The sequence below is a fragment of the Fodinicola feengrottensis genome, assembly GCF_039530045.1.
In the GTDB taxonomy this organism is placed as follows: Bacteria; Actinomycetota; Actinomycetes; order Mycobacteriales; family HKI-0501; genus Fodinicola; species Fodinicola feengrottensis.
Genome location: NZ_BAAANY010000010.1, coordinates 39,980 through 82,463, shown reverse-complemented (window position 1 = coordinate 82,463; position 42,484 = coordinate 39,980). Strand labels below are relative to the sequence as shown.

At 67.6% G+C, this 42,484-nt stretch carries 30 protein-coding genes; 26 read left to right on the top strand and 4 right to left on the bottom strand.

All coding sequences use genetic code 11. The features are described from left to right. Positions 1-108: 108 nt before the first annotated feature. The 12 genes from ABD301_RS16645 to ABD301_RS16590 all read left to right on the top strand — a co-directional run bounded on the left by ABD301_RS16645 (position 109) and on the right by ABD301_RS16590 (position 22,137). Positions 109-405, top strand: a complete 297-nt coding sequence (locus tag ABD301_RS16645) for a DUF503 domain-containing protein (protein ID WP_344311203.1) — start codon at positions 109-111, stop codon at positions 403-405. A gap of 24 nt (positions 406-429) precedes the next feature. Then, complete coding sequence (rbfA, locus tag ABD301_RS16640; protein WP_344311202.1) at positions 430-861, top strand: 30S ribosome-binding factor RbfA; 432 nt, start codon at positions 430-432, stop codon at positions 859-861. A gap of 3 nt (positions 862-864) precedes the next feature. Next, on the top strand, positions 865-1,896 hold the full coding sequence (locus ABD301_RS16635) for a TRM11 family SAM-dependent methyltransferase (protein WP_344311201.1): 1,032 nt from the start codon (positions 865-867) through the stop codon (positions 1,894-1,896). Positions 1,897-2,256: 360 nt separating this feature from the next. Beyond that, the gene (locus ABD301_RS16630; RefSeq protein WP_163572843.1) at positions 2,257-2,460 is read left to right on the top strand and encodes an MbtH family NRPS accessory protein; all 204 of its coding nucleotides are present in this window, start codon (positions 2,257-2,259) and stop codon (positions 2,458-2,460) included. Next, on the top strand, positions 2,453-3,721 hold the full coding sequence (locus tag ABD301_RS16625) for a cytochrome P450 (RefSeq protein ID WP_344311200.1): 1,269 nt from the start codon (positions 2,453-2,455) through the stop codon (positions 3,719-3,721). Before ABD301_RS16630 ends, ABD301_RS16625 begins: the two co-directional genes overlap by 8 nt. A 14-nt stretch (positions 3,722-3,735) precedes the next feature. After that, positions 3,736-4,545, top strand: coding sequence for a DUF5829 family protein (locus tag ABD301_RS16620; protein WP_344311199.1), 810 nt, complete (start codon positions 3,736-3,738; stop codon positions 4,543-4,545). 5 nt (positions 4,546-4,550) lie between these two features. Continuing rightward, entirely contained in the window at positions 4,551-10,424 is a 5,874-nt protein-coding gene (locus ABD301_RS16615; RefSeq protein ID WP_344311198.1) for an amino acid adenylation domain-containing protein, read from the top strand. Beyond that, positions 10,421-14,626, top strand: a complete 4,206-nt coding sequence (locus tag ABD301_RS16610) for a MupA/Atu3671 family FMN-dependent luciferase-like monooxygenase (RefSeq protein WP_344311197.1) — start codon at positions 10,421-10,423, stop codon at positions 14,624-14,626. The genes ABD301_RS16615 and ABD301_RS16610 overlap by 4 nt, the downstream gene beginning before the upstream one ends. Continuing rightward, complete coding sequence (locus ABD301_RS16605) at positions 14,623-18,753, top strand: type I polyketide synthase (RefSeq protein WP_163572856.1); 4,131 nt, start codon at positions 14,623-14,625, stop codon at positions 18,751-18,753. The genes ABD301_RS16610 and ABD301_RS16605 overlap by 4 nt, the downstream gene beginning before the upstream one ends. Next, positions 18,743-20,080, top strand: coding sequence for an MFS transporter (locus ABD301_RS16600; RefSeq protein WP_344311196.1), 1,338 nt, complete (start codon positions 18,743-18,745; stop codon positions 20,078-20,080). The genes ABD301_RS16605 and ABD301_RS16600 overlap by 11 nt, the downstream gene beginning before the upstream one ends. A 344-nt stretch (positions 20,081-20,424) precedes the next feature. Beyond that, entirely contained in the window at positions 20,425-21,324 is a 900-nt protein-coding gene (gene truB / locus ABD301_RS16595) for a tRNA pseudouridine(55) synthase TruB (RefSeq protein WP_344311195.1), read from the top strand. Between the two features lie 75 nt (positions 21,325-21,399). Beyond that, on the top strand, positions 21,400-22,137 hold the full coding sequence (locus tag ABD301_RS16590; protein ID WP_344311194.1) for a hypothetical protein: 738 nt from the start codon (positions 21,400-21,402) through the stop codon (positions 22,135-22,137). Between the two features lie 6 nt (positions 22,138-22,143). Here the strand turns inward: ABD301_RS16590 and ABD301_RS16585 are convergent, their stop codons facing one another. Both ABD301_RS16585 and ABD301_RS16580 read right to left on the bottom strand, forming a co-directional pair. Continuing rightward, a complete protein-coding gene (locus tag ABD301_RS16585) occupies positions 22,144-23,280 on the bottom strand; it encodes a thiamine pyrophosphate-dependent enzyme (RefSeq protein ID WP_344311193.1) in 1,137 nt (378 codons plus the stop codon). A gap of 223 nt (positions 23,281-23,503) precedes the next feature. After that, a complete protein-coding gene (locus ABD301_RS16580; RefSeq protein ID WP_344311192.1) occupies positions 23,504-24,259 on the bottom strand; it encodes a FadR/GntR family transcriptional regulator in 756 nt (251 codons plus the stop codon). A gap of 86 nt (positions 24,260-24,345) precedes the next feature. On the opposite strand from ABD301_RS16580, the gene ABD301_RS16575 reads away from it, so the two are divergent. The 3 genes from ABD301_RS16575 to ABD301_RS16565 are packed head-to-tail and all read left to right on the top strand — an operon-like array spanning position 24,346 to position 27,773. After that, positions 24,346-25,563 (top strand): M20 family metallopeptidase, encoded by a 1,218-nt coding sequence (locus ABD301_RS16575; protein ID WP_344311191.1) that lies wholly within the window; start codon positions 24,346-24,348, stop codon positions 25,561-25,563. Continuing rightward, positions 25,560-26,999, top strand: a complete 1,440-nt coding sequence (locus ABD301_RS16570; protein WP_344311190.1) for an aldehyde dehydrogenase family protein — start codon at positions 25,560-25,562, stop codon at positions 26,997-26,999. The genes ABD301_RS16575 and ABD301_RS16570 overlap by 4 nt, the downstream gene beginning before the upstream one ends. 9 nt (positions 27,000-27,008) lie before the next feature. After that, on the top strand, positions 27,009-27,773 hold the full coding sequence (locus tag ABD301_RS16565) for an SDR family NAD(P)-dependent oxidoreductase (protein WP_344311189.1): 765 nt from the start codon (positions 27,009-27,011) through the stop codon (positions 27,771-27,773). Here the strand turns inward: ABD301_RS16565 and ABD301_RS16560 are convergent. Further along, positions 27,757-28,623, bottom strand: a complete 867-nt coding sequence (locus ABD301_RS16560; RefSeq protein WP_344311188.1) for a helix-turn-helix transcriptional regulator — start codon at positions 28,621-28,623, stop codon at positions 27,757-27,759. The genes ABD301_RS16565 and ABD301_RS16560 overlap by 17 nt on opposite strands. A gap of 133 nt (positions 28,624-28,756) precedes the next feature. Here ABD301_RS16560 and ABD301_RS16555 point away from each other — a divergent pair, with 133 nt between their 5' ends. From ABD301_RS16555 to dapB, 10 genes are all read left to right on the top strand, one after another. Beyond that, the gene (locus tag ABD301_RS16555) at positions 28,757-29,521 is read left to right on the top strand and encodes an SDR family oxidoreductase (RefSeq protein WP_344311187.1); all 765 of its coding nucleotides are present in this window, start codon (positions 28,757-28,759) and stop codon (positions 29,519-29,521) included. 55 nt (positions 29,522-29,576) lie between these two features. Then, on the top strand, positions 29,577-30,515 hold the full coding sequence (locus ABD301_RS16550; protein WP_344311186.1) for a bifunctional riboflavin kinase/FAD synthetase: 939 nt from the start codon (positions 29,577-29,579) through the stop codon (positions 30,513-30,515). A gap of 47 nt (positions 30,516-30,562) precedes the next feature. Beyond that, the gene (locus tag ABD301_RS16545; protein WP_344311185.1) at positions 30,563-31,138 is read left to right on the top strand and encodes a TetR/AcrR family transcriptional regulator; all 576 of its coding nucleotides are present in this window, start codon (positions 30,563-30,565) and stop codon (positions 31,136-31,138) included. Between the two features lie 54 nt (positions 31,139-31,192). Continuing rightward, positions 31,193-32,392 carry an MFS transporter gene (locus ABD301_RS16540; RefSeq protein WP_344311184.1) on the top strand — a complete coding sequence of 400 codons (1,200 nt, stop codon included), beginning with the start codon at positions 31,193-31,195 and terminating at the stop codon, positions 32,390-32,392. Beyond that, positions 32,389-33,348: a TIGR03564 family F420-dependent LLM class oxidoreductase gene (locus ABD301_RS16535; protein WP_344311183.1), complete on the top strand. Its 960-nt coding sequence runs from the start codon at positions 32,389-32,391 to the stop codon at positions 33,346-33,348. The genes ABD301_RS16540 and ABD301_RS16535 overlap by 4 nt, the downstream gene beginning before the upstream one ends. A gap of 137 nt (positions 33,349-33,485) precedes the next feature. After that, a complete protein-coding gene (locus ABD301_RS16530; protein ID WP_344311182.1) occupies positions 33,486-34,610 on the top strand; it encodes an epoxide hydrolase family protein in 1,125 nt (374 codons plus the stop codon). Between the two features lie 147 nt (positions 34,611-34,757). Next, on the top strand, positions 34,758-35,027 hold the full coding sequence (gene rpsO / locus ABD301_RS16525; RefSeq protein WP_344311181.1) for a 30S ribosomal protein S15: 270 nt from the start codon (positions 34,758-34,760) through the stop codon (positions 35,025-35,027). 217 nt (positions 35,028-35,244) lie between these two features. Then, complete coding sequence (locus tag ABD301_RS16520; protein WP_344311180.1) at positions 35,245-37,476, top strand: polyribonucleotide nucleotidyltransferase; 2,232 nt, start codon at positions 35,245-35,247, stop codon at positions 37,474-37,476. Further along, positions 37,473-38,807: a M16 family metallopeptidase gene (locus ABD301_RS16515; RefSeq protein WP_344311179.1), complete on the top strand. Its 1,335-nt coding sequence runs from the start codon at positions 37,473-37,475 to the stop codon at positions 38,805-38,807. The genes ABD301_RS16520 and ABD301_RS16515 overlap by 4 nt, the downstream gene beginning before the upstream one ends. After that, positions 38,808-39,575 (top strand): 4-hydroxy-tetrahydrodipicolinate reductase, encoded by a 768-nt coding sequence (gene dapB, locus ABD301_RS16510; protein ID WP_344311178.1) that lies wholly within the window; start codon positions 38,808-38,810, stop codon positions 39,573-39,575. Here the strand turns inward: dapB and ABD301_RS16505 are convergent, their stop codons facing one another. Continuing rightward, positions 39,576-41,222, bottom strand: coding sequence for a serine/threonine-protein kinase (locus tag ABD301_RS16505; RefSeq protein ID WP_344311177.1), 1,647 nt, complete (start codon positions 41,220-41,222; stop codon positions 39,576-39,578). It lies immediately after the preceding gene. Positions 41,223-41,494: 272 nt separating this feature from the next. On the opposite strand from ABD301_RS16505, the gene ABD301_RS16500 reads away from it, so the two are divergent. Then, positions 41,495-42,484, top strand: a 990-nt coding sequence (locus ABD301_RS16500) for a tetratricopeptide repeat protein (RefSeq protein WP_344311176.1), incomplete at its 3' end; no start/stop codon positions are given.

The window sequence follows — 42,484 nt, the reverse complement described above, 5'->3', positions numbered from 1 at the left end:
TCGGCCTCCGGCCGACGCGGTGGTGGTCAGGTCAGGAGTGTCCGGCTTGGCGGGGTGGCGTCCGGCCCGGGGCGGGCGTGCCGTCTCGCTGACTGAGATAATGGCTCTATGTTCACTGGGGTGTGCGTTTTTGATGTGCTGTTGCCGCCCGATTCTCGTTCTTTGAAGGCGAAGCGTTCGTACGTGCGACCGGTGGTCGCGGCGTTGCGCAAGCTGGAGGTTTCGGTCGCCGAGGTGGGCGCTACCGACCTGCATGGCCGGACCGAGATCGGGGTTGCGGTGGTGTCCGGTGAGGCGACCCAAGTCCGGGACGTGATCGACGCCTGCGAGCGGATGGTGGCGGCCCGACCGGAGTTGCAGCTGCTGTCGGCGCGTCGGCGCTGGTACGGCGAAGACGACGAGTGATTCGACAGCAAAGGAAGCAAGGAAATGGTGGACACCGCGAGGGCGCGCAAGCTTTCGGTGCGGATCAAGGAAATCGTTGCCGACATGCTGCGTCGTGACGTTAAGGACCCGCGGCTGGGGATGGTGACGGTGACCGATGTGAAGATCACCGGCGACCTGCGCGAGGCCACCGTCTATTACACGGTCCTGGGTGACGCGACCCAGCTGCAGGAGTCCGGCATGGCGCTGGAGTCCGCGACCGGTGTGCTGCGCAGCGCGGTGGGCCGCCAGACCGGCGTCCGCTACACGCCGACGCTGACCTTCGTGGCCGATGTGATCCCCGAGGGCGCCAGGCAGATGGAGGAGTTGCTGGAGAAGGCGCGCGAGTCCGACGCGGCCGTACGGGCCAACGCGGCTGGCGCCACCTATGCCGGCGATGCCGACCCGTACAAGCATGACGACGAGGACGACGAGTAGGCAGTGCCCACGTACGCGCTTCTGATCGCCCCGTCGGCGAACCGGGTTTACGCCGACGCGTCGGTGGCATTGTTGACCAGTGAGCTGGCCGTTTTCAATCACACGATTTTGGGCGGCCGCCTCGCTGACATCGCTGAGCGGACCATCGCCGGCGTAAGATACGTGGGTTTCCACGCCGACGCACTGTCCGATGAGGACATCGCGGCGCTGGCCAATCTTTCCGCACTGTACGTGCTTTTCGAGGTGCGAGAGGACCTTCTGCGTCCTCTCGAGGCAACTGGGCTGGATCGGTTTTCCAGCGATTTGGTGAGCATTCCCAAGTACGCTGGCAAGACGAACGAGCAATTTACCAAACTGCTGCTCAATGTCACCGCCGTCTCCACCGACGTGCCGGCCGCATTCCTGACCACCCGGCTGCGAGTGCTGGACCCGATGTGCGGGCGCGGCACCACGCTGAACCAGGCGATGACCTACGGCTTCGACGCCACCGGAGTGGACATTGACGGCAAGGATTTCGACGCGTACTCGGCTTTTATCCGAACGTGGTTGAAAACCAAGCGACACAAGCACACCGCCGAGGTGGTGCCGCTGCGCCGCAACCGGGTCCGGCTGGGTCGCCGGCTCGATGTCACGGTCGCTGGGACGGCGCAGGCGTACAAAGCCGGTGATGTCCAGCGGATCAGTTTTCTGAACGCGGACACGTTGCACAGCGCCGAAATCTTCAAGCCAGCGGCTTTCGATGTGGTGGTGACCGACCTTCCGTACGGCGTCCAGCACGGCAGCCGCCAGCACACCTCGCTGTCCCGCAGCCCGCTCAAGCTGCTCGCCGAGGCGGTCGGCCGGTGGGCTCGGCTGGTACGCCCCGGCGGCGCGCTCGGGCTGTCCTGGAACACCTTCGGCGGGAGCCGGGACCAGGTCGCTGAGATCCTGGCCGGCGCCGGCTTCGAGCCGCTGACAGATCCCTGCTATGCCGGCTTCGCGCATCGCGTCGACCAGGCGATCACCCGCGACCTGATGGTGGCCCGCCGGTCCTGACCGATCCGGCCCTCGTAAGTAATTGACGACTTTACTTTTGCCAACGTTAGAAACCGTCCACACCGGGTAAATCGGTCGGTCGTATTCTTTAGCGGTACAGGACCGTAAATCCGACAAAGCGCGTCGGGCGGTGCCCGGATTTCCGTCGTTGTTTTTCGGAAAATTTCGAAAAGCTGTTCACTGGCGACGATATTGGGGTTAGGCTCCTGCGCCATAGCCAAGATAATCGCGTACTCGCATAGTGCGACCGTCGCGCCCAGAAATCGATTGTTAGCTAGCAAACGCCGGGAGCAAGTGGCGTCTCGCCGAGGTGAGGGTGTTTCAGTTGGCAACCAGGACGTGTGATTGTCGGGTCGTGAGATGGAATTAGCGCAGATGTTTGCCGTGGTGTGCAACGATGAAATGCAGTATTCGATCTGGTTGGAAGGTCGCCCGGTGCCAGCCGGGTGGCATCTGGAGGGCACCCGCGGCGACCGCGACGAATGCCTCGCGCATATCGAAAAAGTCTGGACCGATATGCGGCCGGCCAGTCTCCGGCGGGCCAGCGAGGCCGTCCATGACTGACTCGTTGAGCATCGAAAACGTGGAACTATCGGCGCCGCTGCCGGCTTTCGACCCGTCTCTCGTCGAAATCGTTACCGATCCGTATCCGGCGTACGCCCGATATCGCGAACAGGATCCGGTTCACTGGGGCGTTTCCGCGCTGGCCGGCTATCCGGGCGCCTGGTATGTGTTCCGGCACGCCGACACCTCGGCCGTGCTCAAGGACGAGCGGTTCGGCAAGGCTCGCCGGGCCGCCGCTGCCTCTGACGAGGCCACCACTGTCAAGCCGTCCATTCCGGACGCGGCCAAGCCGTATTTCGCGATGGCCCGGACCTGGATCGCCCATCGGGATCCGCCGGACCACACCCGGCTGCGGGATCTGCTCCGGCCGCATTTCGCGGCCGGGGCGGTGCAGCGGCTGCGGCCGGTCGTCCTCGGGATCGCCGACCAGCTGATCGACCGGTTCGAGGGAGGCCGGTCGGACGTGGTCGCCGATTACGCCGCGGTGCTGCCATTCCATGTGGTGGCGGGACTGCTCGGTGTGCCCGAGGACGACTGGCCGCGGTTGGTCGACTGGTCGATCCCGATGCGCAACGTCGGCGTGCTGACCACTGAGCAGACCTGGCGACTGGCCAGCGAGGCGGTCACCGACTTCGCCGGCTACCTGGGCGAGCTGGTCCAGCGGCGCCGGGCCGAGCCGGCCGACGACCTGCTGAGCAGCCTGATCACCGCCCGGGAGGGCGGCGAGTTCGTGGATGACGACGAGCTGGTGGCGAACGCGCTGTTCCTGGTCTTCGCCTCGGCCGGTCTCTACACCACCACCGCGCTGGTCTCTACCGGGGCGAATCTGCTGCTCACGCACCCCGACCAGCGGGCCGCACTGGCCGGCGACCCGGCGCTGATCGGCTCCGCGGTGCACGAGTTCCTCCGGCTCGAGCCGCCGCTGCAGATGACGAACCGGACGGCGGCTGCCCACGTACGGCTCGGTGACCGCGAGATCCACCCGGGGGACTCGGTGATCACCATCCTCGCCTCGGCGAACCGCGACCCGCAGGTGTACGCGGACCCGGACCGGCTCGACATCGCCCGTCGCCGCCAGCCGCACCTGACCTTCAGCGCCGGCATCCACACCTGTTTCGGTGGCCCGATGGCCGCGCTGGAAGGCGAGGTGGCGATTGGCCGGCTGCTGGAGCGGCTGCCCGGCCTCGCGCCGGCCGGACTCGCCGAGTGGAACCTGACCGGCTCCCTCCGGCTGCTGCGCACCCTTCCCGTCACGTACTGAAGGAAATCTCGCTGATGGACCTCCCGCTGCTCGACCACGTCTTCGTGACCGTGGACAGTGACACCTACCAGCAAGCGCGCGATTCGGCGTTCCTGCACGACGACTATGCGCGTTTCATGGTCAAGCAGGCGCGCAGCAACCTCAGCGGCGCGTACGGCAGCGTCTGCATGGCCGGCGACAACACCCTTTTCGAGTTCTTCGACGCGGCCGTCCCACCGTTGCCCGGCATCAGCGGCGGGGTGGTGCTGTCGTACGAGCGTCCGGGCGCGCTGGACGAGGTGCATCAGCGGCTGCTCGATCGCGGTGCGACTTCGATCGAGGAACGCAGCGTCGAGCGGACCGTCGAGGGTGACGTGACCCTGCCCTGGTATCGCTTGCTGCGCCCCGATTTGGGGGAGGGCACACCGGTCACGCTGATGGTGGTCCAGGTGGCGCCGGAATATTACGAGCATCTCGGCGCGGTCGCCGCGCCGGACGGCCGGCGCAGTCGCAGCGGCTACCTGGATGCGGTTCTTGGCGCTGGTACGTCGGAAAAGGCGTTGAAGGACATCGTTGGGGTGACCGTACGAGTGCGCGCCGACCGGGCCAAACGGCTGGCGGCCACCCTGGAGGCGATCGGGTTTTCCTGCACTGGCGAGGAAAACGTGCTGGCCGGGCCGGACGTGACGATCACGTTGGTGGTTGACGAGACCGCGCCGGAGGGCGTGGTGGCGATGCGGAACAGCTTGCGGGTGCCCTGGGAGCACGGCACCCAGCGGTTCGGCGCCGGCTGTGCGCTGGACGCCGACGGCTGGGCCTTCACCCCCTACCGATGGGCGGAATGACGCCGATGTCGCAGGGGGGCGTACGGCCGGATGCGCTGGGTCTGACGGTTCTTTCCCTGTTGGGAAAAGAAAACCCCGCGGCAATTGCGGTCGAGTCGGAGGCCGGCCGACTGACGTACGAGCAGTTGGACCTCCGGGTGAACCGGCTGGCTCGGTATTTGCGGGGCCTGGGGGCAGGGCCGGAAACGTATGTGGCGATCATGCTGCCACGCTCGATTGACCTGGTGGTGGCGATTCTCGCGGTGCTGCGGGCCGGCGCCGCGTACGTGCCGATCGACCCGGAGTATCCGGCGGAGCGGATCCGCTTTGTGTTGGCGGACAGCGGTTCGCGTCTGCTCCTCACCGACCGGTCCCAGCCAAACCACGGTGACCTGACGACGGTCTTCGTGGATGATCTGGCCGTCGGCGCTCAGCCCGTGGACCCGCCGACTGTGCTCGTACGGCCGGAAAACGCCGCCTACGTGATTTACACGTCAGGTTCGACCGGCCAGCCCAAGGGCGTGGTGGTCTCGCATGCCGCGATCGCCGGACATTTGCGCTGGATGCAGGAGACTTTCCGGCTCACCGCCGATGATCGGGTGCTACAGAAGACATCGGCGAGTTTTGACGTGTCAGTGTGGGAATTCCTCTGGCCGCTGACCGTTGGCGCTGGCCTGGTGCTGGCCCGCCCAGGTGGGCATCGAGAGCCGCGCTACCTCGCTGACCTGATCAGCTCGCACGGCATCACGACCGTGCATTTCGTGCCTTCGATGTTGCGGGCATTCCTGGAGGAGCCGGCCGCTCGCCGATGTACGGGGTTACGCCGGATCCTGTGCAGCGGTGAGGCACTGCCGGCGTCGCTCGCCGCGACCTGCGCCCGCATTCTGCCCGCATCACCGCACAATCTCTACGGCCCGACCGAAGCGGCCATTGACGTCACGTGGTGGCCATACGAGCCGGATGCCGCCGAAATCCCGATTGGCCGCCCGGTGTGGAACACCCAGGCGTATGTGCTCGACGAGGACCTTTCGCCGCTGCCGGTCGGGGAGACCGGCGAGCTTTTCCTTGCTGGTGACCAACTCGCTCGCGGCTACCACGGCCGTCCCGGACTCACCGCCGAGAAGTTCCGGCCCAACCCGTTTACGCCTGGCGCACGGATGTATGCCACCGGCGATCTCGCGCAGTGGCGCCCGGACGGCACCTTGCGGTATGTCGGTCGTACGGACCAGCAGGTGAAGCTGCACGGTTTTCGGATTGAGCTGGGCGAAGTCGAGGCCGCGTTGGCCGCGCATCCGGCCGTCGGGGAGGCGGCCGTGCTGATGCGGGAGGACGAGCCCGGCCATCCGCGGCTGGTCGGCTACCTGGTGCCGTCCACTGTGGACGCTGACGCGGTTCGCCGGATGCTGCCGCTGGACACCGAAGATCGTACGATTGAGCTGCCTGGTGACGTGACCGCCTGGGTGGCCAACAGGTCCGAGGCCGAGTTCATGGCCGAGGAGATCTTCGGCGACCAGGTCTACCTGCGTGGCGGGATCCAGCTGCCGGACCGGGCGTGCGTTTTCGATGTGGGTGCGAACGTTGGCCTGTTCTCGCTCTTTGTAGCGCAGAAATCCGCCGACGCACAGGTCTTCGCCTTCGAGCCGATGCCACCGCTGCAGAAACTGCTGCGGCGCAATCTGCGGATCCATGGCGTCGACGCGCAGGTCCTGCCGTACGCGCTGGGAGCCCAGCCGGGCACCGCGGCTTTCTCGTACTATCCGCACGCGACCGTGCTGTCCGGCCGGTACGCCGACGCGGCCGCCGAGACCGCGGTCGTCCGGTCGCTGTTTTCCCGCCAGCTGGGCGAAACCGGTGCGGTCGTCGACGAGCTGCTGGCCGAGCGGCTGCGCACCGAGTCGTACGACTGCGAGGTCCGGACGCTCAGTGACGTGATCGTTGAGCAGGGCATCGAGCACATCGACCTGCTGAAAATCGACGTGGAGAAGAGCGAGGCCGAGGTGCTCGCGGGCCTGCGTGATGAGCATTACGCGATGATTGACCAGCTTGTCGTGGAAGTGCATGACGACGATGGCCGGCTGGCGCAAATCACCAAGCTGCTGGAAAGTCACGGTTATCGGACCACCGCCGAGCGTGACCCGCAGCTGGCCGGCACCGATCTTTACAACGTCTACGCCACCAGGCTCCAGCCGCTTCCGGAACGTACGGCCAGCAAGGGAAAAGGCTGGCACAGCCCGACGAAGCTGCTCGCGGACGTGAAGGAGTCGTTGGAGCGGACGCTGCCCGCGTACGAGGTGCCGACGGCCTGGCTGCTGCTTGACCGGCTTCCGTTGGCTGCCAACGGAAAACTCGACCGGGCCGGGCTGCCGGCGCCGCTCCGGGAGACCGCGTACGAGCCGCCGCGGACCGATACCGAGCGCACCCTGTGCGACCTCTGGTCGCAGGTCCTGGGAGTGCAAAAGGTGGGGATCGCGGATGATTTCTTCGACCTCGGTGGGAACTCGCTGGCAGTCGCCCGGCTGATTTCCCGGGTACGGGCCGCTTTTGGGGTCGAGCTGGCGGCGCGCGCGGTTTTCCGCGCCAGTACGGTCGAAAACCTCGCGAGAGAGGTCGAGTCCGCGGGCGCGCCGGCGTTGCCGCCGCTGCTCGCGACGGACCGCAGCGGCCTGCTGCCGCTGTCGTTGCCGCAGCAGCGAGTGTGGTTCCTGGAGCAGTTGGTGCCCGGCAACCTGGCGTACAACGCCCAGATAACCCTGCGGTTGAAGGGCAATCTGGACGTGGACGCGTTGCGGGCGACGCTCACCGAGATCGTCCGGCGGCACGAGATTTTCCGGACCGTCTTTCGTGCGGTGGATGGGGTTGGTACGGCTGAGGTCCGCCCGCCGATGCCGGTCGACTTGCCGGTGGTGGACTGTGCCGACCCGGCTGACGAGCTGATTTCCGCGCAGGTGCGGCAGTCTTTCGACCTGGCCCAGCCGCCGCTGGCGCGCTGGACGCTGCTGCGGCACGGCCCGACAGACCACACGCTGGTCCAGGTCGAGCACCACTTCGTCCACGACGGGTGGTCGCTGGCTCAGCTGCTCACCGAGCTGACCTGCATTTATCCGGCGTTCGTGGGAGGCGAGCCGAGCCCGCTGCCGGCGCCGACGCGGCAGTACGGTGACTTCACCCGCTGGCAGCGCGACTGGATGCGCGGCGAGGTTTTGGACCGCCACCTGGATTTCTGGGCCGATCAGCTGGCCGGCGCGCCGGCCGCGCTGGACCTGCCGACCGACCGGCCGCGGCCGGCCCGGCAGAGTTTTCGCGGTGACGCCGTACAAACGCAGGTGCCGACGGACCTCGTCGAGCGCCTGCACCGGTTCGCCCGTGACCACCGAGTGACGCTCTTCAGCGCGATGTTGGCCGGGTTTTCCGCGTTGCTCCAGCGATACACGAACCAGCACGACCTGGTGGTGGGGACTGGGGTAGCCAATCGCCGGCTCGCCGAAACCGAGAACCTGCTCGGGATGGTGGTGAACACGCTGCCGCTGCGGTTGGATCTCGCTGGCCAGCCGGGGTTGACCGAGTTGGCCGGTCGGGTGCAGGAGACGACGATGGCCGCGGACGCCTGGCAGGACGTGCCGCTGGACCGGCTGGTGGACCGGCTCGATGTTCGCCGCGACCCATCCCGGAACCCGCTTTTCGGGGTGATGTTCAGCTTTCATGACTCGCGGATCCCGGACCTGGCCTTCGGTGGACTGGACGGCCGGCTCACGTACCGGCACAACGGCTCGGCCAAGACGGACCTGAACGTGGTCGCGATTCCCGCTGGCGCCAACGAGATCACCCTGATCTGGGAATACGCGACCGATCTTTTCGATGCCGAGACGGCACAGCGGATGGTCGCGCACTACTTCGCGTTGCTCGACGCGGCGCTGGCCGACCCCGACCAGCCGGTGGACCGGCTGCCGATGCTGCCCGAGACCGAGCTGCGGCGAGTTTTGGCGGCGGCCCAAGGAAAAGAAGAGCCCTACCCGGCGGATGCCACGCTTGCGGAAATGTTCGAGCGGCAGGTGGTGGCCCGGCCGGACGCGGTCGCGCTGTGCCATCGCGATGTCGAGCTCACGTACGCGCAATTGGACGTACGAGCCAACGCGGTGGCCGCCCAGTTGCGAAAAGCCGGCGTCGGCCGGGACATTGCGGTCGGGATTCTGCTGCCGCCAGGTGTCGACCTGGTGGTCGGACTGCTCGGCGCGCTCAAGGCCGGCGGTGCGTACGTGCCGATCAACCCACAGCTGCCTGACGAGCGCATTCGCTGGATGCTGGCGGACTCCGGTGCCCGCGCGGTGGTCACCTGGCCAGCACTTGCCAGCAGCATCCAGGGCCTTCCGGTTGTCTTCCCTGACGCCAAAAACGCCGAATCGGTTGCTCGGGAATCAGGGCCACGCAGCCTCGCGTACGTGATCTACACATCCGGCTCGACCGGTCGGCCGAAGGGCGTGATGGTCGAACACCGCTCGGTGCTGCGGCTGGTTTTCGGCCAGGACTACCTGAATTTCGGTCCGGCGCAACGGATTACCCAGGCGCTGGAGCCGTCTTTCGACGCTAGTACGTTCGAATTCTGGGCACCGCTGCTGCACGGCGGCACGCTCTGTGTCATCGACCCGGAAGTGGTGCAGAGCCCGGTCGAGTTCGCCGCCGAGATCCGCCGGCTGAGGGTCACCACGACCCTGCTGACGACCACGCTGTTCAACGAGGTCGTGACCATGATCCCGGACGCGTTCGCCGGGCTGGACGCGGTGTTGTTCGGCGGGGAGGCGGCCAGCCCGCAGCGGCTCCGGGCGTTGCTAGCCGGCGGATCGGCGCCCGGCCGGCTGGTCAACTACTTCGGTCCGACCGAGGCCACGACCTGCACGAACGCCGGTCGCGTCGATGCTGTCCCGGCCGCTGCGCAGACCGTGCCAATCGGTCCGCCAATCGCGAACACCAGCACGTACGTGCTCGACGTCGCCGGCCGTCCGGTCGGCATCGGGATGCCGGGGGAGCTTTATGTCGGCGGTCCCGGGGTGGCGCGCGGGTACGTGGGGCGGCCCGGCCTGACCGCTCAGCGGTTCGTCCCCGATCCGTACGGACCGCCCGGCAGTCGCCTCTATCAGACCGGTGACCTGGTCCGATGGCGGCCGGACGGTGAGCTGGAGTTCCTCGGCCGGGTGGACGAGCAGGTGAAGATCCGCGGCTTCCGGGTCGAGCCGGGCGAGGTGGCGGCGGTGCTGACCGAGCATCCCCAGGTCGCCGACGCGACCGTCGTGGTCACCGGCGAGGGGATCGACAAGCGGCTGGTCGGGTACGTGGTGCCGCTCGCTGCGGAGCTGACGGCCGCGGACCTTCGCGACCACTTGGTGGACCGGCTGCCGGCCTACCTCGTACCTGCGGCGATCGTACTTGTGGACGCGTTGCCGTTGACCACACACGGCAAGGTCGACAAGGCCGCGCTGCGGCCAGCCGCACGGGCCGAAACCGAGGTGCTGACTCGGCCGCGGACCGACACCGAGCGCAAGGTGGCCGAGTTGTGCGCCGCACTGCTGGGGGTGGCGGCGGTCGGGGTGCTGTCCGACTTCTACGCGGCCGGTGGTCATTCGCTGCTGGCCAGCCGGCTGGTGGCGCAGGTCAACGAGGCCTTCGGCGTACGAGTGCGGCTCGCCGAGTTCCTGCTCCGGCCACGGCTCGCCGACCTCGCCGCCGCGGTCGATGCCGCCACTGCCGATGCCGCTGCCGACACGGCCGCCCTCGACAAAGCCATCGACGCGGGCCCGGTGAGGACGTACCAGCGCGAGCTCACCGACCTGCTGGCGAACCTCGACGACCTTTCCGACGACGAGATCGAGGCGCTGCTGAGCGAGCCCGAGACCGGAGGATCGCGGTGACCGACCTGAACCGCCGGGAGCTGCTCGCGCAGCGGCTGCGGGCTCGGCTCGCCGAGCCCACCCACCCGCTCTCGTACCCGCAGCAGCGGCTCTGGTTCCTCGACCAGCTGGCGCCGGCCGCGGCCGTCTACAACGTGCCGCTGGACTATCGGATCGACGGGCCGTTGGACGTACGACTGTTGGCTGACGCGCTCACCGCCGTGGTCGCCCGGCACGAGGTCCTAAGGACCGTTTATCGGGCTCGCGACGGCGTGCCGGAGCAGGTCGTACGGCCGGCCGACGCCGTGACCATCCCGGTCATGGACCTGACCAACGACCCGGATTCGGCGGACCGGCTCGCGGCTGCCGAGGCGGCTCGGCCCTTCGACCTCGCGACCGGACCGGTGCTGCGTGCGACGCTGCTGCGGCTGGCACCGGACCGGCACCGATTTTTGTTGACTGTCCACCACATCGCTTGCGATGGCCCATCCCTGCAGAGACTCGCCGCTGAGGTCAGTGCGCACTGTGCTGGTGTCGAGCCGCCAGAACTGGCCCTGCAGTACGGCGATTTTGCCCGCTGGCAGGCCAATGCACGGGTCCCAGAGGGGTCCGTCGACTACTGGCGGAAGCGGTTGGACGGCGTCGCGGACCTGCCGGCTATGCCGACCGACAAGTCCCGGCCGCCGGTCGCGAGCTATCGCGGCGCGGCGCTGTCGTTTTCGTTGCCAGCAGCGGCGATCGAGGCCGTCGAGGCGTTGGCGCGCCGGACCGCAAGCACCCGTTTCACCGTGCTGCTGGCCGCTTTCGGGGCATTGGTGGGGCGCTACACCGGCGGTTCGGAGGTCGTCGTCGGAGCACCGGTGGCGCAGCGGGACCGGGTCGAATGGGAACCGCTGATCGGCTTCTTCGCGAACACCGTGGTGCTGCGGCTGGCTGCCGCCGGCGGGACTTTCGCTGATCTCGTACGGAAAACCGGCGAGACGGTACGGTTGGGCCTGGCCCACGCGGACGTACCGTTCGAGGTGCTGGTCGAGCGCCTGCACCCGGGCCGTGACCTGGCCCGAAACCCGCTTTTCGGGGTGCTTTTCAGCGACCGCGCGGACGACTCGACGGGGTGGACATTGCCCGGCTGCCAGGTGCGGGCGGCCGCCGGCGACTCCGGTACGGCCAAAGTCGACCTGAGTCTGAGTGTGTCCGGACGGACCGGGCGGCTGGAATACAGCTCGGATCTGTTCGAGCCGGAAACCGTGCGGCGGCTGGCCGATCAGTACGTGACGTTGCTGACCGCGGCGATGGCGAATCCGGACCTGCCCATGGACGAGCTGCCGGTCCTACCGGCGACCGAGGAGGCGGCCCTGCTGGCGCTCGGCGCCGGGACCGCGGTCGAGGTGGGCGAGCCGCTGCACCGGCAGATCGCTCGGCAGGCGGCTCGGACACCGGATCGTACGGCCGTGACCTCCGGCGGGCGGACGCTCACTTATGGGCAGCTCGATGAAGCCGCTTCAGGACTGGCCGGCCGGCTGACCGCGCTCGGCGCCGGCCCCGGCACAGTGGTGGGCATCCTGCTGGACCGCTCGGTCGACCTGCCGGTGGCGCTGCTCGGCGTCCTCAAGGCCGGTGCCGCGTACTTGCCGCTGGACCCCGCCTTTCCGGCCGAGCGGCTGGCCCTGATTGCCGTCGACGCGGCCGTTCCGCTGGTCGTCAGCGGCGGTCGGCTGCTGCATCGGGCCGCGCACCTGGCAAAAGTGGTCGATGTTGGCGACCAGGGCGGCGAGCCGGTGCCGGTCGCGGGCGAGCTGGACGACACCGCGTACCTGATCTACACGTCCGGCTCGACCGGCAAGCCCAAGGGCGTGATGGTCAGCCACCGCAACCTGGCCACCTTCGCGGCCGGCGTTGACGACCTGCTCGGCGACGAGTCGGGGACCTGGCTGGCGGTCACCAGCATGTCCTTCGACATCTCCGTGTTGGAGTTGCTGTGGACGCTGGCCCGCGGATACGAGGTGGTCGTACGAGCGACCGAACCGACCCGCGGCCGGCGGTCACCGGTCCGGCCGGTCGACTTCAGCCTGTTCTATTTCGGCAATGTCGCGGACGGTGCGAGCGGCGACCCCGACCCGTACAAGCTGCTCAAAGAGGGCGCCCGGTTCGCTGACCAGCATGGTTTCGCGGCGGTCTGGACGCCGGAGCGACACTTTCACCGGTTCGGTGGGCTCTATCCGAATCCGTCGGTGATCGGTGGGTTGCTGGCCGGCATCACCGACCGGATCGCGATCCGGGCCGGCAGTGTCGTCCTGCCGTTGCACGACCCGCTGCGGGTTGCCGAGGAATGGGCGCTGGTGGACAACCTGTCCGGCGGCCGGGTCGGTGTCTCCTTCGCCTCGGGCTGGCATCCACGCGACTTCGCGCTTGCTCCTGACGCGTACGACCAGCGCAAACAAGCGATGCTGGACGGCATCGACGAGGTCCGTCGGCTGTGGCGCGGCGAGACCGTACGGCGGGTGGGCGGCGACGGCACCGAGGTCGAGCTGGGCACCTTCCCGCGGCCGGTGAGCCCGGAGTTGCCGGTGTGGCTGACCAGCGCGCGGCACCCGGACACCTTCCGGGCCGCCGGGGAGGTGGGCGCCGGGCTGCTCACGCACCTGCTCGGCCACGATATCGAGGAGCTGGCCAGCAAGATCGCGCTCTACCGCAAAGCCTGGGCGGACGCCGGCCATCCAGGCGAAGGCCGGGTCGCGGTGATGGTCCATACGTACGTTGGGCCGTCTGCTCATAAGGCCCGCCAACCGCTCGCCGACTACCTGAAGACGTCCTGGGACCTGCTCGCCGGGCTAGCCGATATGCGGGGCGACCAGCTGCGGTCGTTGCCGCCGGACGAGCTGGACGCGCTGGTCGATCGCGCGGTCGGCCGGTTCGCCGAGACCGCCGCGCTGATCGGTACGCCCGAGCAGGCCGCCGACACGGTCGCGCGGCTGGCCGATATCGGCGTCGACGAGGTGGCTTGCCTGATCGACTTCGGCGTCGGCGCTGACGACGTACTCGCTGGCCTCGACCACCTCGCCGAGGTGCCCGCGCTGGTCGCCCAGCGGGCCGAGGAACCGCTCGCTGACCAGCTACGACGGCACCACGTCACGCACCTGCAGTGCACGCCGACGCTGGCCCGGATGCTCGCCGCCGACCCGGAAACCGCCGCCGCGCTGCGGCCGTTGCGTCGGCTGCTGGTCGGCGGCGAGGCGCTGCCGGCTGACCTCGCCGCTGAGCTGGGCGCCGCGGTCGACGGGACCGTCCACAACATGTACGGCCCGACCGAGGCGACGATTTGGGCGACCACCGGCGACGGCCACCGGATCGGGCGGCCGCTGGCGGGTGCGTACGCGTATGTCGTCGATTCGGCGCTTCGGCTCGTACCGACCGGGGTGCCTGGCGAACTGCTGCTGGGCGGCGACTACGTGGCCGCCGGCTACCGCGACCGGCCGGCGCTGTCCGCTGGCCGGTTCGTCCCCGACCCGTACTCCGGCGTCCCGGGCGCGCGTCTCTACCGGACCGGCGACCTGGTCCGCTGGCGCGGCGCCGAGCTGGAGTTTCTCGGCCGGCTGGACGATCAGGTGAAGCTGCAGGGCTATCGGATCGAACTTGCCGAGGTCGAGGCCGTGCTGCGGCTGCGCGCGGAAATCGCCGACTGCGCGGTCGGTGTCCGCGGCGAGCAACTGGTCGCCTGGTACGAGGGCGGGCCGGTCGAGGACGCCGTGTTGCGTTCTCATGTGGCCGCGCTGCTGCCTGGCGGGATGGTGCCGTCCAGGTATGTGCCGGTCGAGCGGTTGCCTCGTACGCCGAATGGAAAACTCGATCGTCGTGCCCTGGCCGTGCCGAGCGTTTCGTTGCCAGCGTTCGCAAGTGCTGACCCGGAAGGCGACCTTGAACGGCTGATCGCTGGCGTGTGGCAGGAGGTTGTCGGCGTCCAGAAGGTCGGCGTCACCGACAACTTCTTCGATATTGGCGGAAATTCGCTGCTCGCGGTGCGGGTACGGGCGCATTTGGTGGAGCGGCACGGGCTCGCGGTGTCGCTGGTCGACCTTTTCCGCTATCCGACGATAAGAACCCTCGCCGCCGCGAATCCCGAGTCGACGCCGATGGTCGCGGACCGGGCGGCGCAGCGGTTGGCTGGTACCAGCCGGGTGGGCGCGGTTCGCGCGGCCGCTCGCCGCGCTGGGGGCAGTCGATGACCGCGGACGACGCACTGGAGCCGATCGCGATTGTCGGAATGGCCGGCCGGTTTCCGGGCGCGGCCACGGTCGGCGAGTTCTGGGCGAACCAGCGGGACGGTGTCGAGTCGCTGACCCGGTACGAGCCGGCCGAGTTGCTGGCCGCCGGTGTCGACCCGCGGTCGGTGGCGGACCCAGATTTCGTGCCGGTCAGCGGTGGCATCGCCGGCGCGGACCTGTTCGACGCCGAGTTTTTCGGCTTCAGCCCGAGCGAAGCCGCGTTGCTCGATCCGCAGCACCGGCTCTTTCTCGAGTGTGCCTGGGAAGCGCTTGAGGACGCCGGCCACGACCCGGACCGGTTCGCTGGGGCCATCGGCGTCTATGCCGGCTCTTTCATGAACAAATACCTGCCGCTGAACCTTTACACCAATGAGCGGTTCATGAATTCCAGCGCGGTCTACTTTGCCCGCAACTACAACGACAAGGATTTCCTGGCCGGCCGGGCCGCGTATCTTTTCAATTTGAGCGGGCCAGCGGTGACGGTCCAGACCGCCTGCTCGACCTCGTTGGTCGCCACCCATCTCGCCTGCCAGGCCTTGCTGAATTTCGACTGCGACGCGGCTTTGGTCGGTGGGGTCGCGGTGAATGTGCCGCTGAAAAGCGGATATCCGAAGGTCGACGGCGGGCTGTTGGCCCCCGACGGGCACTGCCGGCCGTTCGACGCGAGGGCTGGCGGGACCGTGCCAGGCTTCGGGTCCGCCGTCGTCATGTTGCGTCGGCTGTCCGACGCGGTCGCTGATCGAGACGATATTCGCGCGGTCATTCGGGGCACCGCGGTGAACAACGACGGCTCCGACAAGGTCAGTTTCACCGCTCCGAGCGTGAAGGCTCAGGCGCAGGTGATCGCCACCGCGCAGGCCGTCGCCGGGGTCGATGCCGACACGATCGGATATCTGGAGGCGCACGGCACCGCTACCCCAATGGGCGACCCGATCGAGGTGGCCGCGCTGACCGAAGCATTCCGGGTGTCCACCGCCAAGACCGGTTTTTGTGCGTTGGGCTCGGTCAAGGCGAACATCGGTCACCTGGACGCGGCTGCCGGCGCGGCCGGGCTGTTACGGGCAACCCTTGCTTTGCAACACAAAACGCTGCCGCCGCTGCGCAACTTCCAAGCGCCGAATCCGCAGTGCAAGCTGGAGGATTCGCCTTTCTATGTGCCGACCACGGCGACTGCCTGGGCGGCCGGAAACTCACCACGGCGGGCCGGGGTGAGTTCTTTTGGCGTGGGCGGGACGAATGCGCACGTCGTGCTGGAGGAGGCGCCGACGCTCGTACGCTCGCCGGCCGCTGCTCGGCGGTGGCAGTTGCTGCCGCTTTCCGCTCGTACGCAGCCGGCCCTGTCCGCTGCCGCTGGGTTGCTTTCCGCGCGGCTGACCGACGACGTCGAGCTGGCTGATGTGGCGTACACGCTGCAGGAAGGCCGTCGGCGGTTCGACCGGCGGACCTACGTGGTCGCCGGGCATCCCAGTGAGGCGGCGCAAACTCTGCTGGTCGCCGGCCGCGGCCGGACGGTGCCGGCGGACCGCGGCCGGGTCGTCTTCAGTTTTCCCGGTGGTGGCAGCCAACATCCGGACATGGCGCTGGAGATTTACCAGCACGAGCCGGTTTTCGCGGCTGAGGTCGATCGGTGTGCCGAGATCCTGCGCCCACTTCTGCGCCTGGACTTGCGTGGATTCCTTTTCCCGTCGGTGTTTGCGGCCGTTGACCGGGACCATCCAACGGTCGTCCTGGCCGGGATTTTCGCCATCGAGTACGCGCTGGCGCGGCTCTGGATGTCGTGGGGCGTGGAGCCGTCCGCGCTGCTCGGGCACAGCCTCGGCGAGTACGCGGCAGCCTGTCTTGCCGGCGTTTTCCAGCTTCCCGACGCACTCGACCTGACCGTCCGGCGCGGCGAGTTGTTCGCTCAGATGCCGGCCGGCCGGATGCTGTCGGTCGCGCTGGGGGAGTCCGATATCCGGCCGCTGCTGGGTGATCGACTGTCGATCGCCGCGCTGAACGCGCCAGAGCTGACGCTGGTTTCCGGGCCGCGTACCGATATCGAGGCGTTGGCCGCTCGACTGGCCACCGATGACGTGGAATGCCGGCTCGTACACATTGAGGTGGCCAGCCATTCCTGGATGGTCGAACCGTACTTACCGGACTTCCAAGCGGCGGTGGGAAAGTATCAGCTCAGTCCGCCAGATCGACCGGTGTTGTCCGGGGTGACTGGCCGCTGGCTGACCGCCGCCGAGGCCACCGATCCGGGGTACTGGGCCCGGCATCTGCGCCAACCGGTCCGGTTTGCCGACTGTGTAAGGGAAGCGACCGCGACACCGGGCGCGGTGCTGCTGGAGGTGGGGCCGGGACACACCCTCACTTCGTTGGTTGGTGCGCAGCGCCTCGCGCCGCCGCCGCTCGCGATTGCGTCACTGCCGCACCCGAGAGAACCGCAGCCGGACCTGAAATTCCTGCTCGGTGCGCTCGGCCGGCTCTGGCAGGCCGGTGTTGAGCCGGATTGGGACGCCGTGCACGGTGACGCCCGGCCGCATCGGCTGCCGTTGCCGACCTATCCGTTTCAGCGCCGGCGGCATTGGATCTCTCCCGGCAAGGTGGAGCTGTCGGCTCCTGCGGAGGAGGAGATTTCTTCGGAGCCGGACGACGACGGCTTCGAGCCGGCGGTCGGCGCGTACGAGAGCGCGGTGGCCGGGCTCTGGCAGGAGTTGCTGGGCCTGCCGCGGATCGACCGGTTCGATGACTTCGCCGCGCTCGGCGGACATTCCCTGCTGGCCGCGCAATTCGTCAAGCGGCTCAGCGCGGACCATGATTTTTCGGTGAACGTACGGGAAGTCTTCGCGCATCCGACGGTCGCCGAGCTGGGCGGCCTGCTGGCTCGTCGTGCTGACGGCGTGGTGGTGGAGCGAGCCACGGTCGACCTGGAGGCGGAAGCGATCCTGGATCCGGATATCCAGCCGACGGCCACCGGTCGTACCGGCCCGCTGCAGGCGGTGTTGCTGACCGGCGCTACCGGATTTCTTGGCGCATTCCTTTGCGCGGAGTTGCTCGCACAGACCGATGCGGTGGTGCACTGTCTCGTACGCGCGGCCGATCCCGAGGCCGGCCGGGACCGGATCCTGGCTCGAATGGCCGAATCCGGGCTGCCTGGGGACGCGGACCGGATCGTCGCGGTGCCCGGCGACCTGGCCGCGCCACGGCTCGGACTGTCCACAACGGAGTTCGAGGCGTTGGCCCACCGGATCGATGCTGTCTACCACTGCGGTGCGTGGGTGAACTTCGTCCGGCCGTACCCGGCGCTGAAGCCGGCGAATGTCGGCGGCACCAAGGAAATCCTCCGGTTGGCCGCGAAATCCGGCATCCCGGTGCATCACGTGTCGACGCTCGCGGTGCTGGCTGGCGGGATTGTCGGTGGTGCCGATCGGCTGCCGGAGGACGGCGAACTGCCGCCGCCGGTGGGGCACGACACCGCCTACAGCGAAAGCAAGTGGGTAGCCGAAAAATTGGTACACCTGGCCGCTGCTCGCGGACTGCCGGTGTCGGTCTATCGGCCCGGGGTGGTGCTGGGGGACAGTCGCACTGGAGTGTCCAATGTGGACGACTACATGACCGCGATGGTGACCGGCTGCGTACGGCTCGGCCTCGCGCCGCTGCGGCACTATCCGCAGTCCGTAGCAACCGTGGACGATGTTGCCCGAGTGATCGTCGCGCTTTCGTTGCACACTCCGGCGAACGGCCGGGTGTTCCATCCGCTCGACCCGCGGCCACTGCCGTGGAACGAGCTTTTCGAGCACGTACGGGCGGCTGGCTATCGGGTCCAGAGCGTCCCTTTCGACCAGTGGCGGGATGCTTTGGCGCGGCGGTTGGAAGCCGGCGACAGCAATGCGCTGGAACCGCTTGCCGACAACCTCTCGGCAGCTACCGGCGACCGGCGAATGCCGGTATTCGGTACCGAGAACGTCACCGCGGGTGTGCCAGCCGGGCTTGCCCGGCCGGCGCTGGATGCCGGCTATTTCCGCACTGTCCTGCAGTATTTCGCCCGCTGCGGCTGGCTGCCGCCGGCGCCGAGAGGATCGGAAGCACCAGATGACCACTGAGACCACAGCCGGCCAGAGCCCAGCGCCGGCACCGGTCGAGACGAAACGCTTCAGCGTTTTCGTGACCATCTGGGCCGGTCAGTTCGTGTCATTGATCGGATCCGAACTGACCGCTTACGCGCTGGGCGTTTGGGCGTACCAACGCACCGGGTCGGCGACCGCCTTTACCCTGATCATGGTTTTCGCGCAGCTGCCCATCGTCCTGCTGGCGCCCATTGCCGGTGCGTACGTGGACCGCTGGGATCGTCGGCGTACGTTGATCGGCGCGAACGCACTGGCCGCGGCGGCCGTCGGGACGTTGGCCGTGCTGGTGGCCACCGGACATTTCCAGCTGTGGTTCATCTATCCGACCATCGGCCTGGTAGCGGTCGCCAATGCCCTGCACTGGCCCGCTTTCGCTACTGTCCCGCGGCTGACCGTCCCCAAAGCACACCTCGCCCGCGCCGCCGGAATGGTCGAGTTGTCCAGTGCGATAGCCAAAACCATCGCACCCTCGTTGGCCACCCTGTTGGTCGGGATTTTCATGCTGACCGGCGTGTTGGTGAGCGACCTCTCGTCCTTCCTGATCGCGATCGCCGCATTGTTGCTCGTACGCATCCCGCGCCCGGCCAGTGCGGGTCGCAAGTCCACCTCGATTGGTGCCGACATCCGGGAAGGCTGGCGCTATTTGGTGGCCCGTCCCGGGCTGGTCCGGCTGCTGATGTTCTTCCTGGTCAACAACCTTTTCGTGGTCTTTCCGCTGGTGCTCGCGGTGCCGCTGGTGGCATCCTTCGCCAAGGGCGCGGTGTTGGCCGCGATCATGTCCGCCAGCGCCGCCGGCCTGATCGCCGGCGGGGTCGTGATGAGCGTGTGGGGCGGGCCGAAAATCAAGGTCTACGGCGTCATTGGCGCCGGCGCGACTCTCGGCCTTTCGTCCGTGCTCGCGGGCCTGCGACCCGAACCAGTCCTGGTCGCGGTGGCTCTCTTCTGTTTTTCTTTCGCCGTACCGGTGTTGAACGGTTGCAGCCAGGCTATCTGGCAAGTGAAGGTGGCCCCGGCCGTACAAGGCCGGATTTTCGCACTACGGCGTACGGTCGCCACCGCCACCGCACCGGTCGGATTCCTCGCCGCCGGGCCGTTGGCCGACTTCGTCTTTGAGCCGCTGATGAAATCCGGCGGCGGTTTGTCGGGTTCGATTGGCCAGCTGCTCGGAGTGGGGCACGGACGCGGCATCGGTTTGGAATTCGTAATCTTCGGGATCGCGTGCGTGGTCGTCGCGATATGGGGGATTTCCTCTCGACCGCTGACCCGGCTGGAAAGCGAACTCCCCGACGAAACCGGCTCCTGAGTGCGGATCCGGCTACGAATCCGCAAGATTCGTTGTTGATCTTGGTTAGTTTGCCTACCCAAACCAGACATTTCAGACCGATGTCCGTTTTGAGTAGGCCAACTAACCAAGATCAACAACTATCGTCCCGAAAATGGGACGGGCTCGCCGCAGGAGTCACACCCGTCCCAGCTGTCACGGGTCGAGGGTCGAGTGCGGTACAAAGGTCCCGCCGCCCTTGACCTTGACCTTCGCTCTTGATCTTCGCCGTTGACCTTCGCCCGTCGACGACGAGCGCGCCGCAGGAGCGCCCTGGACTTCCGCCGTCGACACTCGCCGGCAGCGGCTGTGGTTGACTGCGAGTTGTGGCGAAGCAGCAAAAACCGATCCGGCCCGGTGGGCTCGTGGTGGTCGACAAGCCTGGTGGCATGACCTCGCATGACGTGGTCTCGCGGATGCGCCGGCTGGCTGGTACGCGCCGGGTGGGGCACGCGGGCACGTTGGATCCGATGGCGACCGGGGTGCTGGTGATCGGGGTCGAGCGGGCCACCCGGTTGCTCGGCTACGTGACGGCGACCCAGAAGGCGTACGACGCGACCGTCCGGCTCGGCGAGAGCACGATCACCGATGACGCCGAGGGTGAGACGGTGCAGACCGCCGACGCGGGCGGAATTTCGCTGGCGGCGGTCAAAACCGCGATCGACGCGTTGACCGGTGACATTGAGCAGGTGCCGTCAGCGGTCAGTGCCATCAAAATCAACGGCCAGCGGTCGTACGCGCGAGTGCGGGCCGGCGAGCAGGTCGAGCTGGCGGCCCGGCCGGTGACGATTTTTTCCTTCGAGGTCAACGAATTCCGCCAGATCGACAGATGGCTCGACCTGGCCGTGTCGGTCCGATGTACGTCGGGGACGTACATTCGTGCCCTCGCTCGTGATCTGGGTGTGGCACTGGGCGTCGGCGGCCACCTCACCGCCCTTCGTCGTACGGCTGTCGGCTCGTTCACTGTCGATCAGGCCGTGCCGCTGGCGGATTTGCAGGCCAGCGGCGAAGATCCGGTGTCCATTCCGCTCTCGGCAGCGGCGGCGGCGACCTTCGTCCGCCGGGACGTGGACGAGGAAGAGGCCGGAAGGCTCGTACACGGCGGCACGCTGGTGCCCTCCGAAAGCGCGACCAGTCCGGTCGCGGTTTTTGGGCCGGATGGATCTTTCCTTGCCCTGGTGGAAAACCGCGAGGGGCGGGCCCGGCCCATCGCCGTTTTCACCTGATAGGGCGGGCCCGCCGAGCCGAACGGTCACCCCAACGGGCAAGCGGAATATCCCGGCATCGGGTTGTATGAAGGAATGCGGGATCACCTTCAGGCTGGAGCCGGCCGAACACCCGGCGGCACCGCGCCCATCCGTGACCAGTCGCCGCGACCGCGGCTGCTGGACCTGCAGCGGACCGCCGGAAACGCGGCAGTCGTCGCCGCGCTCGGCCTCGGTCGTACGGAGCCGGCTGGCAAGCCTGCCGTCCAGCGGGCCGCGAGCGACACCCTGTCCGGCTGGAAACAGGATGCGCAGCCGGCTGACCAGTACGAGATGACGATCAAGACGATGAACCGCGCGGTGGCCTTGGCCGGCCTTGAGGTGCCGGACCTGGTGGGGCATGCCTGGATCACGCTTCGCCAGCTGTCCCAGCACTCGACGGATGCGAAGCCGCCGGGCGCGCCCATCTCGATCGGGTTCTGGCCGGAATCCATGAGCGGCCTCGACACGGTTTTGGACGCCTTCTACAACGACGGCAAGGTGGCGTCGCCGGACCCGCACGAAGGCGACGAGGATCATGCCGAGACGACGACCATCGACCACAAGCAGTTCCTTGCGGTGACCGGCGTCGTCCAGGCGTACGAGTCGCTGGGCTACAGCATGGCGATGAACAACTGCGCCACCTTCGCTCGCCGGGCCTGGAATGCCGGGACCGGACGGCTCGACCTTTTGGACCAAGCGAAGGAAATACGCTGGATCCCGCTCACCTTGGCCACCCAGATCGCCGAGGACAACAAGAAGAAGGGCCGCGACGCCGTGGGGCACCAGAACTAACCAGTATCAGTCCGCGAAAGAGGCCTGATAGGTGGTCAGTTCCTGCCGCTGCCGGGCCAGTTCCGCGGTCTCTTCGACATACACGTGCGCGAAGATGCTCTCGGCGGCCGGGTCGGGCAGGGTGAGGCAGGCCTTCCGGATGTCGGCCGCGAAGCCGTCCGCCTCATTGTCCACTGTGGAGAGCCAGGCGTCGTCCGCCCATTCCTGGCCCAGCAGGAAAGTACGGGTCCGGCTCAGCGGGTCGCGAGCGGCCCAGTAAGACTCCTCGGTGGAGTCGCGGTAGCGGCGCGGGTCGTCCGCGGTGGTGTGCGGGCCGAGGCGGTAGGTGACGGCCTCGATCAACACCGGGCCGGCGCCCGTACGAGCGCAGGCGGCCGCGGTGCGTACGGCAGCGTGCACCGCGAGCGGATCGTTGCCGTCGACCCGAAGTCCGGGGAACCCGAAGCCGTCGGCGCGCCGAGCCAGCGGCTGCGTGGACTGCGACCGTACCGGCACGGAGATCGCGTATTGGTTGTTCTGCACGAAAAACACCACCGGCACGGACTGCGCGGCGGCCCAGCCGAAGGCCTCGTTGGCGTCGCCCTGGCTGGTCGCGCCGTCGCCGATGCAGGCCAGCACGACCTCATCGGCGCCATCTCGCTGGATGCCCATGCCGTAGCCGACGGCGTGCAGCAGTTGGGCGGCGAGCACGACCGTGTAGATCTGGAACTGGTGTTTGTGCGAGTCCCAGCCGCCGTGGCCAACGCCGCGGAACATGTGCAGGAACTCGCCCACCGGCACCTGTCGGGCGATCGCCGCGGTGTGTTCGCGGTAGGTCGGGAAGACCATGTCACTGTCGCGTACGGCCCGGATCGCGCCAGCCTGCGCGCCTTCCTGGCCGAGGCTGGGGATCCACATGCAGAGCTCCCCTTGGCGCTGCAGTGCGGTCGCTTCCTGGTCGAGCCGGCGGCCCAGCACCATGTCGCGGTAGAGCGCCCGCGCCAGCGCCGGGTCGGGGGTGAGCAGATGAGCGGCTGCCCCGGTGAGGGTGCCGTCTGGCGCGACCATCGCCGGCGCCTGGGAGGCGTGGCCGAGGTCGATCCACGCGTTCAGCTCGTCGATCGGGTGCGCGGTGGTGGGGGCAACGTCAAGAGAACTGGACATGGCTGCTCCTCTCGCGGCGGGGGTGGATGCCGCTTACCGGGATGGGACTGCGGCCCGACGGCTTGTGGCCCTGGGATGCGTGTCTCACCATTTGGGTTGTGTCGCTCATCTTATGGTCGACGCTAGCCGGGTGGCCAGTTCCGCCGCAGGAGCGGAGTTCCACAAAAATCGGCGTCGAAATCTGGCCGCGCCGGCAGGCCTGAACGATGGTTCGTGTACCGATTCACCTGCCGTCCACCAGCCATTTCAGTGCGGTCCGCTCTTCGCTGGACAAATGGTCGGCGTAGTACTCATAGAGCTTCGCGCGGGCCAGGTCGGCCGCCAGTTGGCCGTTTCCGGCCCGTACCGCCGCGAGCGCCTGCTGGTGATGGTCCAGCGTCTCGGCCATCACCGCCCGCGGGTCCGGCGCCTTTTGCAGCTTGCCGGCGATCATGTCCAGCACCACGCCGTGTACGACCTGGCTGCAGATGATGATGAGCATGTTGCCGCTCATCCGCGCGACCGTGTCGTGAAACGCCAGGTCAGCCTCGCTGAACGCGGTGGGGCCGCGGTCGACCGCGCGCTCCATCGCGTCCAGAGCGCCGCGCATCTCGGCGAGCTGAGCGTCCGTACGTAGTCGGGCCGCCAGCAAGTACGCGCCGCCCTCGACCATCATCCGGAACTGCAGCAGCTCGGCGAGGCTCAGCTGGTCGAGGTGCGCCAGCCGGCTCATCGACTTCTCCAGGCCGGCGGGGGAGTAGGGCAACACCAGCGGACCGTGCGGATCGCCTGGCCGGGAGCGCACCATGCCGCCGCTTTCCAGCACCCGCAGCGCCTCCCGCACGGTCGAGCGGGACACCCCGAACTGCGCCATCAGCTCGCGCTCGCTGGGCAGCCGCTCGCCCGGTTTGAGGGCGCCGGTCAGCACGGCTTCCTCGACCTGCTCGACGACCCGCTGGTACGCCCGTACCGGCTGGACCGTCTGGAACTGGGCTGGCATCGCATCCCTTGACCCTGATAGGTGGCTGATGTCACGCTAAGACTCAGTGTACTGGTCTGACCAGTGAACCAGAGGAGCGATTCTGCATGACGCCGCCATCGCCCCAGCGGCTCGACGCCCGGATCTCGGTGGACGCGGACGGCGTCGTCGCCTTCACCCGGGAGCTCGTCCGGCTACGGACTGTCAACGACCCGGCCGGCGGGGCCAGTGAGGCGCCGGCCGCCGCGCTGGTGGCCGCGAAGATGCGCGAGTTCGGTTGGGACCCGGTGATCACCGAGCCGGCGCCCGGCCGGCCCAACGTGGTGGCCACCGTGGTCGGCGACGGGCCAGGGGCAACGCTGCTTTTCGAAGGTCACACCGACGTGGTCACCGAGGGCTCGCTGGACGAGTGGACGGTCGACCCGTACGAAGGAATCATCCGGGACGGGCGACTTTATGGCCGTGGTGCCGCGGACATGAAATCCGGCCTGGCCGCGATGGTCTACGCCGTACGGGCATTGCAGCTGGCCGGCGGATTTCCGGGGTGTATCAAGGTTTGCGCGCTCGCCGACGAAGAAGGAATGATGATCGGCGTGCACCACCTGGTGGACAGCGGCGCGGTGTCCGATGTGGACGGTGCGATTGTCTGCGAGCCGGAGGGCGGCGAGATCTGCCCGGTGTCCAAGGGCGCCGTCCGGTTCACCGTCACCTTCGCCGGCGCGATGGCCCACGGCGCGATGCCACAGCACGGCCGCAACCCGATCCCGGCGATCGCCGATTTCCTTCGGGTGCTGGATCATTTGCAGGCCGACCTGACCAACCGGCACGGGTCGCACCCGCACCTCGGGCCAACGTATGTGACGCCGACCGTGCTGACCGCCGGCGATCTGGACCAGATCAACGTTATCCCCGCGCACGCCACGATTGGCGCGGATATTCGTACGATTCCCGGTGTTGACCACGAAGTGCTGATCGCGCGGCTGACCGATCATGCCGAGCGGATCGCCGCCGAACTGGACCTTCAGCCGCAAGTCTCGGTGCCCGTCAACCGCCCGCCAGTGGACACCGCTCTGGACGATCCGGTGGTGGTGGCGCTGGCCGCCGCGCATTCGCTGGTCACCGGTTCCGAGCCGGTGTTCGGCGGTGTCCCTGGCACCACGGATGGGACGATTTTGACCGTACGAGCGGGAATCCCGACTGTCGTGTATGGACCGGGTGGCAAGTGGATCCCGCACCAGGCGGACGAGTTTGTGGATATCGCTGACATCGTGACCGCAACGCAGGTTTACGCCGTGGCCGCGCGAAAGTTCCTGGAGGCCCGGTGAGCGCGTACCCGACAGGCCTGCCGATCGGCGCTGGCTGGGTGCCGGTCGCGGCCACTGAGCCGGTGATCTTTCCGTACGATGGTAGTGAAATCGGGGTCGCGCCGGTGGGGGACACGGCGCTGGCCTCGGCTGCTGTGGATGCGGCGGTGGCGGTACGAGCGCAGGTCGCGGCGCTGCCCTCGCGTACTCGCCGGGAGATTCTGCTGGGCGTCAGAGACGCTCTGGCTGGTTCGCGTACGGACTTCGAATCGTTGCTGGTACTGGAATCGGGCAAGCCGCTGGTCGACTGTCGGACCGAGGTCGCTCGTACGATAGTCACCTTGGAGGCGGCCGCCGAGGAGGTGGCCAGGTTGCACGGCGAGACCGTGCCGCTGGACTTGTTGCCGTCCGGTGACGGGCTGATCGGATTCTGGACTCGCAAGCCCATCGGGGTGGTGGTGGGAATCGCCGGCTTCAACTATCCGCTGCTGTTGGCGGCCCACAAAATCGCACCGGCCATCGCCGCTGGTTGCCCGGTCGTGTGCAAACCCGCGCCGCAGACTCCGCTCGCGACTTTGTGGCTGGTGCACCTTTTTCGGGAAGCGTTGCTCGCCGCCGGAGCGCCGGCCGCGGCTGTCCAGCTGGTGACCGGTGACGCCGCTGTCGGCTCGGCGTTGGTGACCGATCCGCGGGTGGGCGCGGTGTCTTTCACCGGCTCGGCGGCCGTCGGGCACCAGATCGCGCGGGCCGCCGCGCCCCGAAAAGTGGTGCTGGAGTTGGGATCTAACGCCGCTTTGGTGGTCGCCGCCGACGCCGACCTGGATGCCGCCGTTGGCGCGGTGTTGCGCGGCGGCTATTACGCGTCCGGCCAGGCGTGCATTTCGGTCCAACGCGTGCTGGTGGATGCTTCGGTCGCGGCTGACTTTGTCGCGCTGTTGACCTCGCGGCTTTCCGAGGTGGTGGTCGGCGATCCGCGAGACGCGCGTACCCGCGTGTCGGCGTTGATCGACCCGAAGTCAACTTCTCGGGTCCTTTCCTGGGTTTCCGAGGCCGCGGCCGCTGGGGCCTCGGTGATCGGTGGCGGCCAGGCCGGCCGATCCGTTGAACCGACCGTACTTGTCGGGACCGCTGACGGAGTTTCGGCCTGGGACGAGGAAATCTTCGGACCGGTCGTTTCGGTGCGTACGTTCGCGTCGTTGCCAGCCGCTTGGAAGGCCGTGAACTCGTCCCGCTATGGATTGCACGCAGCGGTTTTCACCCGCTCGCTGGCCACCGCCTTCGAGGCGATCGAGACGCTTGAGGTGGGCGGCGTGATTGTCAACGAGGTCCCAGGCTTTCGGTCCGACACGATGCCCTACGGCGGAGTCAAGGACTCCGGCATCGGCCGGGAAGGGCCGCGGTTCGCGATCGAGGAACTGACCGTCACCCGGATGGCGGTCATCCGCCCGGCAGTGTAGGAGTCCACAGTGGATTACACCGATCTCTTTAGGTTGGACGGAAAACACGCCGTCGTGATTGGCGGTGGCAGCGGCATCGGCCGCGAGTCGGCCCGCGCGTTGGCCGCCTTCGGTGCGAAGGTCACCGTCGCCGACCGCGACCTGGCCGCCGCCCGGGAAACCGCCGGTCCAGTGTCCGCCGACGTTTTCGAACTGAACGTCCTGGATTCGGCCGCCGTCGCCGCGGCCGCTGTGTCGCTCTCGCCCGTCGACGTGCTGGTTTTCACCGCCGCCACCAACGTCCGCAAGCGGCTGCTGGACTACTCGATCGAGGAATACCAGCGGGTGGTGGACCTGAACCTGCGGGCCACCTTCGACCTGGTCCGGGCTTTTGGCGCCGGCATGGTCGCCCGCGGCCGTGGCTCCATTATCGGGTTTTCGTCTATCCGGGGCACTGTGGTGGAACCGGGCCAAGGCGTTTACGCCGCGACCAAGGCTGGTTTGGTGCAGTTGTTGAAAACCGCGGCCGCCGAGTTCGGGCCTTCGGGCGTACGCGCCAACGCCATCGCCCCCGGCGTGGTGGAAACGCCGTTGACCGCCCAAATCAAGGAAAACGCGGCCTGGTACGACGCGTACGCATCGAAAAGCGCCCTCGGCCGCTGGGCCGCCCCATCCGAGCTCGCCGGCGCGGTGGTCTTCCTCGCCTCCGACGCGGCCAGCTTCGTCACCGGCTCCGTCCTGCAGGTCGACGGCGGCTGGACCGCCATCGACGGCCGCTTCACCCCACCCAGTTGACCGCGGCGGCGGAGGCCGGGGAAGCCACGAGAGTGGCGAGGTGGGCCAGAGCCACCGCGGACGCGGAGGCCGGTTCGGCGGTGTAGGTGATGAGGACCTGGTCCGGGTCGTCGTTGGGGGAGAAGCACTCGTACGACAGCGCCATCTCGCCGACGAGCGGGTGGTCGAACAACTTCTGGCCGTGGGTCTTGCTGTGCACCGGGTGCGCGGCCCACCACCGGCGGAAATCGGCGCTGTGCAGGGAAAGTTCCCCGATCAGCTCGAGCACCTCGGGGTCGTCGGGATAGCGGGCCGCGTCCTGGCGGAGGTAGCCGACGGTGTCCCGGCCCACCGCTGACCAGTCGGGGTAGAGGTCGCGGGCGGTGGAGTCCGGGCCGAAAGCGATCCGCAGCATGTTCCGCCTGGCTGGCGGGAGCTGGCTGAAGTCGGTGATCAGTGCGCAGGCCATCGCGTTCCAGGCGAGGATGTCCATCCGCCGACCCAGGACGAAGGCTGGCACGCCCTGCAGGGAGTCCAGCATCAGCTGCACCTGCGGTCGTACGCGCTGCGGCCGGGAGTGCCGCCGGGCGCGGGCCGGTCGGGCCAGGTCACGTAAATGCGCGCGTTCCGCCTCGGAAAGTCGCAGCGCTTCGGCCAGCGCGTCCAGGACGGACTCCGACACGTTTCGACCGCGCCCCTGCTCCAGCCGCGTGTAGTAGTCGGCGCTGACGCCGGCCACCTGCGCGAGCTCTTCGCGGCGCAGCCCGGCGACCCGGCGGCGGCCGCCGAAGGACGCCAGTCCGATGTCTTCCGGAGACAGCGCCGCCCGGCGACTGCGGAGGAACTCGCCGAGCTCAGTGCGTTTGTCCATGCCCTCGATTGTGCGGGCCGCGGGCACGTCCTGCCTGGTTCTGCCAAACCCAGGTACAGCGCGATCTGGGTACCGGCGGCGAACCGGGGCAGTGTCGTTCGTACGAGATCGAACCTCCGAAAGGACTCCGAAGATGAGCATCGACACTTCCCTGACCGGCCGCGTTGCCGTGGTGACAGGCGCTTCCAGCGGCATCGGCGCGGCCACCGCGCAGCGGTTGGCGGCCGAGGGCGCCAAGGTGGCACTGCTGGCCCGCCGCGAGGACCGGCTCACCGAGCTGGTGGCGAAGATCACCGCCGACGGTGGTACGGCGATCGCGGTGGGCGCCGACGTGACCGACCAGGACACGCTGGACCGTGCGCTCGCGACCGTCCACGAGGCGTACGGGCCGGTGGATCTGCTGGTCAACAACGCCGGCGTGATGCTGCCGGCGCCGATCCAGGACGGCCGGATCGACGAATGGCGGCGGATGATCGACCTCAACGTGATCGGTCTGCTGGCCGCTTTCCGGACCTTCACCCCGGACCTGCTGGCCGCCGCCGAGGCCGGTCGTACGGCCGACGTGGTCAACATTTCGTCCATCGGCGCCTGGATGGCTTTCCCGGCGTATTCGGTCTACGGCGCCACCAAAGCCGCCGTCAGCACCTTCTCCCAGCAGGTACGCGCCGACCTCGGCCCGAAGAACGTCCGGGTCACGAACATCGAGCCGGGCCTGACCGCCAGCGAGCTGACCCAGCACATCTCGTCCGGTGAGCTGCAGGGCCAGGTCGACGGCATGTTCGACGCGATCGAAGCGCTGACCTCGCAGGACATCGCCGACGTGGTGGCGTACGCGACTAGTCGCGCTCGCCGGCTGAACCTGCCCAGCATTGTCGCCATGCCGACCCAGCAGGCATAACTGCCTTCGTTACGCTCATGATGAGCGGATTCCTTGGGCGTACGGAGGCGGACCGGTGCAGCGCTGGCGCGGGATCGAGGCGACGCCTCGCGGATGGGGTCGCTCGGTGGTGACCATCGGGGTGTTCGACGGGGTGCACCGCGGCCATCAGCAGATCATCAACGACGCCGTGCGGCGGGCCGGCGATGCTGGGCTGGCGTCGGTGCTGCTGACCTTCGACCCGCATCCGGCCGAGCTGGTACGCCCCGGCAGCCACCCGGCCGTACTGACCCCGCCGGCCCGCAAGGCCGAGCTGGTCGCCGAGCTGGGGGTGGATGGCATGTGTGTGCTGCCGTTCACTCCCGAGCTGTCCCGGCTGGAGCCGTCCGAGTTCGTCCACGACATCCTCGTCGACGGCCTGCACGCCGCCCAGGTGGTGGTCGGCGCCAACTTCAGGTACGGACACAAAGCCGCTGGTGACGTAGCCTCGCTGGCGCATTACGGCGACCGGTTCGGGTTCACCGCGGCGGCCGTGCCGCTGGTCGCTTCGGACGGCACGACCTTCTCGTCGACGTACATCCGGGCCTGCATCGCGGCCGGCGACGTGGCGGCGGCCGCGGCCGCACTCGGCCGCGATCACCGGGTCGAGGGAGTCGTCGTACGAGGCGACCGGCGCGGGCGCGAGCTGGGTTACCCGACCGCCAACCTGGAGCCGGTGCCGCATTCCGCGGTGCCGGACGACGGTATCTACGCCGGCCGGCTGGTCCGTGGCCGCGGCTCCAAGACGGTCACGACGCCGGCCGCCATCAGCATCGGCACCAACCCGACCTTCGATGGGCACGCGCTGTCGGTCGAGGCTTTCGTACTGGATTTCGAAGAGGACCTCTACGGCGAGCACGTCGGCTTCGAGTTCGTCGCCCGGCTGCGCGGCACCGAGCGTTTCGAGTCCAGGAAAGCACTTGTCGCCGCTATCGACGAGGACGTCCGTCGTACGCGCGAGATCCTCTCGGTCTGAGTCAGCGTTCTTGACTTCCAGTTACAGAACCGCGTAGGGTCGAACTTATGGCGAGGCCGCGTAGTTTCGACGTCGAGGAAGTGCTCGACGCGGCTACTCTTGTCTTCTGGGACAAGGGATATGCGGCCACCACCCCGCAAGACCTCTGTGACGCGACTGGTCTTGGTCGGGGGAGTCTCTACAACGCCTTTGTCGGCAAGCGCGAGCTTTTCGACCGTGTCCTGGAGCGTTACAACGCGAAAGGGGCGGTCGCGCAGTTGGCGGTGTTGGACCAGCCGACACCGGTGAAAGACCGGATTCACGCGCTGCTGATGATCACTCTTGGCGAGGGTGGCCTGGCTGGCCGGGCCGGATGTCTGGCGGTGAGTACGGCTGTGCAGCTGGGTGGCAATGACGCGGAGCTGAACCGGCTGCTCAGAAAACGCTTCTCGCAGACCGAAAAGGCGCTGGTCGCCGCGATCGAGTTCGGTCAGGCCTGCGGGGAGATCCGCAAGGACGTGTCGGCGGTGTTGTTGGCGCGGTTGGTGTTGAGCGCGATGTACGGCATGACCGTCGTCGACAGCGTTTTTGACGACCGGAAACGGCTGCGCGAGATTGTCGACACCGCGGTGGCCGTGCTCTGATTTTTTTTGCGCCTATTTTGTAACTAAGGTTCAAATACTAGGAAGGGAACCGGCGTGCCTTTTGCCGTGTACGTCTTGGGGATGGCGATCTTCAGCATGGGAACGACCGAGATGATGCTCTCCGGCCTGCTGCCACTGCTGTCCGCCGATCTCAGCGTCTCGATCCCGACCGCCGCGCTGCTGGTTTCCGGCTTCGCGTTGGGAATGGCCATTGGCGGCCCGCTGCTGACCGTCTTCTTTGCCCGCCTGGAACCGAAAAGGATACTGATCATCCTGCTCGCGCTCTTCGTCGTGGGGCAGAGCATCGGAGCGGTGGCGCCGACGTACGCGGTGCTGATGGTGTCCCGAGTGATCGCCGCGATGGCCATGGGCACGTTTTTTGGTGTTGCGGCATCGGTTGTGGTCGGCCTGGCCGGAGGACACCGCCGGGCCCGGGCGCTGGCCGTCCTGGTCGGCGGGCTCACCGTGTCCAGTGTGATCGGTCTGCCGGCCGCCACCTTGGTCGCGCAACACCTCGGGTGGCGGGCCAGCTTCTGGATGGTGTCGATCTTTGGCCTTCTGAGCTTGATCGGGGTGGCGACACTGGTGCCCGCGCAGCGCACCGGTGCGGGCTTTGACGTACGCGGCGGCCTGCGAGTTTTCCGCAGCGGCCGGCTGTGGGCGACGCTGGCCGCCAACGCGCTCGCGTTGGCGGCTTTCCTCGGCATTTTCAGCTATATTTCGCCGCTGCTCACCGATGTGGCTGGCTTTTCGCCGGCCGCTGTGCCGTTCCTGCAGTTCCTCTACGGATTCGGGTGCATCGCCGGAATAGCGGTCGGCGGCAAGTTCGCGGACCGTCGACCTCATGCCAGCTTGTACCTCTCCTTGGTCGTGTCGGTGGTGGTGCTCGCCGGATTCGCGCTGGCCCTGCACAGTCAGGTCGCGACAGTCATCCTGTTTCTTGCCTTCGGTTTTGTCGCTTTTGGAGCCAATCCCGCCATGACTTCCCGGGCCATGACTCTCGCCGGTGACTCGCCGCTTGGCGCGAGTGCCAACACGTCAGCCTTCAATATCGGCATCGCGATCGGCCCCTGGCTCGGTGGTCTCGCGATTGACGCTGGTTACGGCTTTGTGGCGCCGGTCTGGATCGGTGTCGCGCTCGCGGCGGCGAGTCTGATCGTCGCCCTGTTCGCCGGCCGGGCGGCACGTCGCCCGAGCCGGACTTTGACCACCTCAGATGCCCCTGTCCTGACGAACGAAGGAAGTGCTCGATGAAGGTGGGAATCGCCCTGCCCGCGACCGCGGATGCCGTTGGCAACAGCAAAAACGCCGTCGACCTGTTGATCGATCAGGCTGGTATTGCCGCGGCTGCCGGAGTTTCCAGCCTCTGGTTCTCCCAGCGGTTCGACATCGACGCCCTGACCCTGGTGGCCGCGGTGGCGCGAGAGGTGCCGGAGGTGGAGTTGGGCACCTCGGTCGTACCGATGTATCCACGACACCCGATTGTGTTGGCAAACCAGGTGCAAACCGTGCAGGCGGCCAGCGGTGGTCGGTTCACCCTCGGCCTCGGGCTCGGCGCCCAACCGGTCGCCGAGGGCGTCTACGGCGTCTCGTACGACCGGCCGATTCGGCACCTGCGCGACTATGTGGCCGCGCTCCGAGGCATTTTCGCAGGCGAGAAGATCGACATTCACGGCGAGACGCTGACCGCCTCGACCACTCAACTGTCCACTGTGGTCGGTGGTGCCGCTCCGGTCCCGATTGTGGTGGCGGCGATGGGGGAGCAGGCCCTGCGGGTCACCGCAGAGGTGGCGGACGGGACACTTCCCTATCTTGCTGGACCTCGTACGATTGCCGAGACGATCGTGCCGGCGCTGGCCGCCTCCGGTCGTCCTTCCCTGCGGGTCGTCGCGGCCGTGCCGGCCGTCGTCACGTCCAATGTGGACGAGGTTGTCGCCCAAGCGGAGAAGGAACTGTCCTTCTACGACTCCATTCCGTCGTACCAAAAGGTGCTGGCCGCGGAAAACCTGTCCAGGGCCGCCCAGCTCGCGCTGATTGGCGACGAGGAGACGGTGGCCGCCGGCGTACGGGCCTATTTCGAGGCCGGCGCCACCGAGGTACTGCTCGCCCAAACGGGGCTGGGATCAGCGCGGGACATGACCCGCACGTGGGCTTTGGCTGGCGCGCTCGCCCGGGAGTCGTCCCACAACGCGAGGGAAGGGCGGGCATAGAGGAAGAGCAGTGCGCTGATACGCGTACCGCTGGCGATGTTGCCCTGGCCGACCAGCTTGGGGCACGCTTGCCATGTTCTAACACCGGCTGCTAAGCCTGCGACAGTGCACACTCCTGAACCGAAGGATCGCTGACAATGCAGGCTTTTCAGATCTCCGTGCCCGACGACGTTCTCGCCGATTTGCGGGAAAGGCTCGTACGGACGCGTTATACCGCCGCCTCGGACCGCACTTTCTGGGCCGCCGGAGTGGATCCCGGCTACCTGGGTGACCTCGTCGGCTATTGGGCAGATGGCTTCGACTGGCCGGCCGCCGAGCGGGCCTTGAACGCCTTTCCGCACTATGTGGCCGAAGTGTGCGGTCAGCGGGTGCACTTCGTTCACGTACGGGCAAAAGACGCCGGTGCGATGCCGCTGGTGCTGACGCACGGCTGGCCGAGCAGTTTCGTGGAGATGCTGCGGGTCGTTGGCCCGCTCACCGAGCCGGCTGATCCGGCGGACGCATTCGACGTGGTTGTCCCGTCGCTGCCAGGATTTCTGTTCTCCGAGTTGCCACCCGAGCCGCTGACCCGGCAGCGGATCGCGCGGACGTGGCATGAGCTGATGACCCAAACGCTGGGCTACTCGCGGTTCGGCGCGTTCGGCGGCGATATTGGCGGCTCGGTGACGCAGTGGCTCGGCGCGCTTTATCCGGAGGCTCTGATCGGGGTGCACATGACTTCCGGAACGCTGACCGCGAGCCTCGGCGAGCAGCCGCTCACCGCGCAGGAGCAGGCGTATCTCGACAGCCTGGCCACGTACGACGTCCAGGACCAGGGTTACAGCGAGATGATGTGCACCCGGCCGGACACCGTCGCGGCCGCACTTATGGACTCACCGGCCGGCTTGTTGGCCTGGATCGCCGACAAATACCGCGACTGGAGTGACTGCGGCGGCGACCTCGAGACCTGCTGGGACAAGGACACGCTGCTGACCGTCGCCACGCTCTATTGGGCCACCAACTGCATCGGATCGTCCTTTCGCACGTACTACGACTATTCCGAGAACAAGCCGCGGCCGGACATCACCGTCCCGTCCGCGGTCACGCTCAGCCACGAGCCGGCGATGGCAGGTTTCCCGCGCAGCCTGGTCGAGCGGACACTGCTGGACCTGCGGCACTGGAGCACGCCCGAGCGAGGCGGTCATTTCATGGCCCACGAGCAGCCGCGGCAGGTCGTACGGGAGCTGCGAACGTTCTTCGGGCCGCTGCGGACCCGTTCCTGAGTCCGACCCCCTACCTGCGGTGGCGGGTTCCGCGGTGGCTGGTAACCTTGGGGATGCGCCACACTGCGGCGTGTGTTTCGACGTGTGATCCTAAGCCCTCGTGAACTGGACCGGGGGCCACACCAGAGCATCCGACAGGGAGAGCTTGTGCCACTGGAAAGCGAACTGAAGAAGTCCATCATGACCGAGTATGCGACGGTCGAAGGCGACACCGGTTCGCCTGAGGTGCAGGTCGCGATGCTGACCAAGCGCATCAAGGATCTGACCGAGCACCTCAAGATGCACAAGCATGACCACCACAGCCGGCGTGGACTGTTGCTGCTGGTGGGACGCAGGCGCAGGCTGCTCGACTACCTGAAGCGCGTCGACATCGGACGTTACCGGTCGCTGATCGAGAGGCTCGAGCTGCGGCGCTAGGACTGTGGGGAGTGGCCGTCGGCCACTCCCCTCACTCGTACGGCGACATCGTCGTACGGGACCATCGCCGGGACCCCTCGCCAACCGGAGTGGGCGCAAGTGGCCGGTCCTCGGTAGTGGCATCCGGGATGAGAACCCCGAGTGCCTCGATCGAAGACCGGCAGCGATTCACCTGGGCAGCGTGCGGCCACCGGCACGTACGAAAGAGGCATTGCCCATGACGGACCAAGAGGTCCACAGCTCTACCGCCGTTATCGACAACGGCAAGCACGGCACCCGTGAGGTCGTCTTCGGCACCGGCCGGTTCGCCCGGCAGGCCGCCGGTTCGGCCACCGCCCAGCTGGGCGACACGGTCATCCTGTCCGCCACCACGGCGGGCAAGCATCCCAAGAGCCAGTTCGACTTCTTCCCGCTGACGGTGGACGTCGAGGAGCGCATGTACGCCGCGGGCCGGATTCCCGGCTCGTTCTTCCGCCGCGAAGGTCGTCCGTCCGAGGACGCGATCCTGACCTGCCGGCTGATCGACCGCCCGCTGCGGCCGTCGTTCGTGAAGGGCCTGCGCAACGAGGTCCAGGTCGTCTGCACCGTGCTCGCGCTCGAGCCCGGCACGCTGTACGACGTGATCGCGATCAACGCTGCGTCGCTGTCCACCCAGCTGTCGGGGCTACCGTTCTCCGGCCCCATCGGTGGTACCCGAGTGGCCTATCTCGACGGTGACTGGATCGCGTTCCCGACCCACGAGGAGCTGAAGGCCTCCACCTTCGACATGGTGGTCGCCGGTCGCGTCCTGGACGACGGCGACGTGGCCATCATGATGGTCGAGGCCGAGGCCACCGCGGGTTCGTTCGCGCTGGTCGCGGGCGGTTCGCCGGCGCCGACCGAAGAGGTCGTGGCCGCTGGCCTGGAGGCCGCGAAGCCGGCCATCAAGTCGCTCTGCGCCGCGCAGTCCGAGCTCGCCGGCAAGGCCGCCAAGCCGGCCGTCGAGTTCCCGGTCTTCCCGGACTACAGCGAAGAGGTCTACGAGGCGGTCGCCAAGATCTCCGCCGACAAGCTGACCGAGGCGCTCACCATCGCCGACAAGCAGCAGCGTGAGGCCAGGCTCGACGAGATCAAGGCCGACTCGCACCAGCAGCTCGACGAGCAGTTCGAGGGTCGTGAGGCGGAGATCAGCGGCTCCATCAAGGCGCTGACGAAGAAGTCGGTACGCCAGCGGGTGCTGCGCGACAAGGTGCGCATCGACGGCCGCGGGCTGACCGACATCCGGACCCTGTCGGCCGAGGTCGACGTGCTGCCGCGGGTGCACGGTTCGGCGCTGTTCGAGCGTGGCGAAACCCAGATCCTGGGCGTCTCGACGCTGAACATGCTGGCTCTGGAGCAGAAGCTGGACACGCTGGCTCCGGACACCACCAAGCGCTACATGCACAACTACAACTTCCCGCCGTACTCGACCGGTGAGACCGGCCGGGTCGGCTCGCCCAAGCGGCGGGAAATCGGTCACGGCCGCCTTGCCGAGCGCGCTCTGCTGCCAGTGCTGCCGAGCCGCGAGGACTTCCCGTACGCCATCCGGCAGGTCTCCGAGGCGCTCAGCTCGAACGGTTCGACCTCGATGGGTTCGGTGTGTGCGTCGACGTTGTCGCTGCTCAACGCGGGTGTCCCGCTGAAGGCACCGGTCGCTGGCATCGCCATGGGCCTGATCTCGGACCAGGTTGACGGCCAGACCACGTACGTGACGCTCACTGACATCCTGGGCGCGGAAGACGCGTACGGCGACATGGACTTCAAGGTCGCCGGCACCAAGGAGTTCGTGACCGCGCTGCAGCTGGACACCAAGCTCGACGGCATCCCGTCGGAGGTTCTGGTGGCCGCGCTCCAGCAGGCCAAGGCCGCCCGGCTCACCATCCTGGAGGTGATGGCCGAGGCCATCGACCGCCCGGACGAGATGAGCCCGTATGCGCCTCGGGTCGTGTCGATCACGATCCCGGTCGACAAGATCGGTGCGGTGATCGGGCCCAAGGGTCAGATCATCAACGCGATCCAGGACGAGACCGGCGCCGACATCACCATTGAGGACGACGGCACGATTTACGTCGGCGCCACCAATGGCGAGTCCGCGCAGGCCGCTGTCGACCGGGTCAACGCGATCGCGAATCCGCAGCTGCCCAAGATCGGCGAGCGGTTCCTCGGAACCGTGGTCAAGACCGCGGCCTTCGGGGCCTTTGTCTCGCTGCTCCCGGGCAAGGACGGCTTGGTGCACATTTCCAAGCTGGGCAGCGGAAAGCGCATCGGCAAGGTCGAGGACGTGGTGAACGTCGGCGACAAGCTGCAGGTCGAGATCACCGACATCGACGCCCGCGGCAAGATCAGTCTGGTTCCGGTCGCGGAGAACGCCGCCGAGAAGCCGGCTGACGCCGAGCCCGAGGCCGCTCCGGCTGAGTCCGCTCAGGCGTGAGCCCTACCCGCGCCCATACCACCACGCTGGCCAACGGGCAGTACGGCGGCACCATTCGCCGCACCGTGCTGCCCGGGGGCCTGCGGGTGGTCACCGAGGCCATGCCGACCCAGCGCAGTGTGTCGTTCGGGATCTGGGTGGGAATTGGGTCGCGGGACGAGTCCGCGGCGCTGGCCGGTTCGTCGCATTTCCTTGAGCACCTGCTGTTCAAGGGGACGCGGCGCCGGTCGGCGCTGGACATCTCGGCCGAGTTGGAGGCGGTCGGCGGCGAGTCGAACGCCTTCACTGGCAAGGAATACACCTGCTATTACGCGCGGGTGCTGGATGACGACATGCCGTTGGCCATCGACGTCGTCTGCGACATGCTCGCGTCGTCGCTAATCGCGCCGGAGGACGTCGAAACCGAGCGTGGCGTGATTCTCGAAGAGATCGCGATGCACGACGACGATCCCGGCGACGTCGTACACGATGTGTTCTCCGAAGCCATTTTCGGCGCGCATCCGCTCGGCCGACCGGTTATCGGTACGCCCGACACGATCACCGCGATGACGCGCAAACAGATCCATTCTTTTTACAAGCGGCGTTATACGCCCGACACGATGGTCGTTTCGGTCGCCGGAAACCTTGACCACAATTACGTGGTTCGGTTGGTACGCAAGGCATTCGAGTCGGCCGGCCTGCTCGAAGGCGACGCTGTCGCGCGCGAGCCGCGGGCGATGCACCAGCGCATCGCGACGCTGGAGCCGGTGCCGCTGCGGGTCGTCGACAAGGACACCGAGCAGGCGCACATCGTGCTCGGCACGGTTGGCATCGCGCGCGCGGACGACCGGCGTTTTGCTTTGGGCGTAATGAATCAGGCCCTCGGCGGCGGCATGTCGAGCCGGCTTTTCCAGGAAGTGCGGGAACGCCGAGGCCTCGCCTATTCAGTCTATTCGTACGCGAGCCAATACGCGGACACCGGCATTTTCGGGGTGTACGCCGGATGTGCCCGCGGTCGCGTACATGACGTGCTCGGCATTGTCTCCGAAGAACTCGCGACGGTTGCCGCCAAAGGCATCACCGACGACGAGGTTCGGCGCGCGAAAGGCATGCTGAAAGGCTCGACCGTGCTTGGTTTGGAAGACACCGGATCGCGGATGAGCCGGATCGGCAAGAGCGAGCTGGTTTATGGCGATGTGCTGTCTGTCGACGACCTGCTCGGCAAGATCGACTCGGTCACGCCCGAACAGGTTCGTTCGGTAGCGTGTGATGTGCTGGCCCGTCCGATGTCGCTCGGCGTCATCGGCCCGGTGGGCGATCAGGATTTCTCCGGCGCTGGAGTGGTGGGTTAAATGTCCGAGCCGGTGGGAAGTCCGCTGCTGCGGGTCGGTGTGCTGGGCGCTCGCGGCCGGATGGGTTCGCAGGTTTGCCGCGCGGTCGACGGCGCCGAGGATCTCGACCTGGTCGCGATGGTCGACGAGGGCGAGTGGCTTTTCAATATTTCCGACGCCGGCGCCCAAGTTGTCGTTGATTTCACCAATCCGGACGTCGTCATGGACAATGTCCGTTGGTGCATCGACCAGGGAATTTCCGCCGTCGTCGGCACCTCCGGTTTTGACGCCGCCCGGATAGAAACCGTGCGTGAGTGGCTGAAGCCAACCGAAGGCATCGGCGTCGTGATCGCGCCGAATTTCGCTATTGGCGCGGTATTGATGATGCAGTTCGCGGCCACCGCCGCCCAGTATTTCCCGTCGATGGAAATCATCGAGTTGCACCACCCGAACAAGGTCGACGCGCCGAGCGGTACGGCCGTACACACCGCCTCCGCGATCGCGCAGGCCCGCCGTAAAGCCGCCCTCGGCCCGATGCCGGACGCCACCAAGTCCTCTTTGGACGGTGCTCGCGGTGCCCGGGTGGATGAGGTGCCGGTGCATTCCGTCCGCATGGCCGGCCTGGTCGCGCACCAGGAAGTGTTGTGTGGCACCGAAGGTGAGACGCTCACCATCCGGCACGACTCGTACGATCGTGCTTCCTTTATGCCAGGCGTTTTGCTTGCCGTACGCCAAATCCTCGGCCGCCCCGGCCTCACTATTGGGCTGGACTCTCTCCTGGAACGCTGATCAGCCGGCGGTGGGCTTCTCGGAGGGCAGTGTGGTGGCGCTGGGTCCGGGTCCGGGGAACTGGTGGGACTGGATGAGAGTGTCCGTGTCGATCAGCCACTGGCCGTTGACCTGGATCATCCCGAGCCGGTGCACTTCCTCGGCGGTGGCCTGGTTCTGCATGGTCAGTTGAATGGTCACCTGCACCGACGTGCCCGAAGTGTGGCTCGACATGAGGGCGACCTGCTGCACCTGCTGCCAATAGGCGTCGTACGACTTGCGACCCTTCGCCTTCAGGTCCGGGCCGAGCAGCGCCCAGGCTTCGTCGAGGTCGGTGGGAAGCAGGTTGTAGTACTTCACGACCGGCCCCTCCAGGTCCTTCGCCGACGCCGAGGGCGACACGCTGGCCGAAGGTGACGGCGTGACGGGTGGTACGACGGGTGCCGACGCTTCTGGCGGTGCGCTGGTGGGCGCGTCGGCGGCGCCCTGCTGCAAAGTGCCGTTGGGCTGGTTGACCGAGGATGAGTGGGCCAGCAGCCGGGCACCGCCGATCGAGGCCAGGATGACGACGACGGCGGCCACCGCGGTGATCACCAGCCAGCGGTTGGTGGCGCTCCACTTGCGGTCGGGCACCCGGACGGAGCGCGTCGGCTCCCGTCGTACGTGCGCCGGCCGGTTCTGCGGCGACCGTACGTGTGCCGGGGGCGGCGGTGGCGCGGGCCGGGGTGGCGCGGAGACGGGCGTACGCGGCGCCGGCGCGACCTCGGTGACGCCCTTGGCGACGGCGGCGAGTTCCTCGCTTAGCTGCTTCATCGTCGGCCGAGTGGACGGGTCGTCGCGGAGCATCTTCTGCAGGGTGTTCGCCAGTACGCCGGCCCGCCGCGGCGGGTTGACCTTGCCGGTGGCGATCAGGTGCAGCAGCGCCATCGTGTTGTCGTCGCGGCCGAAGGGCGGCTCGCCCTCGACGGCGGCGTAGAGCGTCGCGCCCAGCGCGAAAACGTCCGACGGGGAGCCGGTGACCTGGCCGCGAGCGGCCTCCGGTGACAGGTATGCGGGCGTACCAGTGAGGACACCGGTCTTGGTGACCGTGATGTCGCCGGTCGCCCGGGAGATGCCGAAGTCGGTGATCTTGGTCGTACCGTCCGGGCCGAGCAGGATGTTGCCGGGCTTGATGTCGCGGTGCACGATGCTCGCCGCATGTGCCGCGGCCAGCGCGGACGCGGCCTGCGCGCCGATGTTGGCGACTCGCTCTGGGGCGAGCGGCCCGTCCTCGTCGATCACCTCGGCGAGGCTGCGGGACGCCATGTACTCCATCACCAGGACGGGCCGGCCGTCGTCGCTGACGACGTCATAGACGGCTATCGCGTTCGGGTGTTGCAGGCGGGCCGCGATCCGGCCCTCCCGGAACGACCGCTGCCGGAGCACCTCGGCGTCCGGATGACTCAGTCCCACCGGCAGCAGCAGCTGCTTGGCCGCCACGATCCGGTGCAGGCGCTCGTCCATCGCCTGCCAGACCTCGCCCATCGCGCCGGCGCCGATCCAGGTCCGCAGCCGGTAGCGGCCGGCGATCAACCGGCCGTCCTCGGCGGCGGCCACCGCCGGCCCGCTGTCGTCGGTGGAGACGACGCGATTCCCCTGGTCGCTGTCGTCATTCCCCGATCCGGTCACCGAGACAGACTATCCGGACCGCTCGAGCCGAAGATTTGTCGTTGTTTGGGAGAAATGACCGACTCTGTGATGGCTTGCCGTACGCACCGTTAGCATCTCGTCCGGAATGTCGAGGCCCGAGCCAAAAGTGTTACCGGTCGAGGTGTGTCCAGGATCATGGCGCCGGGTACGCCCGAGGCTCGACCAGGGTGCCGATCGTGCAAGGGACGCCCTAGCCTCGCCGCTTCGACGGCCTGCGCGCGGTTGTCGTACCGGCATGACAGGATTCGCGGGTGCCAACTGACGAGCGGGAAGTCCAGCTGGAGCGTGCCAAGGCCTTGCTGGAACTGGGCCGCCCGGAGCAGGCCGAGGCGGTGATCGGGCTGATCCTGGCCGCGGATCCCACCGATCGCGACGGGCTCGCCCTGCTGGTGCAGCGAAACTCCGGCGACGGCCGCGATCAGGAGGCTGAGGACGCCGCGCGCCGGCTGGTGGCCGCTTACCCGGACGACGTGTACGGCCTCACCATGCTTGGTGCCGCCTGGCACGACCAGGGCCGGGACTCAGAGGCCGAGCCGTTGCTGCGGCGGGCCATCGAGACCGACCCGGATGAGCCGGCCAGCCTGCTGATGCTCGGGCTGGTGCTGGCCGGCACCGCGGATGGGCTGGCGGAGGCTCTGGACCTCGCCGACCGGGTGATCCGGGTCGCGCCGGACATGCTCGCCGGCTACCGGGCCCGCGCGCAGTTCCTGGCCCGTCAGGAAAGGTGGGAGGAGAGCGAGAAGGCGGTGCTGACCGCGCTCACCATCGAGCCCACCGACCCGGAGTTGTTGCTGTTGCTGGGTTTGGACCGCGCGATGCTCGGCGACTACGTACAGTCCAGTGCAGACGTGGCCACCGCGCTGCGGCTGGATCCGCGCGAGTCGCAGCTGCGCATTGTCCTTTTCGTCATTGAGGAACTCGGCGTGCCGGACCCGCTTTTCCGGCTCTACCTGACCTTGCTGGGCGCGCTCGGCGCCGATCAGGCCGACTATCAGGTCGTGTACGGCCGTGAGGTGCGGGCGCTTGGCGAGATGATGACCGAGGCCGCGGACAACGGCGGCGAGATCGAGGTCGAGGACGTCGTCAGCCGGGCCGATCGCGCGTTGGACACCGCCGAGCAGCTTTTCGACCCAGAGCTGGTCTATCCGGTCGCCGAGGCTCTCCAGGACCTGGTCAACGGCGTTTCCGAGCCGCTGCAGGAGAGCCACCCGCTGATGGTCGTCACGCACCGGGCCTGGACG

Coding starts and splice junctions, on each gene's coding strand:
- ABD301_RS16645 (WP_344311203.1), top strand. CDS start 109: ATGTTCACTGGGGTGTGCGTTTTTGATGTGCTGTTGCCGCCCGATTCT.
- rbfA (WP_344311202.1), top strand. CDS start 430: ATGGTGGACACCGCGAGGGCGCGCAAGCTTTCGGTGCGGATCAAGGAA.
- ABD301_RS16630 (WP_163572843.1), top strand. CDS start 2,257: ATGGAATTAGCGCAGATGTTTGCCGTGGTGTGCAACGATGAAATGCAG.
- ABD301_RS16625 (WP_344311200.1), top strand. CDS start 2,453: ATGACTGACTCGTTGAGCATCGAAAACGTGGAACTATCGGCGCCGCTG.
- ABD301_RS16620 (WP_344311199.1), top strand. CDS start 3,736: ATGGACCTCCCGCTGCTCGACCACGTCTTCGTGACCGTGGACAGTGAC.
- ABD301_RS16615 (WP_344311198.1), top strand. CDS start 4,551: ATGTCGCAGGGGGGCGTACGGCCGGATGCGCTGGGTCTGACGGTTCTT.
- ABD301_RS16605 (WP_163572856.1), top strand. CDS start 14,623: ATGACCGCGGACGACGCACTGGAGCCGATCGCGATTGTCGGAATGGCC.
- ABD301_RS16600 (WP_344311196.1), top strand. CDS start 18,743: ATGACCACTGAGACCACAGCCGGCCAGAGCCCAGCGCCGGCACCGGTC.
- ABD301_RS16590 (WP_344311194.1), top strand. CDS start 21,400: ATGCGGGATCACCTTCAGGCTGGAGCCGGCCGAACACCCGGCGGCACC.
- ABD301_RS16585 (WP_344311193.1), bottom strand. CDS start 23,280: ATGTCCAGTTCTCTTGACGTTGCCCCCACCACCGCGCACCCGATCGAC.
- ABD301_RS16580 (WP_344311192.1), bottom strand. CDS start 24,259: ATGCCAGCCCAGTTCCAGACGGTCCAGCCGGTACGGGCGTACCAGCGG.
- ABD301_RS16575 (WP_344311191.1), top strand. CDS start 24,346: ATGACGCCGCCATCGCCCCAGCGGCTCGACGCCCGGATCTCGGTGGAC.
- ABD301_RS16560 (WP_344311188.1), bottom strand. CDS start 28,623: ATGGACAAACGCACTGAGCTCGGCGAGTTCCTCCGCAGTCGCCGGGCG.
- ABD301_RS16555 (WP_344311187.1), top strand. CDS start 28,757: ATGAGCATCGACACTTCCCTGACCGGCCGCGTTGCCGTGGTGACAGGC.
- ABD301_RS16545 (WP_344311185.1), top strand. CDS start 30,563: ATGGCGAGGCCGCGTAGTTTCGACGTCGAGGAAGTGCTCGACGCGGCT.
- ABD301_RS16535 (WP_344311183.1), top strand. CDS start 32,389: ATGAAGGTGGGAATCGCCCTGCCCGCGACCGCGGATGCCGTTGGCAAC.
- ABD301_RS16530 (WP_344311182.1), top strand. CDS start 33,486: ATGCAGGCTTTTCAGATCTCCGTGCCCGACGACGTTCTCGCCGATTTG.
- ABD301_RS16520 (WP_344311180.1), top strand. CDS start 35,245: ATGACGGACCAAGAGGTCCACAGCTCTACCGCCGTTATCGACAACGGC.
- dapB (WP_344311178.1), top strand. CDS start 38,808: ATGTCCGAGCCGGTGGGAAGTCCGCTGCTGCGGGTCGGTGTGCTGGGC.